Consider the following 56,467-nt stretch of genomic DNA (forward strand, 5'->3'; position numbering starts at 1 on the left):
GCTTGGCACGGGCCTCGGCCAGCTTGGCGTTGAGTTCGGCCACCTTGATTTGCGTAGCCTCGTAGTCGCGCCGGGCGGCAAGCCCTTCGGCGTAGAGCTGCGAGGAGCGGTTCACGTCGAGCCGGGCAGTGGCCATCGCCTGCTGGGCGGCTTCAATCTGCGCCACCACCTGCTCGCGCTCTGCCGCGAGGCGGGTGAGCAGGTCGGGATCATTGTCGATGATCCGGGCGATCGGATCGCCCTGCTTGACCAGCTGGCCATCGACGACGAACCACTTCTCGACGCGGCCGGGCACGAGCGCGGTTACCTGCTGCACGCGGTCTTCGGGGTTGAGCGCGATGACATCGCCGCGGCCGGGAGCTGTCTGCACCCATTTGACTGCGAACAGCAGCACCAGCAGCAGCGGGATAGCGATGGCGATCATGCGGCCGAGCGTGCGGGTGGTGCGCGGCACCTTCAGGCTCGACAGCGTGGCGAAGCCGGAAAGGTCGTGCCCGTGGGTAGAGGTTTTGGCAGCCATGGCTCAGCCCTCCCCTCCTGCGCCAAGGGCCGTGTGCGCAAAATGCATCACGTCGTCCACGGTCAGGCCCTCGGCCTGCCTGTCAGGGCCAAGCCACAGCCAGGAGTCACGCTTGAGGCCCTCGGGACGATTGGTGAACTGCAGGATCGTGGTGCCGTGCGGCCGCAGCGCGGCAAGCGCGCGTTCCAGGCGGGCTGGCGGGAGCATGTCGTAGAGTGGTGAGAGCATCAGCACGCGCGGCCGCGCGACGAGAGCGCCTGCCAGCTTGAGCGCCATCGTCTCGCCCACCGTCAGCGGATAGCCCGAGCTGGAAAGCAGAGCGTCGAGACCGCCCGGCAGCGAGCCGACACGCCGAGCAAGCCCGACAATCTCGAGCGCATCGATCTGCGCCTCGGGACGGGTCGGGTCTCCCAGGCCGAGGTATTCGCGCACCGACATCTCGACGATGGTCGGCCGGTCAAGCACGATCACGTCCGAGCGCAGGCGATACATGTCGAGCGTGGCGAGGTCAGCCCCGCCGACCGCGACGATGCCCGAACGCGGCACTTCCAGCCGCTTGAGCAAGGTGGCGAGCGTTCGCTCCACTCCGGGCGCGGCCAGCACGCCGACTTGCGCGCCGCTCGGCACCGAGAAATCGAGCAAGTGATCGCCGTGGTGGACCTGGCGCAGGCGGATCGCGCCATCGGGCGGGCAGGCGGCGTTGTCCTTGGGTGATGCTTCCTGCGGCACTTCCCAGAACAGGTGCAGTTCCTCCAGGCTCGCCGAAAGCTCGTAGAGCACTTCAAGGTAAGTGCCGAGCTGGGCGATGCCGTAGAACACGCCGGAGAGAATCAGCTCTGCCGCGACCAGCTGGCCGATCGACAGCTCACCCTGCAGGATCAGCCATCCGCCCATCGCCAGCAGGCCGGCGCTGGACAGGGCATAGAGCAGGAGCAAGGCAATCGTCTGGCCGAAGGTGTAGCGGAAATGGTGGCGATGCGCCGCGACATAACCCGCCGTCATCTCTTCCGAGCGCCGGATGGCATAGGCCATGTGCCGGCTGGACTTGTAGACGCCGTTCGACCCGCCGACCGTGCCAAGCCAGTGCGCAGTGGCGTGCTTGGCATGGCTCTTCGCGACGGCACTGGCGATCGAGGAATTGGCCCAGATCCGCCAGATCACCAGCACGATCAGCACCAGCACCACGTTGAAGGCAAGGAAGAACGGGTGGTAGAAGCTCGTCACCACAAGTCCGACGAAGCTTTGCAGAACGATGGTGAAGCCGCCGATCAGCAGGCTGGTCAGCGATTTCTGGACGATGCCCATGTCGAAGAAGCGGTTGAACAGGTCCCCGCGGCGGGAATCGACGAAGAACGGGTTCTGCGCATGAACCGCGCGCAGCGTGATCTCGGCGACAAGGCGGGCGAAGAAGCGGCGCTCGAACTTGGCAAGGAGATGGACGCGGAATGCGCTGAGTACGCCCCAGATCAGCAGCAGGACGAACAGGATCGCGGCCAGCGTGAGCAGTGGTGCCGGCATGGCGGTGTTGGCGACCGAGTTGATCAGCAACTGCACCGAGATCGGCGTCGCCAGCGAGAGCAGCGAGATCGCCGCGCCGAACAGCAATGCGAGACGGAAGAACGCCGTATCCGGCCCCAGCACCGGTCCTGCCCAGCGGAAGAAGTCGCGGAAGGTGGGAACAGGGTGGTGCTCCGCGTGTGCGGACGCGTCGGTCTGGGGGGCTGCCATCGTGTCTCGAGAATCCGTTCTTCGCAGTTGCAGCACAAATGGGGATGGTTCGGTGTCTTTGTGCCAACGTTGTGTGAACTTTTTTTGCTGTCCTGCAAGGTGTGCTCGGGGGCAGACGAGGAGCGTTCGAGCGGATAAAGCGCCGGTGCGAACGGTGAATCGGGAACGGAACCCACGGCTTCCGGTTCGCCTCGGTGGGTGTGGCGCGACCTAGCGAGGGCGTGCCGCACGCGCTCATGCACCGTTGGCGCGGCTGTCTCGTGCGAAGCGGTGAAACTGGAAAGTGATGGCGAATGAACGACTTGGGCGTTGAAGCAGGCGTGACCGTGGCCGAACTGATGGCGTCGAGCGGGGTCCCGTTCGGTACCAGCGGCGTGCGCGGGCTGGCCTCCAGCATGACCGACAAGCTGTGCCATGCCTATGCCACTGCCTTTCTCCAGTATCTGCGCCAGATCGGAGAGTTCTCCACTGGAGATCGCGTTGCCTTGGCCGGTGACCTCCGGACCAGCACGCCGCGCATCCTGGCCGCCTGTGCCACCGCGGTGCGTGATTGCGGCGGGGAGGTGGTGTTCTGCGGGCTGACGCCGACGCCGGCGCTGGCGTTCCATGCGATGGGGAACAACGCTGGCGTGGGCATGCCTTCGATCATGGTCACGGGCAGTCACATTCCGGCCGACCGCAATGGCATCAAGTTCTATCGTCCGCACGGTGAAGTGCTGAAGAGCGACGAGGCCGGCATCGTCGGGCAGCGGGTCAAGATCGATCCCTCGCGCTTCGGCAACGATGACAGCCTGTTGGCGCCGGTGCCCCTGCCCGAGGTGACGCCGGTCGAGGACGAATACATCGCGCGCTATGTCCGTCATTTCGGGGCAGATGCGCTCAGCGGACTGACCATCGGCGTCTATCAGCACACTGCAGTGGGGCGCGATGTGCTGGTCCGGGCGGTCGAGGCGCTGGGCGCCACTGCCGTGCCGTTCGGGCGCGAGACGGTGTTCGTGCCGGTCGATACGGAAGCGATCCGCGAGGAAGACATTGCACTGGCTGCCAGCTGGGCGGCCGAGAACAAGGTCGATGCGATCATTTCCACCGATGGCGATTCCGACCGTCCGCTGGTGGCCGATGCCCGCGGTACGTGGTTGCGAGGTGACATCGTCGGCCTGCTGTGCGCGCGGGCGGTGGCAGCGGACGTGGTGGTGACGCCGGTCAGCTCAAACACCGTGCTGGAATTGAGCGGCGCGGCGCCAAAGGTGGTGCGCACGCGCATCGGCTCGCCCTACGTGATCCGCGCGATGATGGACGCGGCCGACGCGGACACGAGCGCGCGGGTTTGCGGTTACGAGGCCAATGGCGGGTTCCTGCTCGGCAGCGCGGTCGACGATCTGGCGCCGCTGCCAACGCGCGATGCCCTGCTACCGATCATCGCGGTGGTGATGAATGCCAGGGAACGCCCTCTGGCCGAAGTCGTCGCCGAACTGCCGCCGCGCTTCACCTTCTCCGATCGGGTTGCCGATTTCCCGCAGGAAAACAGCGCCGCGCTGATTGCCTTCCTCAGCCACGGCGAAGAAGACGAGCAGCTTGCCCGCATCGCCCGCCTGTTCGGCGAGATTGCCGGCTTCCCCACCGGCATCGACACGACCGATGGCTATCGCATGAGTTTTGCTGATGGTGCGATCATCCATTTCCGTCCTTCAGGCAATGCGCCGGAATTGCGCTGCTACAGCGAGGCGGAGACCGAGGAGAAGGCGCGCGACCTGAATGCCCGGGCACTGGCCCACGTGCTGGCAGACGTCGTGCCCGAAGCGGTTGCATTCGGCGCATCCCATCGCTAATATTGTATGCAACACATACAAATTATCGGTTGAGGAACAGGCAATGGCCCAGATTATCGATGGCAAGGCGCTGGCCGCGCAGGTGCTGGCGCGCACCGCCGCAGAAGTGGCGGAAATCGTCGCAGCGGGCGGTGATGCGCCCGGCCTTGCCGTGATCCTTGTCGGCAACGATCCGGCGAGCGAAGTCTATGTCGGTCGCAAGATTGCCCAGTGCCGCAAGGCCGGCATCCGCTCGATCGAGCATCGCCTGCCTGCGGACACCGCGCAGGACGTGGTGTTGGCCCTGATCGACGAGCTGAATGCTGACCCCAAGGTCCATGGCATCCTTGTCCAGTTGCCTCTGCCCAAGCACATCGACGCAGCTCTGGTGCTTGATCGCATCGATCCCGGCAAGGACGTCGACGGCTTTCACCCCGTCAACGTCGGCCGCCTTTCCACCGGTACGGGCGGCCTCGTTCCTTGCACTCCGCTGGGGGTCATGCTCCTGCTGGATAGCGTGATCGACGACTATCGCGGCCTGAACGTCGTGGTGATCGGCAAGTCCAATATCGTAGGCAAACCTGTCTCCATGCTCCTTCTCGAACGCGAAGCAACGGTCACGGTAACGCACATCGAGACGAAGGACCTGCCCGACGTGGCGCGCAAGGCCGATATCATCGTCGCCGCGGCCGGTGCGCCGCATCTGGTGCGCGGCTATTGGGTGAAGCCCGGCGCGGTGGTGATCGACGTCGGCATCACCCGCGTCGTTGATCACGATGGCAACACGAAAATCGTCGGCGATTGTGCCACGCATGAACTCGATCACGCCAAGGCGGTCACTCCGGTGCCGGGCGGGGTCGGTCCGATGACCATCGCTTGCCTGCTCAGCAATACGGTCCTCGCTGCCAAGCGGGCTGTAGTTGCATAAAACGCAAATTTAGAGGCGTTATTCTCATTTGCTTGAATCCGGAGGAACTCGCATAGCGAACAGGCCTTTCAGGCATCCTCTCCCAAACTTCAAAAGGGGCTGGCGCAAGTCGGCCCCATTTTTTTGTCCAGCGGTGACAGGATCAGCGAGGCGGAGCTGGCTTTGCCGGACGCACCAGCATGAGCAGGGGAATGGCCACAACACAGGCGATCGCCATTGCGTAAAAGTCGTTGATGTAGGCAATCATCGCGGCCTGCTGGTTTACCATCCCGTCCATCACCCGCAACATTGTCTCGCCCATGCCGCCATAGGCCGTCACCCGGTCCAGATCGAACGGCACCAGGGTGCGCGTGACATGCGCGCCGATCTCGGCGTGATTGACCTGGATGTTGCGGGCAAGCTCCACCGAAGCGGCCGAAATGCCGATGGAAGAACCCAGGTTGCGCATCAGGTTGCCAAGGCTCGAGGCATCGGTGCGCAAGTGCGGCGGCAGCGTGGCGAAGGAGATCAGGTTCATCGGCATGAACGTGAACGACAGGCCCAGCCCCTGCAGCAGCCCGGCGAAGATGATCGGGCCGCGCGGCATCTCCAGCGACCAGCCGGTCATCAGCCACATCGAGCCGCCCATCAGCAGCAGGCCCAGCGCCAGTAAGGCGCGCGCATCGACCTTGGTCATGAACCGCCCGAACAGGGTGATCGAGGCCAGCATGCCGATGCCGCGCGGGGCCAGCAGCATGCCTGATTGCAGCGGAGTGTAGCCGTAGATTTGCTGAAGCAAACCCGGCAGCAGCGCCATGACCGACATCATCACCAGGCCGATCAGGAACATGAAGGCCAGGCCCACGGTGAAGTTGCGATCGTGGAATAGCGCCGCCGGGAACAGCGGCTGCGCCGTGCCGGCAAGATGGAACACGGCAAGCCAGGCTCCGGCCAGGGCCACGACCGCGTAAGTCACGATCTCGGCCGAGGCGAACCAGTCGAGCGTCAGGCCCCGGTCAAGGATCAGCTGAAGCGCCGAGACTGTCAGCGCCACCAGCAGCCAGCCAGTGAAGTCCACGCGCCGCTGCCGCGTCGGGGTCTTGGGAAGATAGAGCCACAACAGTAGGAAGCAGATCAGGCCCACCGGCAGGTTGACGTAGAAAACCCACCGCCAGTTGTAGTTGTCGGTCAGGAAGCCGCCGATGATCGGCCCGGTGATCGGTCCCAGCATGACGCCCTGGGTGTAAAGCCCCATCATCCGGGGCCGTTCCGCCGCTGTGCTGGAATCGAGCGTGACTGTCTGGGCCAAGGGCGAGAGGAACGCGCCGCCGAGTCCCTGCAGGATCCGGAAAAACACCATCTGTTCAAGATTCTGCGCCACACCGCACAGCATCGAGGCCACGGTGAACAGCAACACCGACATCAGCATCATGTTGCGGATGCCGAACTTGTCCACCAGCCAGCCTGCCAGCGGCAGCGCCACGGCCGAGGCCAGCACATAGCTGGTCAGGACCCAGGTGATGGTATCCTGCGTCGCGCTAAGCGAAGCCGTCATGTGTGGCAGGGCGACGTTGGCGATCGTGGTGTCGAGCGTGTACATCACCATCGCCGCCATCGAACCGACCAGCATCAGCGGCCGGTTGCGCGAGACCAGCGGTGGTTGCTCGGCGCTACTTGCCGACATGGACGGTGACGTCGGAACTGAGGCCGGCGATCAGCGGTCGCTCCGACTTGCTGTCGATGGCAATGCGGACCGGCACGCGCTGGATCACCTTGACCCAATTGCCGGTGGCGTTCTGCGCCGGGAGAACAGAGAATTCCGAACCCGTGCCGGCTCCGATGGATTCGACGTGTCCCTTCAGCTTCAGTCCGGGATAGGCGTCTATCTCGATCTCGGCCGGCTGGCCGGGACGCATGTGGTTCAGGTCGGTTTCCTTGAAGTTCGCGTCCACCCGGGCGCTGCCGTCGCGCACGATCGAGACCATCGGCACGCCGGGAAAGACCATCTGGCCGACCTGCAGGCGCGTGACTTGCGTGACCACGCCATCGGCGGGCGCGCGCACGACCGTGCGCTCCATGTCGAGAGTGGCCTTGGCGCGATTGGCCTGCGCGGCGGCGATGGCGGGATTGACGCCCGGCACCTGCGCACCGGTGGCCAGTTCCGAGCGGGCCTGCGCCACTTCGGCGCGGATCGAGACGATGCGGTCGCGAGCCACGGCCACGGCATGCTCTGCCGCGTCCATGCGAGCGCGGGTGTTGAAGCCCTTGTCCATCAGCGCCTTCTCGCGCGAGAAGTTGGCTTGGGCGAGGGCAAGGTCGTCGTTGGCGGCGGCAAGTGCCGCGGCCTTGGCGGCGACGTCGGCGTTCAAGGCGGTAACCTTGGCCTGCGCCGTGGCAATCTGCGCATCGGCCTGGCGGATCGTGGCGTCGAAAGTGGCAGGGTCGATCGTGAACAGGACGTCGCCCGCCTTGACGTGCTGGTTCTCGCGCACGTTGACCTTGGTGATCAGGCCGCTGACCTCGCCGGCGACGGCGACGATATCCTGCTTGATATAGGCGTTGTCGGTGGAGACGGTGCCCTGGTTGCCGAACCAGTACCACAGCGCGCCGGCCACGACGACGACGGGCCCGAGCACCATGAGGATCGTGCGGGAGCGCCTCGAACGGGTCTCGCCAACGTGCTCCTTCGCGGCTTGCGCGGCAGGTGCGTTCTGGGGGGGAAAGGGATCAGCCTCGGCCATGGATCAGGTTCGCTTCGGGAGTGGGGTCATCGGAAAGGTTGCTGCGCACACGTTCGAGCAGCGAAAGGAGTTGAGCGTGTTCTTCATCCGTCAGGCCGGAAACCGCCTCGCCGATGGCCTGCTGCGCCAGCGGCGTCATCGACCGGATCAGCTCCTCGCCCTTCGCAGTAAGATAGAGGCACCAGCAGCGCCGGTCGGCGGGGTTATCGCGCCGTTCGACCAGCCCCATCTTCTCGAGCCGGTCGATCATGCGTCCGGCCGTGATCGGCTCCACTTCAAGCCAGCCCGCCAGGGCGCCTTGGTTGGTGCCCGGATCGCGCTGGATCGCGGCCAGCATGCGCCACTGCGGTCCGGTCACGCCGAAGTGCTGGGCACTGGCGGCAAAGCGCTTGCGGAACAGGCGCCCGACGTCAGATGACAAGAAGGCCACGTTGACTTTCATGCCGTGGCGATAATAGCAATGCTTACATTCTACAATCCGGAAAAAGAACAGGATGCTTGAGGAGGAATTGGGCGCGGCGCGCCGCTATCAGGCAGCGGCGCAGGGGGCCTTGACCAGGCGGCTGGAAGGCGCGCGGATCGATGAGCATCAGCGTGCCGCCCACGGCCTTGCCTGGATCGCGACAAGCGTTGCCGCGCTTGAGGCTGTGGCGGGGTGGGCCGAACGGTCTGGCTCTGCTCTCGACCAAACGGTGGCCCGTCTGGCCTTCGCCGAGACGCTGGGCCAGATGGTGGGCGGCCTGCCCATGGGGCAGAACGAGATCCTGCGCCCGGCCGATCTGGGGCTGACCGCCGAGGCGCGCGAACTGGCGCAGGATTGCGCGGGCCTGCTCGACGTGGACCACGCCAAGGCGCGCGCCGGAGTGGCGAGCGCTCTGGCCGCAGGGCAGTGGCCCTCGGAGAGCCTCGGCGACGCCGATCTCGATACGATCCGCGACCAGTTCCGCCGTTTCACCGATGCCGAGATCGTGCCCCACGCCCACAAGTGGCACCTCGCCAATGCGCTGATTCCGGACGAAACGGTACGGGCAATGGCCGATCTCGGCACGTTCGGGGTGTGCATCCCCGAGGCGTTCGGCGGGCTTGGTCTTGGCAAGCTGGTGATGTGCCTCGTCACCGAAGAACTTTCGCGCGGCTGGATCGGCGCCGGGTCGCTCGGCACGCGCTCCGAGATTGCGGGCGAGCTGATCGTGCTGGGCGGGACACAGGCGCAGAAGGCACGGTGGCTTCCAGCCATCGCCAGCGGGGAGGTCCTGCCGACGGCGGTGTTCACCGAACCCGATACCGGGTCCGATCTCGGCTCACTGCAAACCCGCGCACGGCGGGAGGGCGAGGGCTGGGTGATCGATGGCGCGAAGACATGGATAACCCATGCCGCCCGGTCGGACCTGATGACCTTGCTGGCCCGCACGCTCCCAGATGCCAAGGGCTATGGCGGGCTGTCGATGCTGCTGGTGCCCAAGCCCCGCGGGACGGAGGATGAACCATTCCCGGCGGCAGGCATGAGCGGCAGCGAGATCGAGGTTCTCGGCTATCGCGGGATGCGCGAATATGCGCTGCAGTTCGATGGCCTGCGCGCGCCGGGCGATGCCTTGCTCGGCGGCGAGGAGGGGCAGGGCTTCAAGCAGCTGATGCGGACTTTCGAGGGTGCGCGCATCCAGACCGCCGCGCGCGCTGTCGGCGTGGCAAGACGCGCGCTGGAACTGGGGCTGGATTACGCGCTGAACCGCAAGCAGTTCGGCAAAGCCATCGTCCTGTTTCCGCGCGTGGCCGACAAGCTGGCGATGAGCCTGGTCGACATGGTGCTTGCGCGCGAGCTGACCTACGCCGCCGCCCGCGCCAAGGATTCAGGCAAGCGCTGCGATATCGAGGCCGGCATGGCCAAGCTGCTGGCGGCGCGCGCGGCATGGTCCAACGCCGATGCCTCGCTGCAGATCCATGGCGGCAACGGTTATGCGCTGGAGTACGAGATCAGCCGCGTGCTGTGCGATGCACGCATCCTCAACATCTTCGAAGGCGCGGCGGAAATACAGGCGCAGGTCATCGCGCGCGGGCTGCTGGAAGGGCGCAACTGATGGGTGACGTGGACGGGGATCGGTGGGACGCGTGGATTGGCCGGACCGAGCGGCGGGTTGACCGCGCCGACGCCGGACTTGCCGCGCGCTGGCTGGCAACGCTCGATCGCGCGGCGCCCCCCGACGGGACCATGCCGCAAGGCTTCCACTGGTGCCTGTGCACGCCCGATGCGCCAACCTCGGCGCTGGGGGCTGACGGTCATCCGCTGCGCGATGACAGCCCGGACAGCTTCCTGCCGCCGGTGCCGCTGCCGCGCCGGATGTGGGCGTCGAGCAAGGTGGAGTTTCTTGCGCCGCTCGTGCTTGGCGCGGCGGTCGAGCGGCGGTCTTCGGTTGCGGCGATCACTGAAAAACGGGGTGCCAGTGGAGCGCTGGTCTTCGTGGATGTTGCTCATGAGACGCTGTGCTATGGCGAATTGGCCGTGCGCGAAGTGCAGAGCGTGGTCTATCGCGATGCCGCCGCCGCTGGCTTGCCCTTGGTCCCGCCGCCGTTGGGGGAGGGCACCTTCCATCCGGGGTCATGGACCGCGCACCGGGCGATAACCCCGGACGAGCCGCTGCTGTTCCGCTATTCGGCGCTGACCTTCAACGGCCACCGTATCCACTACGACCTGCCATATGCCACGGAAGTCGAAGGCTATCGCGGGCTGGTCGTGCACGGGCCATTGACGGCGACGCTCCTGCTCGATCTGGCGCAGGCAGAGCTGGGCGACAACGCGCTGAAAAGCTTTGCCTTTCGGGGGCTTTCGCCAGCGATCTCCGGCGAGGCGCTGCATCTGGTAATGCGCGAGGATGGGGGCGCGGTCGAACTCGCCGCCTTTGCCGCCGATGGACGTCAGGTCATGGCGGCAAGCGCCACGACCTGAACCGTTCGTCGTTCGTGCCGAAGCTTCAGGCTGCGGGAATCGCCCGCTCGCCAACGATGTTCAGGCCATAGCCTTCGAGCGCGACGAGGTTGTGGTGTGAGTTGGTCAGCAGGATCATGTCGTGAATGCCGAGGTCGGCAAGGATCTGCGCGCCGATGCCGTAGCTGCGCAGCTCCATGTCGTGCCCCGCGGTGCCGCCGACCTCGCGGATCAGCTGTTCGGGATCGGTGGGCATCAGCAGCACGATGACGCCTGAGCCTGCCTCGCCAATCTCGCTCATGGCGCGCTGCAGGATGCGCTTGCGCGGTCCCGGCTGGCCGAGCACATCGGACAGGACCGAGATCGAGTGCATGCGCACCAGCGTCGGTGTGTCGGGCAGGATGTGGCCCTTCTGCAGCACGAGATGGACGGAACCGTCGACCTTGTTGCGATAGGTCTTTATCGTGAACTCGCCGCCGTAATCGGTGTGGAACGGTGCCTGGTCGAGGCATTCGACAAGATGGTCGTGACGGCGGCGATAGGCGATCAGGTCGCGGATCGTGCCGATCTTGAGGCCATGCTTGCGGGCGAACGGGATGAGGTCGTTGAGGCGCGCCATCGTGCCATCGTCGTTCATGATCTCGCAGATCACGCCCGAGGGGTTGAGGCCGGCGAGGCGCGGCAGGTCGACCGCGGCTTCGGTGTGGCCGGCGCGGACGAGGACACCGCCGTCGCGGGCGATCAGCGGGAAGACGTGGCCCGGCGTCACGATATCGTCACGGCCCTTGGTGGCATCGACCGCCACGGCAACGGTGCGGGCGCGGTCCGCTGCGGAAATGCCGGTGTCGACGCCCTCGCGCGCCTCGATCGAGACGGTGAAGGCCGTGCCATGGCGCGTGCCGTTGTTGCGGCTCATCAGTTCGAGGCCGAGCTTGTCGGCGCGTTCGGACGTGAGGCACAGGCAGATCAACCCGCGGCCGTGGGTGGCCATGAAGTTGATGGATTCGGGGGTTGCCATCTGTGCCGGGATGACCAGATCGCCTTCGTTCTCGCGGTCTTCGTCATCGACGAGGATGACCATGCGGCCATTGCGGACGTCGGCAATGATTTCCTCGACCGTCGCCAGCGCGAAGTCCTCTTCGTCACTGTCGTCCATTGCCCGTTCGAGCTTGGTCAGCGTATCTGCCGTGGGATTCCAGTCAGGCGACAGGGCGTCGCGCAAGGTGTTGGGGTGCAGACCTGCCGCGCGGGCAAGCGCTGCCCGCGAAATGATCCGATCCTCGATGAGCTTGCGCGCACGCGCCACAATGTCCTGTGCCATGAGTCGCGTTTGTCACATCGCGATGGCACAGGTCAACAGAAATCACATCGTGATGTGAGGTTATCCCCAGAGTGTCGCACGATAACGTGCGAAGCAGCGCTCACCGCACATCAGACGCATCAGCGCGCCTTCGGCCATGGCCGTCGCACGGCGCGGGTCTTCCTCGACGAGCGGGCGCAACGCCTCGCGGTTCCAGTCCTCGCTGTGCTTCACGTCGAGCACGGCATGAAGATCGAAGTAGCGGCGTTCACGGTCGGACAGGCCGATGCGGCGCAGGCCCTTGGCGACCATGGCCGAACGGCCCGGAGCGGTCAGTTCGATCACCCCAAGCGCGCCGACCGAATGCCACGCAAAACGGCGATTGGTGGCCATGCCCGTCATCGCGTTGGCGAGCGCAAGGCTTTCCCAGACGGTGTTCTCGATGGTCGGCTCCACGCCCATGGTCACGGCCAGATCATTAAGCATCGGTCCGTGCATGCCGCGCACGTTGCCCCGACCCATCTCGTCCCAGTAGTTGCGGGCAAGTTCGAGCTTGGCGCTGACCGGGAGCTTGACCTGCGTATAGGCGACAAGATCGTCGAACCCGGCTTCGCCTGCCGCTTCCTGTTCGAAGAACCAGCGCAGTTGCGCTTCATCGGCGTTTTCCGCGAGCCAGGGGAACAGCGGATCGCCCTGACCGGGACCGGTTAGCTTGAGGTCTTCGAACCATTCGACAAAGCCGTCGACATCGGTTGGCGCTTCGCCTGCGCGCTCTCGGACCTCGGCGCGCAGTTCCTCGAGAAATGAGGTTTCGAGATAGCGCATCTGCGCTTCATGCTCGAAATGTTGGTTCCAGTCGTCGGACGGAAACTGCGGACTCAGCCGCTCGCGGTTCCAGCGGGCCAGTGTCTGCTGGATCGTGTCGCTTTGGAACCGGGGGCCAGTGGTGCTTCGCTGGTCAAGATCTATCTGCATGAAAGGCAAACGGAATTTCCACTCGCCTGTTCCGTTGCTAACCCAATGCGCGACGAAGCGTTTGCTGTGGAGGACAGTCCCCTCCGATTGCCTCTGCCACCATTTCGCGCAAGGGGAGCTGCGCCTTCATGCGGATGGCCAGCAGCGCGGTGCCGCTGACCTTGCGCTGGACGAACAGCGTGTCGACTGGCGGGACGTGCCACGATGCGCGGTCTGCCGCGACCTTTTCGGCCTCGGCGCGCACGCGCTCGACAAAGGAGCGGTCGGAGAAATCGAACAGGCCGGGCTTTCCAAGATGGCCGATCAATATGTCCAGCATCCGGTCAAACGCCGCGCCGTGACGAGCAAGTTGTTGACCGGAAACGAAACCGACTTCGGTCAGGGCCACGCGCAGCGCATCGCGATCCTCGGCCAGCCCCGCCAGCATCATCCGCCGGTAGGCCTCGCTCGTGGCCACCGGAACCTCACGCGCGGCACCGAAATCGAGCAGCACGAGCTTGCCGGTTTCAGCCTGCCAGCGGAAATTGGCGAAGTTCGGATCAGTCTGCATGAACCCGAACGCGAACAGTTCACGCAAGGTCAGGCCGAGCAGCGCCCCCATGGCCTTGTTGCGCACTTCCAGAGGCGCGGTGAGTAGGCTTTCGACCGGACGCGCTTCGATGAAATCCATCGCCAGGACGTTGCGGCCCGAAAGAGGGGCGTATGCCTGGGGGACCAGAAATGCATCCTCGCCGGCAAGCATCGTGCCATAGCGCTGCATCATCTCTGCCTCGCGGAGATAGTCAGACTCCTCGTGGAGTTGCCGCTTTGCCTCCGAGAGTTGGAGATTGATGTCGAGGCCCTGAGGCAGCAGCCCGGAGACGCGCAGAAGCGTGGCGACATTGTCCACGTCGGCATCGATACTGGCAGCAATTCCAGGGTATTGCACCTTGATGGCCAGCACACGGCCATCGGGCAGGACTGCCTTTTGCACCTGCCCGATCGAGGCGGCGGCAATCGGCTGCGCCCCGAAGTGCCGAAACTTAGAGCGCCACCCCGCACCCCACTCAGCGCTCAGCACGCGCTCCAACTGGGCAGGCGGCATGTAATGCGCAGAATCGCGCAATCGCGACAGGATCTCGGTCAATTCGCGCGGCAGAACATCTCCGGCATCAAGCGAGATCATCTGCCCCAGCTTCATCGCCGCGCCGCGCAGGCGCGAGAGCTGGTCGGCAACTCTCATGGCATTGCCGGGAGTCAACAAAAGGTCCGACAGTTTCGGCGCTTCGCCGCGCGCCAGCCTGCGCGCGCCTTCCGCCAGCACGCCCCCCGCCACGCCGCCTGCCAGCTGGCCAAACGCAGCCAGGCGCGATAGCCGCGCCGAAGGCACCTTGCGATAACGCGATCCTCTCATTTCAACAGCCTTTGCAATCGGGGACGGATCAGCAGGAACGCGCGATAGCAGTGCTCCAGCACTTGTTCGACCGGGCGCACGCGGGCCAGCAGGCCAAGCCAGCGCAACGCCGGAATGGCCCGCCACATCGCCGCAAACGCCGCCGCGCCCGACAGGATCCGCTCGCCCTCAGTCACATGAAACCGCGCCAGCGCTTCGGTGCGATCGACCGGACAGGGCTGGGCAGGATCGGCGATGTCGACAAAAGCGATCGCGCCCTTGCGATCAAGCCGCCGCATTGCCGCGATCTCGCGCGAGCAGATCGGGCAGGCGCCATCATACCACACCGTCAGGTTCGGTTCCGGGGGCTGAGCACGTTCCATTGGCTGCATATGGGCCTCGTCCGGCGGTTGCGAGACCTGCCATTTGGGGAAGGGGCACTCTTGATAGGTGCATCCTATCAACCTAGGCTGCAATCATGCACCCCCGCCAGCTCCGCTATTTCGTGACCATTGCCCGGCTGCGGCATTTCGCCAATGCGGCGCAGGAATGCGGTGTTTCGCAGCCAACGCTCTCTGCCGGGCTTTCCGCCCTGGAGCGCGAGGTTGGCCACCGGCTGATCGAGCGTGACCGGAGATTCGTGGGGCTGACCGCGCACGGCGAGGCCATGCTGCCCTGGGCCGAACAGATCCTTGGCGCCGTTGCAGGCATGACGAGCTCGGTCGCCGCGAGTTCTGCGGCGATTACCGGCCAGTTCGCGCTGGCGGCCATCCCCGCCGCGCTGCCGCTGGCCGGACAGTTCGGCGAGACCCTGCTGAAGCGGCATTCAGGCCTGAGCCTTGCGGTGCGTTCAGCCACATCGCGCGAGATCGAGCGGGCGCTGAACAATTTTGAATGCGACGCAGGCCTGACCTATCTCGATCACGAAACTCCGGCCAATGTCCTGTCCGTTCCACTGCACGCTGAGCGCTACCTGTTCGTGACGCGGGCTGATGGTCCACTCGGGAATTTGACCGAGATCGGGTGGGAGGAGGCTTCTGCGCAACCGCTCTGCCTGCTGCATCAGGGCATGCAGTTCCGGCGGATTCTCGATGCGCGAATGCTGGATCGCGGCTTGGCAATCACGCCGCGCGCAGTAGCCGACAGTTATGTCACGCTGTTTGATCTGGTCCGCTCGGGCGGGTTCTGCACAATCGTGCCCGATACTTATGCCAGCCTGCTGGCGGGCCTGCAGTGGGCACGCTGCGCCGTGCTCGATGATGGTGACGAACCGCGCCGGATCGGGCTGGTGGTGGTCAATCGCGTGCCGTTGAGCCCGATGGCCAGCACGGCGCTGGCCGTGGCACGCAGTCTTGCCGGAGTTTGATAGGATAATCCTATCAGGCTTCGACTTTTTCGATTTGACCGGACGTGTCTTTCGGACAAGATCGGACTGCCATGGAACGATTGCCCCACATCATCGCCGCCCACGCTGGCCGGGAAGGCCCGCTGCTTCCGATCCTGCACGATGTGCAGGCCGAATATGGCCATGTTTCGGAAGAGGCCATCCGCACGATCGCGCAGGCACTGAACCTGAGCCGCGCCGAGGTGCAGGGTGTCGTCAGCTTCTACCATGACTTCCACGCCGAGCCTGACGCGCGCCCGGTCCTGAAGCTGTGCCGGGCTGAGGCCTGCCAGGCGCGGGGCGTCGATGTGCTGGCGGCGGGATTGCCCGAGAACGGGCGGGTGAAGGTGGAGACGGTCTATTGCCTCGGGCTGTGCTCGGTGGGCCCGAATGCGATGATCGGCAGCAAGGTCCACGCACGTCTCGATGCGACAAGGCTGGGCGCGCTGGTGGAGGCGTTGGCGTGACTGGCAACGTGACTGGGGGCACGACTGTGGTGCGGATCAGCGACGATGCGCTGGCGCTGGCCTGCGGCGCGGACGAAGTGGCAGAGGCTTTCGTGGCGGCGGGCTGCACTGTGGAGCGCGTGTCTTCATGGGGGATGCACTGGCTGGAACCTTTGGCAGAAATCGATGGCCAGGGCTTTGGCCCGCTTGAGCCGGGCGACGTGTCCGCAGTGCTCGCGGGGACCTCGCCCAAGGCGATCGGCGCCATCGAAGCGCATCCCTTCATCGCCCGGCAGCAGCGCTTTACCTTTGCCCGCGCGGGCAAGACCCGTCCCTTGAGCCTGGAAGACTACGCCGAGCACGGCGGTTGGCAGGGTCTTGCCAAGGCGCGGGAGGTCGGGCCTGAGGCAACGATTGCGCAAGTCACGGAATCCGGCCTGCGCGGGCGGGGCGGGGCAGGCTTCCCGGCGGGGATCAAGTGGACGACTGTCGCCAAGGCCCAGGCCGACCGCAAATACATCGTCTGCAACGCCGACGAGGGCGACAGCGCCACTTTCGCCGACCGCATGGTGATGGAGGGTGATCCCTTCATGCTGGTCGAAGGCATGGCCATTGCCGCCCATGCCGTCGGCGCGCAGAAGGGCTACATTTACATCCGCAGCGAGTATCCGCACGCGATTGCCAAGATGGAAGCGGCAGTGCGCGCGTCGGCGCACCACATCGCGCCGTTCGAACTGGAAGTGCGCGTGGGCGCGGGCGCCTATGTCTGCGGCGAGGAGACCTCGCTGCTCAACAGCCTGGAAGGCAAGCGCGGCGAAGTGCGCGCCAAGCCGCCGCTGCCAGCGCTCGAGGGGCTGTTCGGCAAGCCGACGGTGGTCAACAACGTGCTGACGCTCGCTGCGGTGCCATGGATCATGGCCAATGGCGCCGCGGCCTATGCGGCGGTCGGTTTCGGCCGGTCCAAGGGCACGATGCCGATCCAGATCGCGGGCAACGTGAAGCACGGCGGACTGTTCGAAGTGGGCTTCGGGATCACGCTGGGCGAACTGGTGGGCGACATCGGCGGCGGCACCGCATCGGGCCGACCGGTGCGCGCAGTGCAGGTAGGCGGGCCATTGGGAGCCTATCACTCGCCCGCCGATTTCCACCTGCCGTTCGATTACGAAGCTTTCGCCGCAGCCGATGGCCTGATCGGCCATGCCGGGATCACCGTGTTCGACGATACGGCAGACATGAGCAGGCAAGCCCGCTTCGCGATGGAATTCTGCGCGGCCGAATCCTGCGGCAAGTGCACGCCTTGCCGCATTGGCTCGACCCGCGGGGTGGAGCTGATTGACCGCATCCGTGCCAGGTCCGGTCGCGTGCCGGACAAGGTCGAGGCGCTGCCGCAGATGCACAACGCCCGCAAGGTCGAGCGGACGCTGGCGGACGAGATCGTTCTGCTCGAAGACCTGTGCGAGACGATGAAGTTCGGTTCCCTCTGCGCGCTCGGCGGCTTCACGCCCTATCCGGTGCTTTCGGCACTGCGCAATTTCCCAGAGGATTTCGGGGCAGATTTGACGCGGGAAGCGGCCGAGTGATGGGTTGCGTGAACATCCTTCGACAGGCTCAGGATGAGCGGAGTTTGGTTGGAGGTATCTCTCTCGACCCGCTCATGCTGAGCTTGTCGAAGCATGCAGGCGCAGCGGTGCAACCATGATCCTCGGCGCCGTCCTCGCCGGTGGCCGGTCCACCCGTTTTGGCAGCGACAAGGCGCTGGCCGAACTGGGTGGGCGCACGCTGCTGGCGCGGGCGGTGGATGCCCTGTCGGCGCAGTGCGATGCGATGGTGGTCGTGGGGCGGGTGGAGGCTCCGGCGCCGACGCTGCCCGATTGGCCGCGCGCGGACATGGGGCCATTGGGTGGCATCGCCGCTGCGCTCCACCATGCGAGAGACGCAGGCTATGACGAAGTGCTGACCTGCTCTGTCGACAGCATCGGCATTGCCGACGATCTGGCCGCCCAGTTGCATCCCGCGCCCGCCTATTGCGAAAGCCAGCCGGTGATCGGACTATGGCCCGTCAGTGCCTCGGCCACGCTCGATGCGCTGCTGACCAGCGACGCACGACATTCGATGCGCGCCTTTGCCGAGGCCATCGGAGCGCGGGCCGTGCGATTCTTCGAAAATCCTGCTAATATCAATACACCGGCGGATCTGATGGCCGCCGAGGAGCGATCCCATGGGTTATGAACGCCAGGCCGATTTCGGCACCCCGGAAGTCCGCAGCGAGACGGAAGTGACCTGCTTTATCGACGGGCGCGAAGTAACCGTGCCCTCTGGCACGACGGTCATGCGCGCGGCAGCTCTGACGGGCGGTTCCATCCCCAAGCTTTGCGCCACCGACAACCTCAAGCAGTTCGGTTCCTGCCGCCTGTGTCTGGTCGAGATTGACGGCATGCGCGGGACGCCTGCTTCCTGCACCACGCCCGTTGCCGAGGGCATGAAAGTCCACACCCAGACCCCGCGCCTGCAGAAGCTGCGCAAGGGGGTGATGGAACTCTACATCTCGGACCACCCGCTCGACTGCCTGACCTGCAGCGCCAACAACGATTGCGAGTTGCAGGACCAGGCCGCCGCCGTGGGCCTGCGCGATGTGCGCTACGGCTATGAGGGCGAGAACCATCTCGGCGCGATGCCCGACATCTCGAACCCCTATTTCGATTTCGACCCTTCGAAGTGCATCGTCTGTTCGCGCTGCGTGCGCGCTTGCGACGAAGTGCAGGGCACGCTGGCGCTGACCATCGACGGGCGCGGGTTCGACAGCAAGGTCTCTGCTGGCCTGACCTCCGACAGCTTCCTGTCTTCGGAGTGCGTTTCGTGCGGTGCCTGCGTGCAGGCCTGCCCGACCGCTACCTTGCAGGAGAAGGCGGTCAAGGAAATCGGCAAGCCGGAGCGCGCAGTCGTCACCACGTGCGCCTATTGCGGCGTTGGCTGCACCTTCCGCGCCGAAATGCGGGGCGAGCAATTGGTGCGGATGGTGCCGTGGAAGGACGGCAAGGCCAATCGCGGGCATTCCTGCGTCAAGGGGCGCTTTGCCTGGGGCTATGCCCAGCATCAGGAGCGCATCCTCTCGCCGATGATCCGCGAGTCCATCGACCAGCCCTGGCGCGAGGTTTCGTGGGAGGAGGCGCTGACCTATGCGGCGGGCCAGATCAACCGCATCCGTGAGACTTATGGCCGCAACGCCTTGGGCGGGATCACCTCGAGCCGCTGCACCAACGAGGAGACGTTCCTCGTCCAGAAGCTGATCCGCGCCGGCTTCGGCACCAACAACGTCGATACCTGCGCCCGAGTCTGCCATTCGCCAACCGGCTATGGCCTGAAGACGACGTTCGGGACGTCTGCCGGCACGCAGGACTTCGACAGCGTCGAGGACAGCGACGTCATCCTCGTGATCGGTGCCAACCCGACCGACGGGCACCCCGTTTTCGCCAGCCGCATGAAGCGCCGGTTGCGTGAAGGTGCCAAGCTGATCGTCATCGATCCGCGCCGCACCGATCTGGTTCGCTCGCCGCATATCGAGGCGGACTTCCACCTGCCGCTGCGTCCGGGCACCAACGTCGCGATCCTGACGGCCATTGCCCATGTGATCGTGACCGAGGGCCTCGCCGACGAGGCGTTCATCCGCGAGCGCTGCGACTGGGACGAGTACCAGCACTGGGCCGAATTCGTTTCGGCAGAGCGCAACAGTCCCGAGTTCCTCTCGCCGGTGATCGGCGTCGATCCCGAAGCCATCCGCGGCGCGGCGCGCCTGTTCGCCACTGGCGCGAACGGCGCGATCTACTACGGCCTGGGCGTTACAGAACACAGCCAGGGCTCGTCCACCGTCATGGCCATCGCCAACCTGGCCATGGCCACCGGCAACATTGGCCGTCGCGGCGTTGGCGTGAACCCCCTGCGCGGGCAGAACAACGTGCAGGGCGCGTGCGACATGGGGTCATTCCCGCACGAGCTTTCAGGCTATCGCCACGTTTCCGACAAGGCGACGCGGGACCTGTTCGAGGCCGAATGGGGCGTGAAGATCGATCCCGAGCCGGGCCTGCGCATCCCCAACATGCTTGACGCCGCAACCGATGGGCAGTTCAAGGCGATCTACATCCAGGGCGAGGACATCCTGCAGTCCGATCCCGACACCAAGCACGTGGCCGCCGGCCTTGCCGCGATGGAATGCGTGATCGTCCACGATCTGTTTCTCAACGAAACTGCGAACTACGCGCACGTCTTCCTGCCCGGATCGACCTTCCTCGAAAAGAACGGCACCTTCACCAACGCCGAACGGCGCATCCAGCCGGTACGCAAGGTGATGGAGCCCCTCAACGGATACGAGGACTGGCAGGTCACGCAGGAACTGGCGCGGGCGATCGGCCTGGACTGGAACTACACCCACCCGTCCGAGATCATGGACGAGATCGCGCGGCTGACGCCGACGTTCTCGGGCGTGAACTACAAGCGGCTCGATGCCGAAGGATCGCTGCAGTGGCCGGTGAACGACACGGCGCCCGATGGTTCGCCAATCATGCATATCGACGGCTTCGTCCGGGGCAAGGGCAAGTTCGTGGTGACCGACTACGTGCCCACTGACGAGCGCACCGGCCCGCGCTTCCCGCTGCTGCTGACCACGGGGCGCATCCTTAGCCAGTACAACGTCGGCGCGCAGACCCGGCGCACGGCGAATACGGTCTGGCATCCGGAAGACGTTCTCGAAATTCATCCGACTGACGCCGACAACCGGGGCCTCAAGTCTGGCGACTGGGTAAAGCTGGCAAGCCGGTCAGGGGAGACGACCCTGCGCGCATTGGTGACGGATCGCGTGGCACCGGGCGTGGTCTACACCACCTTCCACCACCCGGCGACGCAAGCAAACGTGGTCACTACCGACTATTCCGACTGGGCGACGAACTGCCCGGAATACAAGGTGACCGCGGTGCAGATCACGCCGTCCAACGGCCCGACCGACTGGCAGGAAGACTACGAGGCGCAAGCCTCGCGCTCGCGCCGGATAGTAGGCCATGACAGCGCGATGGAGCCTGCCGAATGAGCGCGCATACGGCCGAAAAGCTGGCGTACATGGCCAACCAGATTGCGCGCAACCTGGTGCATGACGACAAGCCGGTGGCCGCGGTGGCGGACCATATCGTTTCATTCTGGACGCCGCGCATGATCGATACGCTGATCGCGCAAGGCTCTGCCGGGCTTGATCCGGTGGCGGCAGCGGCCATGGCGCGGGTGGCTGACGGGCGCATTCCGGCCCCGCAGACCCGCGCAACCGATCCGCAGGTCCATGGCTCCGATGCCGGTTGACGGCACAAGGGCCTTCCCATTTCGCGAAGAGTTCGCAGATGGCCGGGTGTCACGCGCCCTGGACAGGCCGCTGATCGAAGAGGCGCCGGTTGCCCTGGAAATCAACGGCGTGGGTTATGCCGTGATGATGGCAACACCGGTCGATCTCGAAGACTATGCCCTCGGCTTCTGCCTGTCGGAACAGTTGATCGCCTCACCGCACGAATTTGTCTCGGCACAGGCCGCGCCGGTCGATGCAGGCGGGGGCGCAGGCGGGTGGATGCTGCGCGTGCAGCTTGGTGCCGAAGGAGCGGCTCCACTGCTCGAAAGGGCGCGTTTGCGCCTTGCCGAAGGGAGCTGCGGACTTTGCGGAATCGAGAGCCTGGAGCAGGTCATGCGGCCGCTGCAGCCGGTGACCGCCCGAGTCCGGATCGGAGCAGATGCAATCTTCAGCGCGGCCGCCCAGATGCGCGACCAACAGGTGATGGGCCGCGCAACGGGCGCAGCACATGCGGCCGCGCTATGCGATCCGACTGGCAAGATCCGCCTCGTGCGCGAGGATGTCGGTCGGCATAATGCCTTCGACAAACTGATTGGTGCAGCAGCGCGAGAGGGTCTGGCAATGGCGGATCATTTCGTCTTGCTCACCGCGCGCTGCAGTTTCGAGCTGGTGCAGAAGGCCGTGATTGCGGGGGTCCCGATGCTGGCGACAATATCGGCAGCGTCCACGTTGGCCTGCGAGCAGGCGGCGAGTCATGGGCTGAAACTCGTCAGCCTTGTCCGACAGGACAGCCTGCTTGAGTTGTGATTGGCCGAGACAACGGCGTTCCATAGGTTCTGTCTATCCAAACATTGCTTATCGATACTTTTCCAGCCCTGATGCGGGAGCTAGGTCATCCTGGAGAACAGGAGAAATGCGATGCCAACCCCGAAGACCGTGGTGATCCGAAACGTCCGGGTGTTTGACGGCGAGGAGCTGCTCGAAGGCGCAAAGTCGGTGATCGTGCGCGAGGGTAGAATCGCTACCGTGACTGATGCGGGTCAAGAGCCAGCGGTGGAGGGGGCGGCAACGCTCGTTGAAGGTGCTGGCCGCACGTTGATGCCGGGCATGGTCGAGGCGCATGCGCATTTGACCTGGGGCTCGTCGGTCGAGAAGATCTACCACCAGTTCATCCTGCCTGAAGACGAACTGAAGGTCGCGGCTTGGCGCAATGCGCGAGTGTTGCTCGACCATGGCTTTACCAGCGCCTATTCGGCAGGCGCGCTGGGTGATGGCATCGAGGTTGAACTGGCGCGCGCCATCGAAGCGGGCGAGACGCCGGGGCCTCGTCTGGTGCCTTCGACACTGGAACGCAGCCCGGAAGGGGCCGAGGGCGTCGACACCGGTGACGTGTTCAACGGGCGCGGGGCCGAAGCGATCCGCAAGTTCGTGGCCTATTGCAAGGAGCAGGGCATCGGCTCGCTCAAGCTGGTGGTTTCGGGCGAAGACGCCCTGAAGCCCGGCTCGGCCAGCGACGTGCTCTATACCGACGAGGAGATGGAGGCGGCTGGCGAAGCGGCGCGTGAGGCCGGCTTGTGGATCGCGACCCATGCCTATTACCCAAAGGCGATCGAGCTTGCGCTGAAAGCAGGCGCACGGATCATCTACCACGCCTCCTATGCCGACGGGGCCGCCGCCGATGCAATGATCGCGGCCAAGGACACGACGTTCTATGCTCCTTCGCCCGGTGTCTCGATCGCCGCGCTGGAAGCGACGCCACCCCCGCACATCGACATGAGCCACATGAAGAAAAGCGCGGCCGAGCGGATGGAACTGGAAGCCAGGCTGGTGCCTGCTCTCAAGGCCCGGGGCATGCGCATCCTGATCGGCGGCGACTATGGCTTTCCCTTCAATCCCAATGGCCGCAATGCTCGCGACCTGCAGATCTTCGTCGATCACTTCGGCTACACGCCGGCCGAGGCGCTGAAGGCAGCGACGGCCCTGGGCGGTGAACTGATGGACCTTGAGGTTGGCCGCGTGAAGCAGGGCTGGCTGGCCGATCTGCTGCTGGTCGAAGGCGATCCGACGCAGGACGTGTCGATCCTGCAGGACAAGAACCGCATCGCCATGATCATGAAGGGCGGTGCCATGTACAAGGCACCCGTGGAGGTTGCCGCCTGATGACGACGATGTTCGATGTTGCCGTGATCGGCTGCGGTCCCGTGGGCGCCATGGCGGCCAACCTGCTGGGCAGGCAGGGTCTTTCGGTGGTCGTGCTCGAGAAGGAGACCGAGCACTATCCGCTGCCGCGTGCGGTCCATCTCGATCACGAGATGATGCGGCTGTTCCAGAGCGCCGGGGTCATCGACCGGGTGGAGCCGGACATGGTGGCGACCGATGGGCACCTGCATGTCGGCGCCGACCACGGCGTGATCCGCTATATGGGCACGGTCGGCAAGCCGCGCCCGTTCGGGTGGGCCAACGACTACTTCTTCTACCAGCCCGAGTTCGAGGCCCATCTGCGCGCGGCCTTTGCCGACAATGGCAGGATCGGCCTGCTGCTGGGCGCCGAGTTCACCGCGCTTGTCCAGGATGAGGGCGGCGTGACTGTGACGTTCGCGCAGGATGGCGCACAGCGCAGCCTGACGGCACGCTGGGTGATCGCCGCCGATGGCTCGCGCAGCCCGGTGCGCAAGGCATTGGGCGTGAAGCTCGACGACCTTGACTTCGAAGAGCCGTGGCTGGTGGTCGATGCCGAGGTCGAGGGGCCGGTGACTTTCCCGGACCTGACCGGCGTGCCCGAGGGGGCCGACTTGCAGCGCCTGTCGGTGATGATGTGCGATCCGGCTCGCCCGGCCACGGTCGTTCCCGGCCGTCGCAACCATCGCCGCTGGGAGTTCATGCTCCTGCCGCACGAAGACGACGCCGAAATGATGCGCGAGGAGAACGTCGCGGCACTGGTCGGGGCATGGATGAGGCAAGTGCCGCATAAGATCGTGCGCGCCGCGACCTATCGATTCCACGGGCTGGTGGCGGAGCAGTGGCAGGTCGGCCGTGTCTTCCTCGCAGGCGATGCCGCGCACCAGACCCCGCCGTTCTTCGGCCAAGGCATGTGCCATGGCCTTCGCGATGTGGCGAACCTTGCCTGGAAGATGGCGGCGATCGTCAATGAGGGCGCGGACGAGGCCATCCTGACGACCTACCAGTCCGAGCGTGACCCGCACGTGCGCGGCGTCATCGGCGCGGCGGTGGCGGCAGGGCGCTATATCTGCGAACTCGATCCGGCCAAGGCGGCGGAGCGCGATGCCAGCATCCGTGCGCAATCAGCCCAGAAGCAGGGCGAAACGGCTGCAGACCTGATTCCGGCGATTTCTACCGGCCTTGTTGCGCAAGGCAAGCCCGCAGCGGGCCAGCGCTTCATCCAGCCGGTCCTCGCCGATGGGCGCAAGCTCGACGATCTGGTCGGTCAAGGCTGGCGGCTGTTCGTACGAGACGGCGGTGGTGAGGGCGCAATCATTGCCAGCGAGCTGCCCGACAACGGCGCGGTCGAGCAGTGGCTCGACGCGCGCGGAGTCGAGGCCGTGCTGGTTCGTCCCGACCATTATGTGTTCGGCACAGGCTCTGCAGCCGAACTGCTCGCGTTGCGAGATGCGATGCTTCGTCAGAGGCAGGAGATTGCAGCGTGAGCCTGACACTCGCCGCAGCCCAGACGATCATTGGCACTGGACTGGCCCATGCGCGGTCGCGCAGTGCCAAGCCGCTCGCCGTGGTGGTGCTTGATGCCGGTGGGCATCCGGTTGCCTTTGCGCGTGAGGACGGGGCGAGCCTGTTCCGCCATGACATTGCTCGCGCCAAGGCGATGGGCGCGCTCGGCATGGGCGATGATACCCGCGTCCTGGCCGAGCGGGCCAAAGGCAACCCGGTCTTTTTCCAGAGCGTGAGCGTGGCGGTGGGCGGCAACATTGCCTTCTCGCCCGGTGGCGTGCTGATCCGTGAGGCTGGCACGATCATCGGTGCCGTGGGCATCAGCGGCGATACCGGCGACTGCGACGAGGACTGCGCGCTCGCGGGGCTCAGGGCCGCAGGTTTCAATCAGGAGATACCGGCGTGAAGTTGCGCAGCATCGAAATTGCCCTGCCCGATCCCGCTGGCGCCGCCGCGTGGATGGTCGACGTCTGGGGCCTCTATCCCGCCGATGTGCGCGGCAGCACGCATTACCTGCGCGGCACTGGCACGATGCCCTACCTCGTCGCGTTCGAGCAATCGGATGAGGAATACGTCCGGTCGACCACTTTCGTGTGTTCCGGCGAGGAACTTGCCGCCATCAAGGCGCGCGTGACCGACAAGGGCTGGGCAGCAAGGCCGGTAACCTCTGCCGATCCCGGCGAGGGTGCGGGCCTGCTTGTCGAACTGCCCGAGGGCACGATCCTTCGCTTCCTGGCCGGATCGAGCGAGGTCGAGGCCATCGACGGCTTTGCCAAGGCCAGCAAGCGCGTGTCGCCGGTCAAGCTGACGCACGTGGTGTTCAACTCTGCCGATGCCGAACTCCTTGGTCACGCCGTGGAGGAGGTGCTGGGCTTCCGCGTCTCTGACCGGACGAAGGGCATGGTCTTCGTGCGTTGCAACGACAGCCATCATTCCACCGCCTTTGCCCGCGCCGGCTTTGCCAGCCTCAATCACGTAGCGTTCGAGATGGACGATCTCGATGCGGTGATGCGCGGCATTGGCTGGATGCGCGACAACGGCTTTGCACCGGCATGGGGCCCCGGCCGCCACGGCCCCGGCGACAATGTCTATGCCTATTACATCGCCCCGTTCGGCCCGGTGATCGAGTATTCGACCGCAGTCGAGAAGGTTCCGGCAGACTATCGCACCGGTGAGCCGGACGACTGGACCTGGCCCGAGCAGCGCATCGACCAGTGGGGCATCTCGGACAAGGACTTTGCCGGCCTGCGTGTGGCCGAGGAGCGCTTCCGCTGCCGCCGTGACTGGGAACCGGCACCACTTTGAACATCGACAGACGAGGTTTCGTCGGCGGCGCAGCCGCCCTTGCATTGACCGGATCGGCGGTGCAGGCAAAAGGCGTCCTCAGGGGAGACAAGACCATGGCCCGTTACATCAGTTTCCGCCGTCCCGACGGGACCCCCAGCTTCGGCCGCCTCGATGGCGAGACCGTACATGACCTCGGCGCCCAAGGCGCTGCGGCATGGTTGAAGGACGCCGTGGCAGGTGACCTTTCCGTGCTGGCTGCCACCGCGAGCTATGCCCGCGCCGACGTGCGCCTGCTCCCGGTTATCCCCAACCCGAACAAGATCCTCTGCGTCGGCCTCAACTATGCCACGCATGTCGCTGAAACCGGGCGGGATCAGAAGGAATACCCGGCGATTTTCACGCGCTGGGCCGACAGCCTGATCGCCGATGGCGAACCGCTGGTGCGCCCGCCCGAAACCACCCGCTTTGATTACGAGGGCGAGCTCGCCGTGGTGATCGGCAAGGGCGGCCGTCGCATCCCGCGCGAAAAGGCACTTGAGCACGTCGCCGGGTATTCGGTGTTCAACGATGGTTCGGTGCGCGACTGGCAGCGCCACAACATCCAGTTCACGCCCGGCAAGAACTTCCCCGGCACCGGCGGCTTCGGCCCTGCGCTCGTCACGCCTGACGAACTGCCCGATCTGGCCGAACAGCGCGTGCAGACCCGGATCAACGGCCAGCTCGTGCAGGACCAGCCTGTGTCGGACATGATCTGGGACGTGGCTTTCGTGATCGAATACTGCTCGACCTTCACCACGCTGGAACCCGGCGACGTCATCGCCACCGGCACCCCCGGCGGCGTGGGCGACAAGCGTACCCCCCCACTCTACATGAAGGCCGGAGACGTGGCCGAAATCTCGATCGGCAAGGTCGGAACCCTGACCAACCCCGTCATCGACGAGGCGTGATGTCTGCTGCCGATGCGATTGCCGCGATGGGCAGTGCGCTCGGCCCGCAGGTGGTCGAGGCTTGTCGCGCGCTGTTCGATGACGAGCAGCGCGGGCTTGCCGCACGCGTGCCGGCCTTGGCCGTCGATTGCGTCTATGGCCCGCATGAGCGCCATCGGCTCGACCTTTATCGTACTGCCGCCGATCGCGACCTGCCGGTCGTCCTGTTCGTGCACGGGGGCGGTTTCCGGCTTGGCGACAAGGGTGATGAAGGTTCCTGGCAAAATGCCGCGGTGGCTCGGACGATGGCGGAGGCCGGGTTCCTCGGCGCGGCGATGAACTACCGGCTCCTGCCCGATGCGCGCTGGCCGCAGGGTGGCGAGGACGTGGCGGCGGCGGTGGAATGGCTTCGCGACAACGCCGCGGAGCATGGTGGTGACCCGGCGCGGATCGTGGTGGTTGGCACCTCGGCGGGGGCGGTGCATATCGCCACGGCGCTGAAGCTGCAGCCGGATCTGCCGGTGGCCGGGGCGGTGCTGCTTTCGGGGTTGTATGGTTACACCCCGCTGGATGCCAAGGACGAGCCGTACTACGGCCTGAACGAGGACTACGCGGCCAGAATGCCGCGTCAGGCCATTGCCTCGACCAGCATCCCCTTGTTCATCTGCTGTGCGCAGTACGATCCTCCACGCTTCCAGGCCGAATTCCTTGGCCTGATGGCAGAGCGTCTCGAACGGCACGGCGCTTTACCGAACGGCATGATCCTGTCCGGACATAACCACTATTCCATTGCCATGCACATCGGCACCGCCGATCGCCGTCTTACGGATGAGATGGTCGCGTTTATCAGGGGCGTGTAGCACCGATGTGACTCGTGCCGCGGGCGCGCGCGAGCTTCTCCTGACGGTCACGTTCGCGGGCCGAAGCGCGTTGTTCGTCTGTCCGCTCATCGTAGCAACCTGCGCAGGAGACCCCATCTTCATAGAGAGGTGAAGCACGCCCTTCCTCATCCACGGGTCGGCGACAGGCACGGCAAAGGACGTGGCTGCCGAGCGCAAGGCCATGGCCCACAGTCACGCGCTCGTCGAAGACGAAACATTCGCCGCGCCACAGGCTTTCATCTTCAGGCACTTCCTCGAGGTATTTCAGGATGCCACCTTTCAGGTGGTAAACCTCCTCGATGCCTTCAGCCTTGAGGAAGGCGGTGGATTTCTCGCAACGGATGCCGCCGGTGCAGAACATGGCAACCTTGGGGGTCTTTCCCTTACCCAGCAGCCGCTCGCGTTCACGGCGGAACCAGCCGGGGAACTCGCGGAAAGTTGTCGTCTTCGGATCAATGGCGCGTTCGAAGGTACCAGCGGCCACTTCGTAGTCGTTTCGGGTGTCGATCACGATGGTTTCGGGATCGGCGATCAGCGCGTTCCAGTCCTGCGGCGAAACGTAGGTGCCAACGCTTGCGCGCGGGTCGATGCCCTCGACGCCCATCGTCACGATCTCGCGCTTGATCCGCACTTTCATGCGGTAGAACGGCATGGCGGATGCGTGGGAGTACTTGACGTCGGTATCCGCGCAATCGGGCTGGGCACGGATGAAATCCACCACATGGGCAATGCCCTCGGCGCTACCGGCGATAGTGCCGTTCAGCCCTTCGTGGGCAACCAGCAGCGTACCCTTGATGCCTTGCGCCTTGCAGGTGCTTTCCAGCGCATCGCGCAAGGCGGCAGGGTCCGCGATTGGCGTGAAACGGTAAAGCGCTGCGACGGTGACCGAAGATTCCATGCCGCGCCCTTAGGGCAAGTGGCAGGGTTTGTCAGTCCCGAGACGCTGCAGCGAATGCTGCCGCGCAATCCTGCCACCGAGCATGGAGGCAATTACCGCCAAGCCAGCCGTAGCATCGGCGTTGTTGCCACAGACAAACAGGTCTACCGCCGCTACTCCGGTCTCCGGCCAGGTATGGATCGATATGTGCGATTCCGCCAGCATGGCCACCGCGGTCAATCCCATGGCTTCACCGAAATGGTGCAGATGCACGCCGACGACGTGCGCCTTGGCCGCGCTAGCAGCCATGCGCAGGACCTGTTCCACATGCACGGCATCATCAAGCCTGCAGCATCCATCAAGATCGGCGATGAGATGGACACTCGTGCCGGGAAGATGAACCATCAGGCGAGACTTTCGAACGGATGCGCAAGATGGGCAAGAGCGCTCTCGGCGGCAATCACGCCGCGATAGTGCGCTTCCTCGAACAGGGAAAGGCCCGAAAGGTCGGAGTGGGCAAACCACAGCGGGGGTGCCCCGCGCTGCGCCGCCATCCTGGCTGGATCCGACAGAAAGCCCGGCTCGGGCCGCACCATGGCATGGCCCCAGCGCCACACATCAATCCGCTCGATCGCGCCCGAAAGATCGGGGTTCATCGCCAGAAGATCATCCTGCACGATGCGCTGCCAGGCTTGCAACGTGCGGGTCATGAAAATCTTGCGGGCCTGGCTCGGCGTTTCACGGCTGAGCGGGAGATACCAGGTCAGTACGGTCGGACCGCCATCCGCCGAAGAGGTCTGGTGCGTGGCAACGACATAACCGAGGCTTTCGCTCGCTGCAGAGACATTGTCCCACGCCAATGGTGCGCCCTTGCCACGCGGCGGGCGGCTGACCGTGACATTCGCCACGACCCACGGCGCATAGGTGAAGTGACCGCTGGCCGTGTGTTGCGGCGCTATTCTTTGGGCGACGAAGTGGGGCATCGCGAGGACGGCGGCGCGGGCGCGAACGATGCGTGTGGCGCTGGCGCGATGATCGAAGACATGGGCGAGTACCCCTGATCCGTCTGTTTCGACCCGGATCAACGACCGCGCCAGGCGCAGATGTGGCGCGATCCTGTCAGCCATCGCCCGGACCAGTCGGCCATTGCCCTCTGGCCAGGTCAGTTCGCGGTCACCGTCGGTGCCCGCTGCCCAGCCACGACGCCCGGCAAAATAGTGGATGCCCGCCCAGGCCGAGACGTTCTCGGGCTCCGAGCCATAGTCATCCCTGCAGCAATAACGCAGGTGGGCGCGCAATGGGACGGAAGTATAGCCCTGTGCATCAAGCCATCGCGCGAAGCTTTGCCGGTCGAGCGAGCGGTATCGCTCATCCGTACTAGAAAGCGCCATGGGTGATGCGAATGCGGGCCTGCCATCCCGCCCGATGGCTTCACGAAACCCCGACATCGCAGACGTGAACCTCGCCTGCTGGGCGTAATCGTCATTCGAAAGCGCGGTCTGAGGGACAAGACCTTCCTGCCATTTGCCGCGCCATAGCAATCGCTCCTCAAGGTCGGCGCAAAGCTGCAGCGGATCATAGACCGGCGCGCCGTTCGCTTCGCCCGTTATCATGCCGAAGCCTCTCAGCATGTGCCGCAGGGCGCGTGCTTCACGGTTTGGCACCGGCAGGTAGTGCGCGCCAAGCGGATAGGCGCTGATGGCGTTGCGATCCGATCGCCCGTTGCCGCCGGGCGCGTCTTCAAGTTCAAACAGGGCAAAGCGGGTAAAGCCGGCTTCGGCCAGGCGCCAGCCGGCGGCAAGGCCTGCGACACCGCCGCCCGCAATCAGGATGTCGATTTCCTCAACCGGGCCTGATGGTGCCGGAAACCGGCCTTCCCGGATCAGGTGGCCCCGCTGCCAATCGGTGCCGGACAGGGTGCCGGGCAGCGCTGGCTGGCTGCATCCCCCGAGCAGCGCCGTCGCCCCCGCTCCGACCGCTGCGCCAGCAAGCACCTGCCGCCGGGTTGACTCAGCTTTCATAGCGGCCCCACTCCGCGGCGAAGCTGCGCACCAGGGCCTGGTTGTCGAGCCTGTTCACGGGCGCTGGGCGACGGGCCATATCGGGCGGAAAATCGAACATTGCGCGTTCGCTGGCGGGGGTAAGGAATCGGAGGTCTTTCGGCAGTTGCACCGCATCGGACGGGAAGACGTGGGCAGCCATGGTGAAGCCCCATTCGCCAAAGCTCGGCACATAGGCATGATAACCGCGCACGGTGAGCCCGGCGGCCTCCAGCGTGCTGGCGACGGTCCAATAGGAGCGCGGAGCAATGAGCGGGGAGGTGCTCTGCACCGTCATCACGCCACCCTTGGCGAGGAGGCGAGCGACTTGGCGGTAGAATGTCTCGGTATAGAGCTTGCCCAGCGAAAATTCGGTGGGATCGGGAAAATCGACGATGATCGCGTCGAACTGGCGCCGTTGTTCGCGCACCCAGCGAAAGGCATCGGCATTCACCATCGTGAGCCGAGGGGAGGCAAGCGCTCCGGCATTGAGCTGCGCCAGTTGCGGCGTATCGCGGAAGAGGCGGGTCATCTCGGGATCGAGATCGACCAGCGTAACATGCCCTACGCGGCCGTCACGAAGCACCTCGCGGGCGGCAAGGCCATCGCCGCCGCCGAGTATCAGCACCTGCCGAGGCGCAGCGACCCGGCCCAGCACCGGCCACACCAATGCTTCGTGATAGCGATATTCGTCGCGCGTGGAGAACTGCAGATTGCCGTTGAGATAAAGCCGCAGATCACCGTCCTGCCGCGTAAGCACGATGCGTTGGTAGGGCGTGGAGCGGGCATAGACCACGGGCTCGTTGTAGAACGCAACTTCGCTCCAGCGCTGCAGCCGGTCGGCAAAGGCAAGACCACCAAGCAGCGAGGCGGAGACCAGCACCGCCGCGATCATGTCGCGCCAGATGCGTTCCTGGCGGCGCAGGGCGATCAGCAAGGCGATCGCTACGGCCACGTTGGCAAGGCCGAAAACGAAGCCGGTACGGATCATGCCCAGTTTGGGCACCAGCACCAGAGGGAACAATAACGAGGCGATCAGCGCACCGACATAATCATACGTCAGCACGTTTGAGACAAGTTCGCGGAAGGCGAACCGGTGGCGCAGGATGCGGATCAGCAGCGGGATTTCCAGCCCGACCAGCACGCCGATGGTCATCACCAGGGCGTAGAGCGCAACCCGAAAGTCTCCCACCAGCGGGAACAGCAGGAACAGACCGGCCGCAGACCATCCCCCCAGCGCTGCAATGAGGATTTCCACCCGGACGAACACCGCCATCTCGCCCGAACGCACATGGCGCGAAAGCCAGCTGCCGACGCCCATGGCAAACAGGTACGTCCCGATGACGGTGGAGAACTGGGTAACGCTGTCGCCGAGCAGATAGCTTGCCAGAGTGCCCGCCAGCAGTTCGTAGATCAGGCCGCAGGTGGCAACGACTAGGACCGAAACCAGCAGGATGACCGCAAGCGAAGCCGGCGCTGCATCCCGCCCGGCGTTGCTGACGGCAAGCGGTGCTTCATCCATGCACGGCGGCGGCGATGATATTGGATATGCCGATGGCAACGGCTCCGGCGAGCAGCGCCACGGCCAGGTTCTTGCGCTCGATGATCTCGCGCCACAACTCGCCCGGGGTCAGCTTGTCGACCAATACGAAACTGACGATGAAGATGACGATCCCCAGTCCGGCATAGAGCATCGTGGCAAGGAAGACGTTTGCGGTGAGCATGGCAGGCTCCTTTCAGGATCCGGTGATCATTTGTGCGATGGGCCGGTGTAGCCCGATGCGACGGGGCGGTCTTCCTCGTCGCTGTAGAACGAATAGGCGTTGAAGGCGGCGAACAGCGCCGCTGCCAGCAGCGCAAGGCTCCACAGCGCGAACAGGATCAGGCGTCTGGTCATTTGTCGCGGAACCTCCACCACAGGATGGTGACCGGCCAGGCGAACAGGGCAATGACCAATGTCCACCACATTCCCCACGACATTGCGCCGGTCTCTGCTTCCACCCAGACATTGATCGTCTCGACCGAGCGCCAGGCGTCGTTGATTCCAGGGTCGACCGGCCAGCCATGCGCAGAACCGCTGACGTAGACGTCGTAGGTGCCGCGCGGCACGTGGCCAAACATGGTGTCGCCATGATGGCTGCCTTCGCTCCACGCACCATCGGAATCGGTGCCCGCATAGTGCTCGACCAGACCGAACGCATCGATCGACTGCTCGCTTGAACGATCGACCAGGTTGTATTCGAGATCGACCCAGCGGTTTTCGAACTGGTTGGTGTCCGCTTCGATGGTAACGAACTGCCATGGCCTGCGCACAGTGATCGTGCCGACCTTGACCGGGGCGATCTGCCCGCCGACCGCAACCTGAACCATCGCACTTGTCCTGGTGCTCGGCCCGGCGAGTACAGCCATTGCGATCGCGGCGATGATCGAGACAGCCAGTGCGAGCTTGAACATGTTGCCAAGGTCGTCCTGCTCCATGCCGATCGCGGGCCGGAACAGCATCGGCCCTCTCGCTGCCTTGCGCCTCGGCAGACTGCGACGCCTGAGGCCGAAGGCGGCTTCGACATCGGCTTCGGGCACCGGCACAAGCTGTGTCCAGTTCTCCTCACCTTCCGAAACCTCACGCGAGAGCATGGTCTGGCCCGACTGGAACAGCGTGGCGGTTGCCGTATCGCCTGCCTTCACGCGCCAGTAGAATTCCCCCGCCACCGCGGTAGTCGAGGTCGTCTGGTCCCGGCCCATGCGCGTGAATGGCGTACTCCGCCAGTAGACCCTGTCACGGGGGCCTTGAGGCCGATCCGCCAGCATCGTGCCGAATTGCCATTCGCCATCGCAGGCCACCAGCCAGCGATAGCCGAGGTACGGGTTGAACAGCAGGAACTCCTGCCAGATGGTGATCTGGTCCTTGCGGCGCAGCGCGCCGACGACCTCCCATTCCTGCCCGAACAGCGTGCCGCGCTTGCCCAGTTCCAAGGCAAAATTCTCATTGGCGCGCTTGTACTTGCGGATCAGCGCCACTTCCGGCCGCGATACATCGAGCAGCGATCCGCAATGCTGGCAGGCAAGGTTGACCGTAAATCCCGCCGCCCGCACTTCGATCGTCCCGCCGCAGGCCGGGCAAGTGACCGCTTTGGCGCCTGCAGAGCCAGCAGTCACCGCAATTCTCCGGGCACAGTCCAGCCCTCGATCTGACGCAGGTTTCCGGGCTTGAGGCTGATCAGGTCCCAGCTATCGCCAAACCACGCCGTTGTCGCGCGCTCATCGCGCTGAAGGGAAAGGACTTCGCCGCTGGCGGAGCGGAAGTCCACGCTGGTCATCTTCGTGCCGATCTGCGTGGGGATAGGCAGATCACCCTCGCTGCCAAGGCATTCGACCTGCTTGATGTCACTTGCAAACAACTGGCGTCCATCAACCTCGAGCACGTCTCCCGGCGTTATTGTGCCGCCTTCCGCAAAGGCGCGGACGTCCGCGCGGTCGAGCAGTTGTGGCCACTCGGCTGTCAGCATGAACATGCCAGCTGCCTCGGCCAGCCAGAACTGCGCGCCACTTTCGGCCATGGCCAGCCATTCGTTCCACGAGCCCCCGGCCCAGGCCCAGCGCACCCGGCCGACCACGACCAAGCTGCGTCCCTCGGCCACCAGCGTGGTGCCAAGCTGGATCGGTGAAACATCGAATGGCAGGACTGCAACCTTGCCCACATCCTCGATATCGAGCCCGTGGCGCAGGATCAGTGTCTGGCAGTAGGGGCACGTCGCATAGGGAAGGAACGGGCCTCGCACCGGCACCTGCGCTCCGCACGAAGGGCAATTCATCACGTCCCGCTTCCCCCCAATGCGAACGCGCAATCAGCGGATTCGCGCGAGCAGCTCGGCCTTCTTGGCATCGAACTCCTGCTGGCTCAATGCGCCCAGCGTTACCAGCCTGTGGAGTTTCTCGATCATCGCGAGGGGATCTTCTTGGGTGACAGCGGGAGCAGTTGCGGGGATCGTTGCCTGGCCAAGTCCCTGGGCCATCGCGCCGCCCAATGCCGTTGCAGCAGCAACCCCGGCGCCGATACCGGCCACCCCGCCGCCATCCTGGTTTGCAGCATCCTCGATTGCTTCTGCCGCCTGGAAACGAGTGTAATTTCCGAGATCGCCAAGCACTCGCATCGAACTGGCCTTATCCAGATGGGCCTGGACTTCATCGGGCAGCGACACGCTTTCGACGTAGAACGAAAGGCAGGTCAGCCCCCACTGCGCAAAGGCCTTGTCGACCTCGAGCTTGATCCGGTCAGAAAGCGCCTGCTGGTTTGCCGCCAGATCGAGGAAGGCAATGCCACTGCCGCCAAGGGCAGTGGCTATCGCGGTCTGGATCGCGGCACGCAATTGCGGTTCGAGCGAGGGCACCGAGATGCCGGCCAGCGTCCCCATCACGCGCGAGACGAATGGCGCGACTTCGCTTACGCGGAAGGAATATGAGCCGAATGCACGCAGGCGCAGCGCGCCGAATTCAGCATCGCGCACTGTAACTGGCTGGGCAGTTCCCCACTTCAGGCCATGCTGCTCCTTCAGCGAGAGGAATACCACGTCCGACTTGAATGGCGATTTGAAAGCCTTGTCCCAGTTCATCAGGTTGGACAACAGGGGCAGGTTGGCGGTTTCGAGCGTATGCAGGCCCGGTCCAAAGTAATCTGCGATGCGGCCTTCATTGACTAATGCCGCGATCTGTCCTTCGCGCACCGTCAACTGGGCGCCGTGCTGGATTTCGCGATCGGCAAAGGGCACGCGCCAAGCCAGTTCGCCGGGCTGCTCCAGCCACTCGATGACATCGACAAACTGCTTGCGAATAAAATCAAACATCACGGATGCCTTCCCGAAAGCCGCGCACTGCTTGCTGCAGCCTAACTTTTCGGAGCGGCCAGGCAAGAGAGCGCGTCGACCCGGACTTCGTCGGGACCGCAAAGTCCCGTGGCGGATGAACAATTCCTTGCGTTGATGGAGGGGGCTACTCTTCCTCACTGTCAAACGCCGCGCGGGAAGCGCGGATGAGGTCCTGGTGGGCGTTGATCCAGTTGATCAAGCCGCGCGTCTGAACGTGCAAGGACTCCCCCAGATGGGTGAGGTTGTAGCTTACCTTCGGTGGCACATCGCCGCTGATCCTGCGCGTGACAAAGCCATCCCGTTCCAATGTGCGGAGCTTCATGGTGAGGATGCGCTGGGAAATGGCGCGTTCGGCTGAGAGCCTGGCAAGCAGGCGCCGCAGTTCGGCGTGGCGAAGCTCTCCGGTAGCAAGCACCAGAAGTATCAGAGTCGACCACCGGTCACCGAGGAGCGCCATGATTTCGCGCACGGGGGCATCGCGACTTGTCCCGTGGCGCTCCATTTCGTCAGCCAGAGAGGCAAGCGCAGGCCGTTCGAATGTCCCGCTAATGTCGTGCGCCATGCTTATCTTCGGCACAAAGGAGTGCCGCCCCCCGCCCTGATCTTCCGCACCTTATGCCGCAGTTCGAGAAGATCAATAAGCGGGAAGTGGTCGGTCAGGGCGGAACTGACTGCAACTCGGGAACAAACAACCGAGGAAGATGATCATGCGGCCGAGCGGCGTCAGATCACGTTCTCGACATGCACGACGCAAGGCGGGGCCGTGAAAAATGGACCAGCCAAGGCTCGCCATTCCTGGAAGCCCTGGCTTTCCCGGAAGTCGACCATGTGGGCTTCCACGCTGGTCCAGCCCACGACCAGGCGATAGGTTCCCGGTTCCTCGATCACCCTCTGCAACGCGAACGATACAAATCCCCTCGCCTGTTCGAAATGCGGACGGGCCTGTGCCACCGCGGCTTCGAATTCGTCCATGCGGGCGGGATCAATGGTGAGCGCAGCGATTTCGTGAATCATCGATGGTCTTTCAAAGCTTCGGATTGTCGGCGCTCCAGCGCACGGTCAGATCGATTCCGCTGCCGATGGGCAGCAGCACGGATTGCAGATCGGGCTTGCAGCGGACTGCGTTACGATACTGGCGAACACTAGGACGATCGAATTCGGGTTCGATCATGTTGTCGGAAACAATAATGCCTTCATCGCTCAGTTTAGGATAGAATGCCTCGAAACAAGGCAAATAGAGCTCTTTCCAGATGTCGAGAAGCACAAAGTCCCAAAGCCCCTCATCGTCTTGAAGACAATCCAGAGCGTCACCGCACCGAAATTCGACGAAGTGATTCAGTCCTGCCTCTGCCAGTTGTTCGCGGGCGTAAGTCTGTTTGTAGTCGGCCAATTCGCAGGTCACGACAAGCGCACCGATCTGCGCTGCGGCATCTGCAAGGAACAGCGTCGAATATCCGTAGCTGGTGCCGAGTTCGAGTATGCGTGCCGGGCGGCGTGCGAGGATTAGCGAATGCATGAAACGTCCGACATCCTCGCCTACGGGTAACAGGAATTCGTCACGGACGGCAAACCCGGCGAGGCCGAGCGTCTTCATGCGATCCCCATCGTCTCTTGCGCGGTCGCGGTAGCGGTCGAACACGCGAGCCACGCGGGGATCGGCGAAGATCATGCGCATTCTCCTTTGCAACCGGGGCGTTCGTCAGATCCAGTCTACACCATTTCGTTGAATGTTTGGGCGCACCAGTCTGCGATGTAGTCGCGCATGGCGGTGCCGTTGTCGGCGCCGCAGTGTTCGACTTCGAAGTCGGCCTTTGTGAAGATGCGCAGGGAGCGTTTTGGGCTGTTGGTGGCCTGATCGTAGCTCATGCGGGCGTTGTAGACGGGGATCTGGCGGTCGTTTTCGCCGTGGGTGACGAGGAATGGCACGCGGATCTTGTCGACCTGTCCGTCGAGGGTGATCTGGTCGGCGTAGGCGAGGAAGGCCTCGCGATCGTCGATGCCGAAGACCCACATGACGTGGTCCCAGTAGTGCGGGACGGGGTTCTCGCCCTCGTTGGCGACGCGTTCGCGCTGGCGCTGGCCCCAGACGTGGTTTGCGCCCATGACGGCACACAGTGCGTAACGGGGATCGTTCGCGGCGATGCGCGGGGCGTGGTAGCCACCGAAGGACAGGCCGAAGATGCCGATCTTCGAGTGAATCACATCGCTGCGCGTCAGGAGATAGTCGAAGGCCGGGCTGCCCCAGCGTTCGGCGTCGTGGACGGCGGGGAGATTGCGCTTGCGGATCGCTTCGCCGGTGCCGGGCTGGTCGAGGAAGAGCGTGTTCATGCCGCGGGCCAGGTTCACCGCGCCATGGCCTGCCATGCACACCTGCTCCTTCATGGAATCGAGGCCATTGACCGAGACCAGCGTGGGCCGCGGCGTGCCGCTGCCATCGTGGACGAAGATCGCCGGATAGCTCGCTCCCTCGTAGGGGATCTCCACCTTCTCGACATGGAGGCCGCTAAGCGCGCTGCCCTTGTGGTAGAGTTCGAGGCCCTTGTCATAGGCCGCCCAGCGCGGCGCGTAGTCGCGGCTCTGCAGGCGCTCGGCCCCGAGGTAGTATCCCGAAGCGCGCAGGTACTTGGCGCCGGCCGAGAGGAGATAGCCATCGGCCTCGTCGCGTTCGGCATTGCGGGTCACCTGATCGGCCACGGCAATCCAGCTGTCGAACAGTTGTGCGGACCCGGCATCGGCGCCGGCCTTTGCCGCCTCCCGGACGGGCCGGCAGACCTCGTCCAGTTCGCCGTGGTTGCCGCCTGCGATCAGGGCAAGGTTGATGCCCAGGTTCCAGACATAGTTACCGGGAAAGGGTTCGAACATCGTGCAATCCTATTCTGCGGTCCAGCCGCCATCGACGACGAGGCTGGTTCCGGTCATCAGCGCGGAGGCGTCGGTTGCAAGGAACAGCACGGCGCCCATCAGGTCCTCGACCTTGCCGATCCGTCCCAGCTTGATCCTGGCCAGCACGCTGGCCCGGAAGGCCGGGTCGGCGAACATCGGCTCGGTCAGCGGGGTTTCGATGAAGGTCGGCGCGATCGTGTTCGATCGGATGCCATGCTGCGCCAGGTCGAGCGCAAAGGACTTGTTCATGCCTTCGATCGCCCATTTGCTTGCGCAATAGAGCGAGCGGTTGGGTCCGCCGACATGGCCCATCTGCGAGCCCATGTGGATGAGGGAGCCTGGCGTGCCGGTCTCGATCATCCGGCGGGCGCAGGCCTGCGCGACAAAGAAGGCCGCGCGCAGGTTGAGGCCCAGGACGGCATCGTAGTCCGCCGGGCCGACGTCCCACATCGGCATGGGCCGGTTGGTGCCGGCGTTGTTGACCAGCACGTGAAACGGCTCGCGCTCGGCAAAGAACGCAGCCACGGCGTCGAGGTCGGCGACGTCGAGCGTGGCGCCTTGCGCGCCGTTGCCGATCGCGGCTGCCGCTTGCGCGATCTCGCCGGACGAGCGGGCGACGAGAGTGACCGCCGCGCCCGCCTGGGCAAGGGCAGCGGCGGCGGCCAGACCGATGCCTCGCCCTGCGCCTGTCACGACCGCCCGCTTGCCATCAAGACGCAGCGAGGGGGTGCGGGGCAGGGGAGTCATGCCACGCCCCTCATGCTTTGGTCAGTTCACTCGGCGCGGCCTGCCCGGCGTAAGGCACATCGCGCCCGCCGAAGCGGCGCACGCGGATGTTGGCCTGCTCGCCGTGGCCGGCAAAGCCTTCCAGCGCGCAGAGGCGGCTGCAGTATTCGCCCACCAGCGCCGAAGCCTCGTCGGTCAGGACCTTCTGGTAGGTGCAGGTCTTGAGGAACTTGCCCACCCACAGGCCACCGGTATAGCGCGCGGCCTTCTTCGTGGGCAGGGTGTGGTTGGTGCCGATGACCTTGTCGCCGAACGAGACGTTGGTGCGATTGCCCAGGAACAGCGCGCCGTAGTTGGTCATGTTCTGCAGGAAGTAGTCAGGGTCGGCGGTCATCACCTGCACGTGCTCGCTGGCGATGTCGTCGGCAATGCGCACCATCATCTCGTAACTGTCGGCGACGATGACTTCACCGAACGCTTCCCACGCCTTGCGCGCGTGATCGGCGGTCGGCAGGATCTCGAGCAGACGGTCGATCTCGGCCATCGTCGCCCGCGCAAAGCTCTCCGAATTGGTCAGCAGCACGCCGGGGCTGTCCGGTCCGTGCTCGATCTGGCCGAGAATGTCGGTCGCGGCCATCTCCGGATCGCAGCCGATCTCGTCGGCAATGATCAGGGTCTCGGTCGGGCCGGCGAAGAGGTCGATGCCGACGCGGCCGAACAGCTGGCGCTTGGCTTCGGCGACGAAAGCGTTGCCGGGCCCGACAAGGATGTCGACCGGGTCGATCGTCTCGGTGCCGATGGCCATGGCCCCGATCGCCTGGATGCCGCCCAGCGCATAGATGGTGTCCGCCCCGGCCAGGGCCTGCGCTGCAACGATGGCGCGCGCGGGCTTGCCCTGGAACGGAGGCGCGCAGGTCACGACGCGCGGGACGCCGGCCACCTTGGCCGTGATCACCGACATGTGCGCCGAGGCCAGCAGCGGATACTTGCCGCCCGGCACATAGCAGCCGGCCGCCTGGATCGGGACGTTTCTGTGGCCAAGCACGACGCCAGGCATCGTCTCGACCTCGACGTCCTTCATGCTCTCGCGCTGGATCTGCGCGAAATTGCGCACCTGGGCCTGCGCAAACTCGATGTCCTTGCGCTCCTGCGGCGACAGGCTGTCCACCGCCGCATCGATCTCCGCCTGGCTCAGGCGATAGTCGTCACGGTCCCAGCCATCGAACTTCACGCTCATCTCGCGAACCGCAGCATCACCACGCTTCTCGATGTCCGCCAGCGCCGCCTCGACAACGTCACGAACCTTGCGATCCGCCTCCGCCTTGCTCTCCGCAGCAGCGCCGCGCTTCAGCCATATGGCCATGAATCTCCCCTCAAGTGCTTCCAACGCGCACCAACTGCAGGACCCGCCAGACCCACACCATCGCATTCTTTCGATGCCATCATATCGATCCAACGCCTTTGCTTCGGGACTGCTTATGAGTTCCGGCCGATGCCCATTACATCGACTCGGTGCAGGCGGCAGGATCGCAGTTCCTACTGGTGCTGGTCCCCGATGCTTCGGCACCGGAAGATTGCAAAGGTCGACGGTACCGGCGAATATTCCCGGAATTCTGGTGGGGGGATATCGGTTCGCCTGGGTTCGAAGTAGCCGGTGGTCGTGGCGACGATCGTGTTCTGTCTGCGCGCCATCATTCGTCGTGTGCCGGGCGTTCATGCCGCCGTCCAGCTGGCTCACTTCTTCATGCGGTTGACCTTTATGGACCTGCGGGTGCGAAAGTAGGCCCGATTTGTCCGGCAGTCTCGCTTCGGTAATGGCATAACCCTTCTGTCGATCGGCACACCGAAACCGGTGGAGTCCGTCGCCTGCAAGACGCACAATGCCGCGATGACCAGCAAGACTTACACACCTGTCGTCATGACCAAGTCCGGACCGGTTCGGGGACGCATCAATGATGGCGTAGCGACTTATCTGGGTCTGCCATATGCTGCTCCGCCAACCCGTTTCGAATTACCGACATATCCGGCAGGCTGGACCCAGGTGCGCGATGCCAGCGAGCGCGGACCGACAGCCCCTCACACGGTGCGTCCGTTCCCGAACCTTGATGTCGTGCCGCTGGTAGGGACCGGCAGCGACGGCAGTGACGGCGATTACCTGCGTCTGAACCTCTGGGCACCTGAAAACGCCAAGGATGCACCGGTGATGTTCTGGGTCCATGGCGGCGGCTTTGTCGTCGGCAGCAAGGATGCTCCGATCAGTGACGGCACCGCATTCGCTCAATCGGGTGTCATTTGCGTCGCGATAAACTACCGCATGGGCATTGACGGGTTCCTTCCAGTCCCCGGCGCACCGACCAATCTTGGGCTGCGCGACATGCTGTTCGCGTTGCGTTGGGTGAAGAACAACATTGCTGCCTTTGGTGGCGACCCTTCGAACGTGACCGCATTTGGCGAAAGTGCCGGGGCAATGGCAATTGCGAACCTGGTAACGTCGCCTCTGGCAAAAGGCCTGTTCAGGCGCGCGATTCATTCAGAGCGGGCATGGCGCGATGGTCCGGGATATCCCGGTTGCACAACGACTCGTGCGCAAGCTCGCTCGATTGCTGGGGGTCTCACCCGATGCAGATGGCTTTCGCAGTGTTTCGCACGTTTCCGCAATGGCTGCGCTGGAAAAGGTCGCCAAGCCGGCATCCATCGACCTGCGTGACGGTGACGGCTTCGAGCCGGTCTTCGGCATCAGTCGCTTCATTCCGGTCTGGGGCGACGATGTGCTCCCGCTGAAGCCGATCGAAGCTTTGCGGCAGGGAGCCGGCGCAGAAATCGAGATCATGATCGGCACGAACGCCGAGGAGATGAACCTCTATTTTGTGCCAACCGCGGTGCGCGACAAGATCCCCGGCCCGCTGGCGTGGTGGTTGCTCTCGCGGTCGCTGCCGAATGCCCGCCGGGCGCTCAAGGCCTACGGATGGGGGCAGAAAGGAGTGCGGCCCGGTGTCGCGATGACTCGCGCGATGTCGGACCTCGTCTTTCGTTGGCCTGCGCGTCAGTATGCGTCCGCCCATCGTGGTCGAACCCACATGTACGAGATGGAATGGCGCTCGCCCGCTTGCAGCGGCGAACTTGGCGCCTGTCATGGGATCGAACTTCCCTTCGTGTTCAAGACCCTCGATATCGCGACAGGACCTGCAGGCCTGGTTGGCGAAGCGCCACCGAGCGAACTTGCCGACAGGATTCATTCGATCTGGGTGAACTTTGCGACTGATGGGACTGTGCCTTGGCGCCACTGGAACGGGGACCGGTTGGTCTATCAGTTGGCAGCGGGAGACACGAACGTCGAACCACCGATGGCGGCAGCGCATTTCCTTCGAGATTGAGAGAGATCGCATGTACCTTGAAAAGCTGCGGCTGGATGGCCGAACCGCCTTTGTTACGGGCGGTGCACAGGGCATTGGTCTTGCCAGCGCGCATGCGCTGGGTGAAGCCGGGGCTCGTGTGACGATTGCGGATCTGGATCGCCAGAGGCTGCAGCAAGGTCTTGATGCATTGCGCGAGGTGGGTATCGAAGCGACAGGTTGCGAGTTGGACGTGACCAACTCGCTTGCCGTGCAGCAGGCAGCAGATGCCATGCTTGCGCGCGAAGGGCGCATCGACGTTCTTGTGAACAATGCCGGTATCGCGCGGAGCGACACGCCTGCCGAGGATGTTGCCGACGAGCACTGGTTGAACGTGCTCGATGTGAATCTCAACGGGAGCTTCTGGTGCGCCCGGGCTTTCGGCCGGCACATGCTCGATGCAGGTTGCGGCAGCATCGTCAACGTCGGGTCGATGAGCGGGTTCATCGTCAATCGCCCGCAGCCGCAAAGCTATTACAATGCATCGAAGGCTGCCGTGCACCAGCTCACGCGCAGCCTGGCGGCAGAATGGGCGAACCGGGGCGTGCGCGTGAACGCCGTTGCTCCGACCTACATAGCAACGCCGCTCAACGCTTTTGCCGACAAGTCCGGGGAAATGTACCGCCGCTGGATCGACGGCACTCCCCAAGGGCGCTTGGGCGAACCTGCGGAAGTAGCGGCAGTCGTGCTGTTTCTTGCTTCCGACATGGCCTCTTTGCTGACTGGAAGCATCGTCATCGCCGATGGGGGCTATACCTGCTGGTGAGCGCCATGGCGTCGTCGTGCAAAGCCTGTCTGACGATCGGCACAGTCCGAAAACCTTTCATATAGGTCTGAAGGCTGTCATACAGGTCGCAGAGAAAAGAGACAGGACAGGCAGAGGACCTCGACATGCTTTTACTTCGCTACGCCATTCTTGCAGGTACCGCAGCCGTTTCGGCACTTGGCCCGGTGCAGGCACATGGGCAGACGCAAGTTGCAGGGACTGCCGCTGGCGAAGGTTCGGCTGAAATCGCAGCCGATGCCTCGATTGTGGTCACTGCCCGCAAGCGGGCAGAGACGATCAAGGACGTCCCGGCTGCCGTCACGGCAATCACGGGCGATGTTCTGGCTGAGCGCGGGCTTAACTCGGTTCGCGAAGCAGCGGTTCTTTCGCCCGGTCTCAATATCAACAGCGACGGCGCGGGGCGTGCGTTCGTGGCCATTCGTGGCGTTGGTGTCACCCTTGTCCAGTCGGTCCAGCCCGGTGTCGGTCTGTTCGTCGACGGCATCTATCGGCCCAACACCGCGTACCTCAACAATCCCCTGGTCGACGTCGAGCGCATCGAAGTACTGCGCGGACCGCAGGGAACGCTCTACGGCAAGAACACCTTGGGCGGCGCGATCAACGTGATCACCCGACAGCCGGGCAATGACCTCTCGGTGCGGGCGAGCGCCAGCTATGCCGGGCCCGACAACCAGTTCATCGCAGCCGGCTCGGTATCGTCACCCCTGCTCCGAGATCTGCTCTCGGTCCGCATTGCCGCATCGCACCAGCAGCAGGACAGGTTTGCCCGCAACACGCTGCTCAAGAAGGATGGCAACCCGCTCAACAGTGACTCCGTCAACGCAACGCTGCGGTTTACACCGGGCGTCGCCGAATTGACCGTGAACGGCTATTACGACTGGATTGACTCGGTCAACATTCCCTACTCGCGCGTCAGCGGACCGCAGGCCTACTCGCGCGATCTGACCTTCAACACACTCAACCAGGTCAAGTACAAGTACCGCGGCGTGAACGCCAAGCTTGCGGTGCCAATCGACGCGTTGTCAAGCAGACTGACCCTGATCGGCGCGTGGGATGCGCGTTCGGCAACCAACGTCGAAAGTGATGTGGACTTCGGCCCGGGCGACTTCGCGCGGGCGAAGGGCGGCGACGAACTGCGCACCAAGACGGTGGAAATGCGCCTCGACAGCGACATCTCCTTGACCCTTTCGACATTGGTTGGCGTGTTTTACAGCCGCGAAGAAGCTGACGGTGTTGACGCGACGACGCTGTTCCCGGCCATCACGCGCCTCCCATTTGCGGTGGTCCGGAACACGATCAACTCGACGCGAGCGGACACGTACGCGGCTTTCGGCACGGTGTTCTGGAAGCCGAACAGCGACTGGGAAGTCGCACTGGGCCTGCGCTATGATCATGAAAATCGTGTCGCCAATGGGTCGATAATCACAGTGCTCGGCCCGCTTGGTTCGACAGGCGGCGCGTTGCCCGCAGCGCGCATCAAGTCCGACGAATGGCAGCCCAAGCTGACGGTCAAGCGCAACTGGTCGTCTTCGCTGATGACTTATGCATCGGTCGCGCGCGGCTATCGCGGCGGCGGCTTCAATGCGCCCACGGCTCCCACCCGCACGTATCGCGGCGACAGCGCCTGGACTTACGAACTTGGTGCCAAATATGCTGCGGCCGATGGCAGCAGCGGTATGTCCGGGGCGGTATTCTACAACGATTACAAGGATTACATCGGCCTCAATTCGATTGCGCCGGCGGCCGGTGGCGGGCTTGTCACGGCGGATCTCAACACTGGCAACGTCGAAAGCTACGGCCTTGAACTGGAAGGTTTCGTGCGTCCGGTGCCGGCTTGGTCGATCCGTGGCGGGCTTACCCTGATGCACGCGCGGCTTACCGACACCTCGGCCTACACGCAGACGACCGGACGGCGCCTCGCCTCGGACCGCCTGACCTTCCAACCTGACTGGTCCGCCAATCTGGCGACGGATTACACCATCGATCTCGGCAAGGACCAGTTCGTTCTCGGCGCCAATCTGACGGGCAAGGGCAAGCGCCTCGCCGCGACCCTGAACCAGACCACCCCGACGACGCTCGACGGGTATTGGCTGGTCGGAGCATCGGCCACCTACCGCGCCGGTCCGATCGAGGTTTCTGCATTCGCCAGCAACCTGTTCAACAAGGGCTATTGGGAAAGCTACATCGAACGCACCACTTTGCAGCTCGCAGGGCTCCCGGCATCGGACCTCGGGATCATGGGCGATGCAAGACGCTACGGTATCCGTATTGGCATGAAGTTCTGAAGATGACCGAGGTCACTTCATTCGAAGGGCGACGCCCACCGCCTGACGGGTTCCTGTCCGGACTGGAAGAACGCTTTGGCGATCAACTCCAGACCGGACAGGCGATCCGCGAGCAGCATGGATCGAGCGAATCCCATTTCGTAAAGATGGTGCCCGACGCAGTGGTATTTGCGCAGGACAAGCAGGACGTCATCGATCTGGTGCGGTTCTGTGCAGCGGCAAATGTTCCCATAGTGCCGTTCGGCGCAGGGACGTCCATCGAAGGCAACGCCGCGGCACCCTTCGGGGGCGTCTCGCTCGACATGTCGCGGATGAACCGGATCATCGCGGTCAACGCTGCCGATTTCGATTGCGTCGTCCAGCCAGGCGTGCGGCGCGAAGAGCTCAACCAGCACTTGCGCGACCAGGGCCTGTTCTTTCCCATCGATCCGGGCGCCAACGCCACGATCGGCGGCATGGCCTCGACCCGGGCATCGGGCACGAATGCCGTGCGCTATGGGACGATGAAGGACGCGGTACTGGGTCTCGAGGTTGTCACCCCGCAGGGCGAGGTGATCCGTACCGCAAGACGGGCTCGCAAATCCGCAGCGGGCTACGATCTCACTCGCCTGTATGTGGGTTCAGAGGGCACGCTCGGTATCATTACCGAGATCAACCTGCGTCTCCACGCCATCCCCGAGGCCATCTCCTCTGCGGTGTGCAGCTTTGCGACGCTGGAAGGTGCGGTTGAGACGGTCGTCCAATCGATCTATTGCAGCGTCCCGCTGGCACGCGTCGAAATTCTCGACGCCCTGCAGATGCGGGCCGTGAACCGCTGGTCGAAGCTTGACTATCCCGAAGCACCAACGCTCTTCTTCGAGTTCCACGGCACACGGGCGCATGTCGCCGAACAGGTCGCGACCGTCGAGGCACTCGCAAGTGCCAACGGCGGCGGCGACTTTTCATGGTCCGACAAACCCGAGGAGCGTTCGCGCCTGTGGCGGGCGCGCCATGAAGCCTATTATGCGGCGATAAACCTGCGGCAGGGAGCGGTGGGCTGGGCAACGGACGTCTGCGTGCCGATGAGCCGCCTCGCCGAGTGCATACTCGAGACGCAAAAGGACCTATCGCAGGCCAGTGTGCCGGCAACGATCCTGGGACACGTTGGCGACGGGAACTTCCACGTGGTGTTCTCGCTGGATCCGGATGCTCCGGATGAGCTTGTCGAGGTTGAAGCCATCAATCGAAGGCTTGTCGAGCGCGCGCTTGCCATGGACGGCACTTGCACAGGCGAACATGGCATAGGCCTCGGTAAACAGGACTGGCTAGTCGCCGAACTCGGCAATGCAGTGGAGCAGATGCGCCTGATAAAGCGTGCGTTCGATCCGCAGAACCTGCTGAACCCCGGGAAGATCTTTACCCTGTGACCGAGGCATTGTCTGGGCCAGCCGAACGTTCCTGCCATCCGGCCCGGCCACGACACCGGATCGCGCTGCTCGCGCTTGCAGTGGCCATGGCCACCGGCAACATGGCCATGGGCCTGTTCAGTGCGGTGCAGGAGCAGGCAAAGGCGGAACTGGCGCTGAGCGATTTCCAGCTCAGCCTGCTGAGCGGGCTGGCGGTGTCCATTCCCTTGGCCATTCTCGCGGTGCCGGTTGGCCTGATAGTTGATCGTGGAAACCGAGTTAGGCTCCTGTTGTGGACGGCGGTGGCCTGGACCACCGGCACGCTGTTGACAGCGGTTGCCGAGAGCATGCCGGTCCTCTTCACCGCAAGAATGCTGGGCGGCGTGGGCGCGAGCGTTTCGACGACCATTGCCATTTCCCTCGCATCGGATTTCAGCCTGCCTGCCAACCGTGGCCGTTCGCTGCTGCTGCTGACCGTTGGCAAGTACGCTGGAACGGCGCTCGCCTTTTCACTGGGAGGGTGGCTGCTCGGACACTTTCTCGCTCACGGGGGATGGGCTGGCCTTTCGGCCTGGCGCAGCGCTCACCTGGCGGTTGGCGTACTGAGCCTCCTTCTGCTGTTGCCACTGGCGCGAATGCGTGAACCTTTGCGACAGGAAATGGCGGCCGCTGCAGGCCGCTCGGTGAGCGAGACTCTGCGCGAGCTGGCGGCGTATCGATGTTTTCTCGCCCCCTTGTTCCTTGGCCAGATCGGCGTGATGATGGCCGATGCGGCAGCGGCGGTCTGGGCAGCACCTGTCCTGTCCCGCACTTACGCAGCATCGCCCCAGGAGTTTGGCAGCTGGTTGGGCGCCGTGATCTTCGGGGCCGGTATTCTCGGCTCCCTCGCAGGCGGTTTCGCTGCCGACGCGGGACTGCGCAGCGGTCGACGCGGGGGCATCCTTACTGGTGCCGTTTTCGGTTCCCTGCTCGCCCTGCCTGCAGCATTTTTCCCGATCGCACCAGATACCGGCGTGTTTGCCGCATTGATCTTCTTGTTGCTGCTTGGCGGCACGATTACCGGCCTGGTGACCGCCACCACGCTTGCAGTCCTCCTGCCCAACGACCTGCGCGGGCTGGCGATCGGGGTGTTCATGGCACTGGGCGGTCTGGTCGCCTTCGGCATGGCGCCGACGCTGGTGACCGTCGTCAGCACTGCGCTGGGCGGGGAAGGGCGGATCGGCCTAGGGCCGGCGATAGTCGGCTTCGGGGCAAGCGCTGCGGGATGTGCGGGGTTCATCATCGTGCGACACCGGGCGCCGCCACCTGTAAGATAGCTGTTGCAAAACCTATCATATAGGTTATTTCGACTCCGAGGAGTTCGCCATGAAAGAGCAGGTTAAGGTCTCGCACGAAATGATCACGCTGGTGGGGCAGGGGGTCTGCCCTGATGCCCGGCTACCCGAGGGATGGATCGCCTACCTGTTCCGGTGCGGTGGCGAGGGCAAGTCGGACCTGCTGCATTACCGCGAAGCGCTGGCAGAGGGGGAGATCGAGGATTCGGTTCTCGTGTTCTTCGTCGCAGCCTCGGCCTGTGAGCGACTTTTTGAGGCAAGGCCGCAAAAGGCAGCAACATGGCATTTGCCCAGCAGGCTTCTGGCCTTGGCAAATTCGATCATCCACTGTGAGGCTACTGGCGAGGCGGCAACCACGCTGCGCCTTGCCCGCAGTATCGAACTCCTGTGTCAGATCCATGTGGCTTTCGAAGACGGGGCGACGCTGGTCCCGGTGGAGCGCGACAGCGGATTCAGCGAACTGGACGTCGCGCGGATCGCGATGGCACGGCGGTCTCTCGATCAAAGCTGGCACGAGAAACTGACAATTGCTCAGCTTGCGCGGATCGCCGGCATCAACCGCGACAAGCTCGTGCGCGGCTTCCATGAAATTTACGGCACGACGATTGCTCAGGCCCTGACGGAGCGCAGATTGGCGGAGGCACGGCAAATGTTGTTGTCTTCGCAGCTGCCGGTTTCCACAATCGCGTACCGGTGTTCCTATCTCAACAACGCGTCGTTCACCCGCGCGTTCAACCGCCGCTATGGCATTGCCCCGTCTGAACTGCGCCGCCAGGGGATTGCAGCATGAAGGCCGGCACATTGGTTGACAGCGCGGCCGAAGCTGTGCGCGAATACATCCGGGCGCACGGCCTGAAGGTCGGCGATGCGCTCCCCGCGGAAGGCGCGTTTGCAGCAGAACTGGGCGTCAGTCGCCCGGTGATGCGTGAGGCATTTCACGCTCTAGCAGCCTTGAAGATGATTGACGTGGGGAATGGCCGCCGCGCGCGCGTCGCGGCGATCGACGGTTCGGTCATGGCCGCCTCCATCGGTCACGCGGTTTCCACGGCTCAGGTCTCTCTGGTCGACGTTTGGGACGTACGGCGCACGCTGGAACTTCGCACGGCCGAACTTGCCGCTGCCAACCGTTCAGACGAACAGGCATCGCAGATCCTGAGGGCGGCACGTGAACTTGAGCATTTTCGTGACGAGAACGAAAGAACCCGGGCCGACACCCGCTTCCACCAATTGATCGCTCTTGCCAGCGGTAACCAGCTGTTCTTCCAGATTGTCCGGTCGTTCGAGCAGATGATGCTCGTGGCGATACCGAAGGCTTGGGCAGGACGAGTGACCTCTGGGGACCGCGAAGAATCTCTTGTGCTGCATCGGGAGGTTGCTGAAGCAATTGCCGCCCGGGATCCGGAACTGGCGCGCGTGGCGATGGAATCCCATTTCGCCCGGTCGATCGGCGACCTGTTCAGACAAGAATCCTGATTGCGAGACGTCAGGTACAAGGCACTGATTCCACCCTTCATGATTTTTCTGGGCAAGGCTACAGGCTGAGTATTGTTTTCGGTATTGTTTTCGGCCTTTGCGAGAGCGCCAGACCGCTGGTTGCTATCAGTTTGAGGGCCAGCGTGTCATCGATGGCGTGGAAGTGAACGCCCTGCGATGGGCTGATCCACCACACGACTCCCCCCGAGGGCCAGTTGCTTTGGCTTGCACAGGTGGGCGAAGGACTTGTCAGCGGTATGGAACACACCTCTTGGGTTTCACTATGAGGCTCGATTGTACCACTCCAACCGTGCGATGAGGGCGCGGCGCGGGATGGGACGATCCGCTTCTAGCCCTTCCCACTTCTCGATCCTGTTCGAGGCGTCAGCAGACGGTAGCTTTGGTTCGAACCCACCGTTCGTCGGGATCGCCGCGGACGGCAACAGTCCACCATACTGCGACATTTAGCAGCGAGAGCTTGAATGGCTGTTGTGGGCGTGAACCGCATCTGACTCCCAACCAGGACACTTGGACGCTGGTTCAGACCCCGAAGACATCACGGCAAAAGTACGGCCTTGATGCATTCGCCCTTCGCCTGCGCCGCGATGGCCGCGTTGATCTCGGAGAGCGGATATGTCTTGATCAGGCGGTCGAACGGAAAGCGGCCTGCGGCGTGATGGGCGATCAGTTCGGGGATGAAGTTCTGCGGGTCGCTGTCGCCCTCGATGATGCCGATGATACGGTGGCCCGGGGTCATGAGCGCAGCAATGTTCACGCTGATCGCAGCCTCGGGCCGGGCGGGCACCCCGACCAGTCCGATCGCACCGTGCGAGCCGAGTGCGCCGAGCCCCGCCTCGATCACCTCGGGTCGACCGGAGCTGTCGAATCCGAAATCGACGCCATCGGGGACGATCGCGCGGATCGCGGCAGAAAGATCGTCTGTCGCGGCGGGATCGATCACATGGGTGGCACCGAGATCGAGGCCCACATCGCGCCGCGCAGCGATCGGTTCGACGAGGATGATCGTGGTGCAGCCTTGAATCACCGCGCCCATGACCGCCGCAAGGCCGACCGGGCCTCCGCCGAAGATCGCGATGCTAGAACCGGCGCGTGCGGCCAGCGAGCGCATGACCCCGCCGGCACCAGTCTGGAAGCCGCAGCCGAGCGGACCAAGCAGGGCGAGAGGTGCGGCATGCTCCGAAATCTTCACCACGTTACGCGCGCGGGTGATTGCATGGCTGGCGAAGGAGGACTGTCCAAAGAAGTGCGAGGCGACTGCCTGATCTGCGGCTCGATAGGCCTGAGATCCATCTTCCATCCGCATTCCCGCGTAGTTCAACGGCACAAAAGTGCGGCAATAGCTCGGCAGCCCCTCATCGCAGCGCGGGCAGGCCCCGCAGCTCGAAAAGCCAAGGACGACGCTGTCGCCAACAGCCAGCCCTTCTACGCCTTCCCCGATCGCCTCGATCGTGCCTGCACCCTCATGCCCCAGCACGGCCGGAAGCGCATATGGCGCGAACTGGTCACGGAACACGAGATCGGTGTGGCACAAGCCGACTCCGGCGATCTTCACCAGAACCTCGCCAGCGCGCGGCGCATCGACCTCCAGCGTCTCGACGCTGAAGTCCTGATGCGGGGTGCGGGCGACGGCGGCGGTGCATTGCGTCATGCGGGGTCTTTCCTGCTACTGGATGGTCTGCTCGTGCTGACGAAAGTCGCTTGGCGTGCGCCCGGCATAGGCCCGGAAGGCGCGGCTAAAATGGCTCTGGCTGGTGAAGCCCAGCGATTCTGAAAGCGCGGCAAGCGTCATGTCGGTCTGCGCCAGCAAATGCTGTGCACGGTCGAGCCGAGCCTTCATCACATACTGGTGCGGCGAGATTCCGGTGGCCTTCTTGAACACGCGGCAGAAGTGCGAGGGGGTGACGCCGGCGGTCGCCGCCATCTGCTCCAGGCTGTGTTCGTGTTCCGGGTGATCGAGGATGGCGTTCATTACCTTGTGAAGCCGGTAAGCTGAAAAGTCCGAGGTCGGAATTTCGAGCGGCTTGCCCTGTGCCGGCACGCCCGAGAGGATGTGCGCCTTGAGCGCACCCACCATGGCCGAGACATAGGCCTCGCGCTCGTCTGCATGGGGGGCATAAAGCTCTGCGAGGATCTGCCGCGTCAGCGCCACGCCCAGCGGATCGGTGAAGGCAAATCGCATCTTGCTGAACTGGTCACTTAGTGAGGCGGTCTTGAGCACCTCCGAAGAAACGCTCAGCGTGACCACATCGAGCTCGCCATCGACAAGCCAGCCGGTGGGCATTCCGGCGGGCACGATCGTAGCGCAACCGGGAATCGAATGCGTCTCGGTCCAACTGCCGCGCTCCCAGGTCTTGACGCGGGGCTTGCCCGCGATGTGCACGATGAAGATCGGATCGGGCACTGGCGGCAGGGCATAGCTCCCTACGAACTGCCGCCAGCGGCACAGCGACCAGCCATCGCCCAGCGACCCGAGCTCCATCTCGGGCGGTCTGCCGAGCACGTCGCAGATGATTGCCTTGTTGTCCCACACCTTCTGGGCGGGTGCGGACGCGTCCTTCTCCCTTTCGAGCTGTTTCGGCATCACTCGTCCCTCGTCACCCAACCAGCCGCACCTCGAGTTTCTTGAACCCGTTGATGAACGCGGATCGCACGCGCTGCGGCTGGCTCACAATCTCGAAGCGAGAAACATGGCGCGCAAGGTGACCAAATGCCACCCTCAGCTGCATTTCCGCAAGCCGCGAGCCGACGCAGACATGAGCACCCGCCCCGAAGGCGACATGCTGGCGCACCTGCCGGGTGATATCGAACCGGTCGGGATCGGAGAAGGCAGCGGCATCACGATTGCCGGCGGGGTAGAACATCACCACCCGGTCGCCCTTGCGGATTGCCTGCCCACCCAGTTCAGTATCGCGCATCGCGGTGCGGCGCATGTGGATCACCGCGCTCGCATGGCGCACCATTTCCTTGACTGCGCCCGGCAACAGGTCGGGGTTGTCGCGGATCATCTGCCACTGGGCCGGTTCGCGCGCGAAGGCGACCATCGAATGATTCAGTGTGTTGCGGGTCGTCTCGTTACCGCCGACCAGCGCGAGCACGAGATTGCCGACGAAATCGGCAAACGGTACGGGTTCACCTCCTATTTCGCTGTTGGCGAGCAGCGAGGCAAGATCACGGGTTGGTTCGGCCCGGCGGCTTTCGAAGAGTGCCTGACAGAAGCCGAAGAATTCGCCCACCACCTGCTGCATCGCTTCGGGTGACTGGCGGAAATCGGGATCGTCCTCACCGATGAAAGCATCGGTCCAGCGATGCAGATCGCGCCACATGTCACTCGGCACGCCGAGCAGCTCGGCAAGCGTGAGAAGCGGCAGCGGTACAGTGAAACAGGGCAGAATATCGATGACCTCGTTCAGCGGGACCCCGGCCAGCAAGGCCTCCACCCGGGCCGCAATCCGCGTCTCTATCCCCTCGAGCCGCCCCGGTGAGAGCGCAGGCACCACGAACTTGCGGTATTGCGTGTGGATCGGCGGATCGCGCGAGATGAACGGCACCCCGATGCCGCTGTCACCCGCACCGGCGAGCCCTGCCTCATTCTCGTCGAAAATGCGGTGGCCGCCATTCTCGCGGGCCGAGGAGAACAGATCGGACTGCTTCGAGACCGCTAGGATCTCCTCGAAACCGAGCACCGCCCAGAACCCGCCTCGATCCTGCGCGGGCGGATTCCAATGGACAGGCCCTTTGCGCCTGAGTTGTGCGAACAGGTCATAAGGCATGCCCGCCGCATAGAGCGAAGGATCGCCGAGGTCGGTGTCCATGCTCAGAAGCCCGCGCGAACGGAGATACCGAAGGTGCGTGGCGCATTCGGAACAAGGAAGTTGTAAGGGAAACCAGCCCCGCGCAGATCAAGGCCGTAGCCATAGGTTTTGCGGTTGAAGAGGTTGTTGGCGAAGGCGCGAACGGTGATTGTGTCGTTGCTCCAGCTGAGCGCGCCGTTGACCCTGGCGTTGGCCCCTTGCGCGAGTTCCGAATTGACCTGTGCCGAGCCTGCCACGTTCACCGCGTTGAAGGGCGAGAAGAACTGGCTGCTGGCATAGACCACGTTCGGCGAGAAGGTCACTAGACCGCCGGCCACATCGACCACATCCCAGTCGGCTCCAAGCTGCCCGGTTAACCTGGGCGCAAACGGCAGGCGGTTGCCGGCGAGGTCGGTACCCTGAAGGGTCAGCTCCTTGAACTTCGACTGAAGCAGGCCGAACGAGGCATTGACCCTCAGGCTATTGATCGGCCGCAACGTCGTTTCCGCTTCCAGGCCGTACACCTCGGACTTGGGTGCATTGACAAGGAATGAGACCGGCCCGGGGCGCGTGTCCTGCAGCTGCTGGTTGGTGTAGTCGTAATAAAACGCCGAGATGGCATAGGTCAGCACGCGGTCAGCCGTGCGGCCCTTGAAGCCAAGCTCGAAGGCATTGACATACTCGGGCTTGATATAGCTGATCCCGCTCGAGGAAGTGTAGCCGCCGCCGTTGACCGCGCCAGCGCGGTAACCGCGATTGTAGCTCGCGTAGAGCAGCGCTCCGCTGCCAAAGGTGTAGCTTAGCGCCACCCGACCGGTCAGTGCGTTGTTGTTGTCCTTCAGCGCATAGCGGGCCGCGGGATCGTAAGCGCAGGTGCCGGGCACGCCGACGCACGGCACAGTGGAGGCGATCGGAAAATCAGGTGCACCCACTGCACCCACGAAGAGATAGGCGAAGGCGTCGTCGTACTTTGATGTGTCGCGGGTATAGCGGGCGCCGAGCGTCAGGCTAAGCGCGCTCGTCAGTGCGATGTCAGCCTGCCCGAAAACGGCGTAGGAACGGCGCTGCTGCCGGTAGTGCTGGAAGAAGCCGCCGGCTGGTGGCAGCGGGAGGTTGAAGCGGTTGTCTGTTACGTTGCGGTCGTAGCCGTAGAACAAGCCACCGACGAAGGTCACGCCGCTGCCAGTATAGTTGGCGCGCAATTCCTGGCTGAATTGGCGATACTGCGACTGCCAGGTGATATCGAGGATATCGAGTGGCGAGCCGTCCGCCGCCTGTTGCAGGTTCTGCGATCCGCCGTCGTACGAAGTGATCGAGGTCAGCGTCAGCTTGTCCGTCAGGTCGACACCGATATTGGCGCTGAAGCCCCAGGCGTCGGTGTTATTGTCACCTACGCGGTTTTCATTGGTCTCGAAGAAGTCGAGCCCAGCGCGGAAGGCACCGAGGCCATGCACCGCAGCCTGCGTGCCACGATCGCGCCCGCCGTAGGCGCGCAGGACAACGTTGACGCTCTCGCTCGGCTTGAGGCGAAGCGAGAGGCGACCTTGCAGCGTATCGGTCGAATTGGGATCACGGCCTCCTGCGAAGGTGTTGCGGATCTGCCCGTCACCCTTGGCGTAGTTCACCGCCGCGCGGATGCCAGCGACGCCCTCTGACAGCGTGGTTTCGAGCGCCCCTTGAGCGGTGAACGTGCCGAAGTTGCCGTAGCCAAGGCGGACGTAGCCCTCGCTGCCCGAAAGATCCGGCCTCTTGATGATGAAGTTGATCGCGCCGCCGGTGGTGTTACGGCCGAATAACGTGCCCTGCGGCCCGCGCAGCACCTCCACCCGGTCCAGATCGAACAAGCCCATCCCGTGACTGGTGCGTGGCGCGAGATAGACATCATCGAGGTAGACCCCGACCGGCGAAGCCTGATTGGAATTGTATTCGTTGGCCACGCCAATGCCGCGCAAGGTGAAGTTGGGCTGCGTGTTGCCATAGGGGCTGTTGATCTGGAGGTTCGGCACCGCCTCGCCGAGCTGCGCCGAATTGGTGATGCCGCGCTCTGCCAGCGAATCCCCGCCCAGCGCGGTCACGGCCAGCGGCACGTCAAGCAACGACTGCTCGCGGCGCTGCGCTGTCACTACGATTTCGTCATCACCTTTGGGTGCTTCAGCCTGCGCCAAGGCAACGCTCGATGTCGATGCAGCAATCAGCGACAGCGCCGCGCGCACGTACCCCATACCAGCCATGCTTCTCTCCCGTAAAAGACTTGAGCTCTTGTGGCTCACATGCTGCGATGATTAGGCTACTGGGTGCGGTAGGGCTTTAGGGCCGATTGCGCGCCAATTTGACATTTCTTGCGCTATGCCTGGGTACCAGCTGCGCTGTTCCCGTCGATGTGTGAGGCCTGTCGGCCTGGAACTGGAAGTGG

The 56,467-nt window shown here is 64.1% G+C and carries 54 protein-coding genes (1 of these 54 running past the window's edge); 26 read left to right on the forward strand and 28 right to left on the reverse strand.

Going from position 1 to position 56,467, the window contains the following annotated elements; genetic code table 11:
- Both IM701_RS15715 and IM701_RS15720 read right to left on the reverse strand, forming a co-directional pair.
- On the reverse strand, window positions 1–520 hold the beginning of the coding sequence (locus tag IM701_RS15715; RefSeq protein ID WP_039334585.1) for an efflux RND transporter periplasmic adaptor subunit. Its footprint begins 629 nt before the window's first position; the window shows 520 of its 1,149 coding nt (coding positions 1–520); its start codon is at window positions 518–520; its stop codon lies off the left edge, out of view.
- A 3-nt stretch (window positions 521–523) separates the two neighbouring features.
- Complete coding sequence (locus tag IM701_RS15720) at window positions 524–2,248, reverse strand: ABC transporter ATP-binding protein (RefSeq protein WP_193828701.1); 1,725 nt, start codon at window positions 2,246–2,248, stop codon at window positions 524–526.
- Between the two features lie 293 nt (window positions 2,249–2,541).
- Between IM701_RS15720 and IM701_RS15725 the strand changes: the two genes are divergently transcribed.
- Both IM701_RS15725 and IM701_RS15730 read left to right on the forward strand, forming a co-directional pair.
- Window positions 2,542–4,077 (forward strand): phosphomannomutase, encoded by a 1,536-nt coding sequence (locus IM701_RS15725; RefSeq protein ID WP_193828702.1) that lies wholly within the window; start codon window positions 2,542–2,544, stop codon window positions 4,075–4,077.
- A 43-nt stretch (window positions 4,078–4,120) separates the two neighbouring features.
- A complete protein-coding gene (locus IM701_RS15730) occupies window positions 4,121–4,984 on the forward strand; it encodes a bifunctional 5,10-methylenetetrahydrofolate dehydrogenase/5,10-methenyltetrahydrofolate cyclohydrolase (RefSeq protein WP_193828703.1) in 864 nt (287 codons plus the stop codon).
- A 142-nt stretch (window positions 4,985–5,126) separates the two neighbouring features.
- On the opposite strand, the gene IM701_RS15735 is transcribed toward IM701_RS15730, so the two are convergent.
- Genes IM701_RS15735 through IM701_RS15745 form a run of 3 tightly spaced genes read right to left on the reverse strand, consistent with a single transcriptional unit; the run spans window position 5,127 to window position 8,134 of the window.
- Window positions 5,127–6,647, reverse strand: coding sequence for a DHA2 family efflux MFS transporter permease subunit (locus IM701_RS15735; protein ID WP_193828704.1), 1,521 nt, complete (start codon window positions 6,645–6,647; stop codon window positions 5,127–5,129).
- On the reverse strand, window positions 6,634–7,704 hold the full coding sequence (locus IM701_RS15740; RefSeq protein WP_039334593.1) for an HlyD family secretion protein: 1,071 nt from the start codon (window positions 7,702–7,704) through the stop codon (window positions 6,634–6,636). The genes IM701_RS15735 and IM701_RS15740 overlap by 14 nt, the downstream gene beginning before the upstream one ends.
- Window positions 7,691–8,134, reverse strand: a complete 444-nt coding sequence (locus IM701_RS15745) for a MarR family winged helix-turn-helix transcriptional regulator (RefSeq protein ID WP_230487911.1) — start codon at window positions 8,132–8,134, stop codon at window positions 7,691–7,693. The genes IM701_RS15740 and IM701_RS15745 overlap by 14 nt, the downstream gene beginning before the upstream one ends.
- A gap of 64 nt (window positions 8,135–8,198) precedes the next feature.
- On the opposite strand from IM701_RS15745, the gene IM701_RS15750 reads away from it, so the two are divergent.
- Together IM701_RS15750 and IM701_RS15755 are read left to right on the forward strand one after the other, a co-directional pair.
- Entirely contained in the window at window positions 8,199–9,779 is a 1,581-nt protein-coding gene (locus IM701_RS15750) for an acyl-CoA dehydrogenase family protein (protein WP_193828705.1), read from the forward strand.
- Entirely contained in the window at window positions 9,779–10,645 is an 867-nt protein-coding gene (locus IM701_RS15755; protein WP_193828706.1) for a MaoC family dehydratase N-terminal domain-containing protein, read from the forward strand. The genes IM701_RS15750 and IM701_RS15755 overlap by 1 nt, the downstream gene beginning before the upstream one ends.
- Window positions 10,646–10,670: 25 nt before the next feature.
- Here the strand turns inward: IM701_RS15755 and ribB are convergent, their stop codons facing one another.
- From ribB to IM701_RS15775, 4 genes are read right to left on the reverse strand one after another with little or no spacing between them, the layout of a single operon-like run.
- On the reverse strand, window positions 10,671–11,945 hold the full coding sequence (gene ribB, locus IM701_RS15760) for a 3,4-dihydroxy-2-butanone-4-phosphate synthase (RefSeq protein ID WP_193828707.1): 1,275 nt from the start codon (window positions 11,943–11,945) through the stop codon (window positions 10,671–10,673).
- A 60-nt stretch (window positions 11,946–12,005) separates the two neighbouring features.
- The gene (locus IM701_RS15765; RefSeq protein ID WP_193828708.1) at window positions 12,006–12,899 is read right to left on the reverse strand and encodes an iron-containing redox enzyme family protein; all 894 of its coding nucleotides are present in this window, start codon (window positions 12,897–12,899) and stop codon (window positions 12,006–12,008) included.
- Window positions 12,900–12,936: 37 nt separating this feature from the next.
- Window positions 12,937–14,292, reverse strand: coding sequence for an AarF/ABC1/UbiB kinase family protein (locus IM701_RS15770; RefSeq protein WP_193828709.1), 1,356 nt, complete (start codon window positions 14,290–14,292; stop codon window positions 12,937–12,939).
- Window positions 14,289–14,654, reverse strand: coding sequence for a DUF393 domain-containing protein (locus IM701_RS15775; protein ID WP_193828710.1), 366 nt, complete (start codon window positions 14,652–14,654; stop codon window positions 14,289–14,291). Before IM701_RS15775 ends, IM701_RS15770 begins: the two co-directional genes overlap by 4 nt.
- A gap of 95 nt (window positions 14,655–14,749) precedes the next feature.
- On the opposite strand from IM701_RS15775, the gene IM701_RS15780 reads away from it, so the two are divergent.
- The 13 genes from IM701_RS15780 to IM701_RS15840 all read left to right on the forward strand — a co-directional run bounded on the left by IM701_RS15780 (window position 14,750) and on the right by IM701_RS15840 (window position 28,178).
- Window positions 14,750–15,637, forward strand: coding sequence for a LysR family transcriptional regulator (locus IM701_RS15780; RefSeq protein ID WP_193828711.1), 888 nt, complete (start codon window positions 14,750–14,752; stop codon window positions 15,635–15,637).
- 71 nt (window positions 15,638–15,708) lie between these two features.
- The gene (locus IM701_RS15785) at window positions 15,709–16,122 is read left to right on the forward strand and encodes an NAD(P)H-dependent oxidoreductase subunit E (RefSeq protein ID WP_039334605.1); all 414 of its coding nucleotides are present in this window, start codon (window positions 15,709–15,711) and stop codon (window positions 16,120–16,122) included.
- The gene (locus IM701_RS15790; protein ID WP_230487912.1) at window positions 16,119–17,681 is read left to right on the forward strand and encodes an NADH-ubiquinone oxidoreductase-F iron-sulfur binding region domain-containing protein; all 1,563 of its coding nucleotides are present in this window, start codon (window positions 16,119–16,121) and stop codon (window positions 17,679–17,681) included. The genes IM701_RS15785 and IM701_RS15790 overlap by 4 nt, the downstream gene beginning before the upstream one ends.
- A 115-nt stretch (window positions 17,682–17,796) precedes the next feature.
- A complete protein-coding gene (locus tag IM701_RS15795) occupies window positions 17,797–18,330 on the forward strand; it encodes a molybdenum cofactor guanylyltransferase (protein ID WP_193828712.1) in 534 nt (177 codons plus the stop codon).
- Window positions 18,320–21,178 (forward strand): formate dehydrogenase subunit alpha, encoded by a 2,859-nt coding sequence (gene fdhF, locus IM701_RS15800; protein ID WP_193828713.1) that lies wholly within the window; start codon window positions 18,320–18,322, stop codon window positions 21,176–21,178. Before IM701_RS15795 ends, fdhF begins: the two co-directional genes overlap by 11 nt.
- Entirely contained in the window at window positions 21,175–21,441 is a 267-nt protein-coding gene (locus IM701_RS15805; protein ID WP_193828714.1) for a formate dehydrogenase subunit delta, read from the forward strand. The genes fdhF and IM701_RS15805 overlap by 4 nt, the downstream gene beginning before the upstream one ends.
- Window positions 21,422–22,228: a formate dehydrogenase accessory sulfurtransferase FdhD gene (gene fdhD / locus IM701_RS15810; protein WP_193828715.1), complete on the forward strand. Its 807-nt coding sequence runs from the start codon at window positions 21,422–21,424 to the stop codon at window positions 22,226–22,228. Before IM701_RS15805 ends, fdhD begins: the two co-directional genes overlap by 20 nt.
- A 111-nt stretch (window positions 22,229–22,339) precedes the next feature.
- Window positions 22,340–23,581, forward strand: coding sequence for an amidohydrolase family protein (locus IM701_RS15815; RefSeq protein ID WP_193828716.1), 1,242 nt, complete (start codon window positions 22,340–22,342; stop codon window positions 23,579–23,581).
- A gap of 8 nt (window positions 23,582–23,589) precedes the next feature.
- Window positions 23,590–25,086: a bifunctional 3-(3-hydroxy-phenyl)propionate/3-hydroxycinnamic acid hydroxylase gene (locus tag IM701_RS15820; RefSeq protein WP_193828837.1), complete on the forward strand. Its 1,497-nt coding sequence runs from the start codon at window positions 23,590–23,592 to the stop codon at window positions 25,084–25,086.
- Entirely contained in the window at window positions 25,083–25,511 is a 429-nt protein-coding gene (locus IM701_RS15825; protein ID WP_193828717.1) for a heme-binding protein, read from the forward strand. The genes IM701_RS15820 and IM701_RS15825 overlap by 4 nt, the downstream gene beginning before the upstream one ends.
- Complete coding sequence (locus tag IM701_RS15830; protein WP_193828718.1) at window positions 25,508–26,410, forward strand: VOC family protein; 903 nt, start codon at window positions 25,508–25,510, stop codon at window positions 26,408–26,410. The genes IM701_RS15825 and IM701_RS15830 overlap by 4 nt, the downstream gene beginning before the upstream one ends.
- A gap of 95 nt (window positions 26,411–26,505) precedes the next feature.
- Window positions 26,506–27,339, forward strand: a complete 834-nt coding sequence (locus tag IM701_RS15835) for a fumarylacetoacetate hydrolase family protein (RefSeq protein WP_193828719.1) — start codon at window positions 26,506–26,508, stop codon at window positions 27,337–27,339.
- Window positions 27,339–28,178, forward strand: a complete 840-nt coding sequence (locus tag IM701_RS15840; RefSeq protein ID WP_193828720.1) for an alpha/beta hydrolase — start codon at window positions 27,339–27,341, stop codon at window positions 28,176–28,178. The genes IM701_RS15835 and IM701_RS15840 overlap by 1 nt, the downstream gene beginning before the upstream one ends.
- Here the strand turns inward: IM701_RS15840 and IM701_RS15845 are convergent.
- From IM701_RS15845 to hisD, 15 genes are all read right to left on the reverse strand, one after another.
- Window positions 28,165–29,097, reverse strand: a complete 933-nt coding sequence (locus tag IM701_RS15845; RefSeq protein WP_039334620.1) for a rhodanese-related sulfurtransferase — start codon at window positions 29,095–29,097, stop codon at window positions 28,165–28,167. The genes IM701_RS15840 and IM701_RS15845 overlap by 14 nt on opposite strands.
- A 9-nt stretch (window positions 29,098–29,106) precedes the next feature.
- Window positions 29,107–29,481, reverse strand: a complete 375-nt coding sequence (gene speD, locus IM701_RS15850) for an adenosylmethionine decarboxylase (RefSeq protein ID WP_193828721.1) — start codon at window positions 29,479–29,481, stop codon at window positions 29,107–29,109.
- Complete coding sequence (locus tag IM701_RS15855) at window positions 29,481–31,097, reverse strand: FAD-dependent oxidoreductase (RefSeq protein ID WP_193828722.1); 1,617 nt, start codon at window positions 31,095–31,097, stop codon at window positions 29,481–29,483. The genes speD and IM701_RS15855 overlap by 1 nt, the downstream gene beginning before the upstream one ends.
- Window positions 31,087–32,637 (reverse strand): polyamine aminopropyltransferase, encoded by a 1,551-nt coding sequence (locus IM701_RS15860; protein WP_193828723.1) that lies wholly within the window; start codon window positions 32,635–32,637, stop codon window positions 31,087–31,089. Before IM701_RS15860 ends, IM701_RS15855 begins: the two co-directional genes overlap by 11 nt.
- Window positions 32,630–32,839 carry a DUF350 domain-containing protein gene (locus tag IM701_RS15865; RefSeq protein ID WP_039334627.1) on the reverse strand — a complete coding sequence of 70 codons (210 nt, stop codon included), beginning with the start codon at window positions 32,837–32,839 and terminating at the stop codon, window positions 32,630–32,632. The genes IM701_RS15860 and IM701_RS15865 overlap by 8 nt, the downstream gene beginning before the upstream one ends.
- A 26-nt stretch (window positions 32,840–32,865) precedes the next feature.
- Window positions 32,866–33,012: a hypothetical protein gene (locus IM701_RS15870; RefSeq protein WP_193828724.1), complete on the reverse strand. Its 147-nt coding sequence runs from the start codon at window positions 33,010–33,012 to the stop codon at window positions 32,866–32,868.
- On the reverse strand, window positions 33,009–34,271 hold the full coding sequence (locus tag IM701_RS15875; RefSeq protein ID WP_193828725.1) for a DUF4178 domain-containing protein: 1,263 nt from the start codon (window positions 34,269–34,271) through the stop codon (window positions 33,009–33,011). The genes IM701_RS15870 and IM701_RS15875 overlap by 4 nt, the downstream gene beginning before the upstream one ends.
- On the reverse strand, window positions 34,268–34,927 hold the full coding sequence (locus IM701_RS15880; protein WP_230487913.1) for a DUF4178 domain-containing protein: 660 nt from the start codon (window positions 34,925–34,927) through the stop codon (window positions 34,268–34,270). The genes IM701_RS15875 and IM701_RS15880 overlap by 4 nt, the downstream gene beginning before the upstream one ends.
- Window positions 34,928–34,960: 33 nt before the next feature.
- Complete coding sequence (locus IM701_RS15885; protein ID WP_193828727.1) at window positions 34,961–35,956, reverse strand: SPFH domain-containing protein; 996 nt, start codon at window positions 35,954–35,956, stop codon at window positions 34,961–34,963.
- A gap of 145 nt (window positions 35,957–36,101) precedes the next feature.
- Complete coding sequence (locus IM701_RS15890) at window positions 36,102–36,539, reverse strand: helix-turn-helix domain-containing protein (RefSeq protein WP_039334635.1); 438 nt, start codon at window positions 36,537–36,539, stop codon at window positions 36,102–36,104.
- 161 nt (window positions 36,540–36,700) lie between these two features.
- Window positions 36,701–36,991 carry an antibiotic biosynthesis monooxygenase gene (locus IM701_RS15895; protein WP_039334636.1) on the reverse strand — a complete coding sequence of 97 codons (291 nt, stop codon included), beginning with the start codon at window positions 36,989–36,991 and terminating at the stop codon, window positions 36,701–36,703.
- A 10-nt stretch (window positions 36,992–37,001) separates the two neighbouring features.
- Entirely contained in the window at window positions 37,002–37,646 is a 645-nt protein-coding gene (locus tag IM701_RS15900; RefSeq protein ID WP_193828728.1) for an O-methyltransferase, read from the reverse strand.
- A gap of 41 nt (window positions 37,647–37,687) precedes the next feature.
- A complete protein-coding gene (locus tag IM701_RS15905; protein ID WP_039336701.1) occupies window positions 37,688–38,839 on the reverse strand; it encodes a S9 family peptidase in 1,152 nt (383 codons plus the stop codon).
- Window positions 38,840–38,848: 9 nt separating this feature from the next.
- On the reverse strand, window positions 38,849–39,607 hold the full coding sequence (locus IM701_RS15910; RefSeq protein WP_193828729.1) for an SDR family NAD(P)-dependent oxidoreductase: 759 nt from the start codon (window positions 39,605–39,607) through the stop codon (window positions 38,849–38,851).
- Window positions 39,608–39,617: 10 nt separating this feature from the next.
- Window positions 39,618–40,949, reverse strand: a complete 1,332-nt coding sequence (gene hisD / locus IM701_RS15915; RefSeq protein WP_039336698.1) for a histidinol dehydrogenase — start codon at window positions 40,947–40,949, stop codon at window positions 39,618–39,620.
- 297 nt (window positions 40,950–41,246) lie between these two features.
- Between hisD and IM701_RS22130 the strand changes: the two genes are divergently transcribed.
- From IM701_RS22130 to IM701_RS15950, 9 genes are all read left to right on the forward strand, one after another.
- A complete protein-coding gene (locus tag IM701_RS22130; protein WP_255527843.1) occupies window positions 41,247–41,369 on the forward strand; it encodes a hypothetical protein in 123 nt (40 codons plus the stop codon).
- Between the two features lie 105 nt (window positions 41,370–41,474).
- Window positions 41,475–42,293 carry a carboxylesterase family protein gene (locus IM701_RS22135; RefSeq protein ID WP_255527844.1) on the forward strand — a complete coding sequence of 273 codons (819 nt, stop codon included), beginning with the start codon at window positions 41,475–41,477 and terminating at the stop codon, window positions 42,291–42,293.
- Window positions 42,187–42,960 carry a carboxylesterase family protein gene (locus tag IM701_RS22140; protein ID WP_255527851.1) on the forward strand — a complete coding sequence of 258 codons (774 nt, stop codon included), beginning with the start codon at window positions 42,187–42,189 and terminating at the stop codon, window positions 42,958–42,960. Before IM701_RS22135 ends, IM701_RS22140 begins: the two co-directional genes overlap by 107 nt.
- 10 nt (window positions 42,961–42,970) lie before the next feature.
- Window positions 42,971–43,744 carry an SDR family NAD(P)-dependent oxidoreductase gene (locus IM701_RS15925; RefSeq protein WP_039335568.1) on the forward strand — a complete coding sequence of 258 codons (774 nt, stop codon included), beginning with the start codon at window positions 42,971–42,973 and terminating at the stop codon, window positions 43,742–43,744.
- A gap of 125 nt (window positions 43,745–43,869) precedes the next feature.
- Window positions 43,870–46,050: a TonB-dependent receptor gene (locus tag IM701_RS15930; RefSeq protein WP_193828730.1), complete on the forward strand. Its 2,181-nt coding sequence runs from the start codon at window positions 43,870–43,872 to the stop codon at window positions 46,048–46,050.
- 2 nt (window positions 46,051–46,052) lie between these two features.
- Window positions 46,053–47,456, forward strand: a complete 1,404-nt coding sequence (locus IM701_RS15935) for an FAD-binding oxidoreductase (protein WP_193828731.1) — start codon at window positions 46,053–46,055, stop codon at window positions 47,454–47,456.
- The gene (locus IM701_RS15940; protein ID WP_230487914.1) at window positions 47,453–48,751 is read left to right on the forward strand and encodes an MFS transporter; all 1,299 of its coding nucleotides are present in this window, start codon (window positions 47,453–47,455) and stop codon (window positions 48,749–48,751) included. The genes IM701_RS15935 and IM701_RS15940 overlap by 4 nt, the downstream gene beginning before the upstream one ends.
- A gap of 49 nt (window positions 48,752–48,800) precedes the next feature.
- A complete protein-coding gene (locus IM701_RS15945) occupies window positions 48,801–49,559 on the forward strand; it encodes an AraC family transcriptional regulator (protein ID WP_193828732.1) in 759 nt (252 codons plus the stop codon).
- A complete protein-coding gene (locus IM701_RS15950) occupies window positions 49,556–50,242 on the forward strand; it encodes a FadR/GntR family transcriptional regulator (protein WP_193828733.1) in 687 nt (228 codons plus the stop codon). Before IM701_RS15945 ends, IM701_RS15950 begins: the two co-directional genes overlap by 4 nt.
- A gap of 556 nt (window positions 50,243–50,798) precedes the next feature.
- On the opposite strand, the gene IM701_RS15955 is transcribed toward IM701_RS15950, so the two are convergent.
- Genes IM701_RS15955 through IM701_RS15970 form a run of 4 tightly spaced genes read right to left on the reverse strand, consistent with a single transcriptional unit; the run spans window position 50,799 to window position 56,285 of the window.
- Entirely contained in the window at window positions 50,799–51,911 is a 1,113-nt protein-coding gene (locus tag IM701_RS15955; protein WP_193828734.1) for an NAD(P)-dependent alcohol dehydrogenase, read from the reverse strand.
- 15 nt (window positions 51,912–51,926) lie between these two features.
- Window positions 51,927–52,844 (reverse strand): helix-turn-helix domain-containing protein, encoded by a 918-nt coding sequence (locus IM701_RS15960; RefSeq protein ID WP_052242505.1) that lies wholly within the window; start codon window positions 52,842–52,844, stop codon window positions 51,927–51,929.
- A gap of 13 nt (window positions 52,845–52,857) precedes the next feature.
- The gene (locus IM701_RS15965; protein WP_193828735.1) at window positions 52,858–54,075 is read right to left on the reverse strand and encodes a cytochrome P450; all 1,218 of its coding nucleotides are present in this window, start codon (window positions 54,073–54,075) and stop codon (window positions 52,858–52,860) included.
- Between the two features lie 2 nt (window positions 54,076–54,077).
- A complete protein-coding gene (locus IM701_RS15970; RefSeq protein ID WP_230487915.1) occupies window positions 54,078–56,285 on the reverse strand; it encodes a TonB-dependent receptor in 2,208 nt (735 codons plus the stop codon).
- Between the last annotated feature and the right edge of the window lie 182 nt (window positions 56,286–56,467).

It is taken from the genome of Novosphingobium sp. ES2-1 (assembly GCF_015169775.1).
Lineage (GTDB): Bacteria > Pseudomonadota > Alphaproteobacteria > Sphingomonadales > Sphingomonadaceae > Novosphingobium > Novosphingobium subterraneum.

Bases quoted from the DNA above. Each gene is read 5' to 3' on its own strand.
- speD (WP_193828721.1), bottom strand. From the start codon at position 29,481: ATGGTTCATCTTCCCGGCACGAGTGTCCATCTCATCGCCGATCTTGAT.
- IM701_RS15945 (WP_193828732.1), top strand. From the start codon at position 48,801: ATGAAAGAGCAGGTTAAGGTCTCGCACGAAATGATCACGCTGGTGGGG.
- IM701_RS15925 (WP_039335568.1), top strand. From the start codon at position 42,971: ATGTACCTTGAAAAGCTGCGGCTGGATGGCCGAACCGCCTTTGTTACG.
- IM701_RS15765 (WP_193828708.1), bottom strand. From the start codon at position 12,899: ATGCAGATAGATCTTGACCAGCGAAGCACCACTGGCCCCCGGTTCCAA.
- IM701_RS15860 (WP_193828723.1), bottom strand. From the start codon at position 32,637: ATGGATGAAGCACCGCTTGCCGTCAGCAACGCCGGGCGGGATGCAGCG.
- IM701_RS15775 (WP_193828710.1), bottom strand. From the start codon at position 14,654: ATGGAACGTGCTCAGCCCCCGGAACCGAACCTGACGGTGTGGTATGAT.
- IM701_RS15885 (WP_193828727.1), bottom strand. From the start codon at position 35,956: ATGTTTGATTTTATTCGCAAGCAGTTTGTCGATGTCATCGAGTGGCTG.
- IM701_RS15770 (WP_193828709.1), bottom strand. From the start codon at position 14,292: ATGAGAGGATCGCGTTATCGCAAGGTGCCTTCGGCGCGGCTATCGCGC.
- IM701_RS15730 (WP_193828703.1), top strand. From the start codon at position 4,121: ATGGCCCAGATTATCGATGGCAAGGCGCTGGCCGCGCAGGTGCTGGCG.
- IM701_RS15795 (WP_193828712.1), top strand. From the start codon at position 17,797: ATGATCCTCGGCGCCGTCCTCGCCGGTGGCCGGTCCACCCGTTTTGGC.
- ribB (WP_193828707.1), bottom strand. From the start codon at position 11,945: ATGGCACAGGACATTGTGGCGCGTGCGCGCAAGCTCATCGAGGATCGG.
- IM701_RS15845 (WP_039334620.1), bottom strand. From the start codon at position 29,097: ATGGAATCTTCGGTCACCGTCGCAGCGCTTTACCGTTTCACGCCAATC.
- IM701_RS15960 (WP_052242505.1), bottom strand. From the start codon at position 52,844: ATGCCGAAACAGCTCGAAAGGGAGAAGGACGCGTCCGCACCCGCCCAG.
- IM701_RS15750 (WP_193828705.1), top strand. From the start codon at position 8,199: ATGCTTGAGGAGGAATTGGGCGCGGCGCGCCGCTATCAGGCAGCGGCG.
- IM701_RS15870 (WP_193828724.1), bottom strand. From the start codon at position 33,012: ATGACCAGACGCCTGATCCTGTTCGCGCTGTGGAGCCTTGCGCTGCTG.
- IM701_RS15735 (WP_193828704.1), bottom strand. From the start codon at position 6,647: ATGTCGGCAAGTAGCGCCGAGCAACCACCGCTGGTCTCGCGCAACCGG.
- hisD (WP_039336698.1), bottom strand. From the start codon at position 40,949: ATGGCCATATGGCTGAAGCGCGGCGCTGCTGCGGAGAGCAAGGCGGAG.
- IM701_RS15805 (WP_193828714.1), top strand. From the start codon at position 21,175: ATGAGCGCGCATACGGCCGAAAAGCTGGCGTACATGGCCAACCAGATT.
- fdhF (WP_193828713.1), top strand. From the start codon at position 18,320: ATGGGTTATGAACGCCAGGCCGATTTCGGCACCCCGGAAGTCCGCAGC.
- IM701_RS15895 (WP_039334636.1), bottom strand. From the start codon at position 36,991: ATGATTCACGAAATCGCTGCGCTCACCATTGATCCCGCCCGCATGGAC.
- IM701_RS15970 (WP_230487915.1), bottom strand. From the start codon at position 56,285: ATGGCTGGTATGGGGTACGTGCGCGCGGCGCTGTCGCTGATTGCTGCA.
- IM701_RS15950 (WP_193828733.1), top strand. From the start codon at position 49,556: ATGAAGGCCGGCACATTGGTTGACAGCGCGGCCGAAGCTGTGCGCGAA.
- IM701_RS15935 (WP_193828731.1), top strand. From the start codon at position 46,053: ATGACCGAGGTCACTTCATTCGAAGGGCGACGCCCACCGCCTGACGGG.
- IM701_RS15835 (WP_193828719.1), top strand. From the start codon at position 26,506: ATGGCCCGTTACATCAGTTTCCGCCGTCCCGACGGGACCCCCAGCTTC.
- fdhD (WP_193828715.1), top strand. From the start codon at position 21,422: ATGGCTCCGATGCCGGTTGACGGCACAAGGGCCTTCCCATTTCGCGAA.
- IM701_RS15930 (WP_193828730.1), top strand. From the start codon at position 43,870: ATGCTTTTACTTCGCTACGCCATTCTTGCAGGTACCGCAGCCGTTTCG.
- IM701_RS15880 (WP_230487913.1), bottom strand. From the start codon at position 34,927: ATGAATTGCCCTTCGTGCGGAGCGCAGGTGCCGGTGCGAGGCCCGTTC.
- IM701_RS15865 (WP_039334627.1), bottom strand. From the start codon at position 32,839: ATGCTCACCGCAAACGTCTTCCTTGCCACGATGCTCTATGCCGGACTG.
- IM701_RS15905 (WP_039336701.1), bottom strand. From the start codon at position 38,839: ATGTTCGAACCCTTTCCCGGTAACTATGTCTGGAACCTGGGCATCAAC.
- IM701_RS22135 (WP_255527844.1), top strand. From the start codon at position 41,475: ATGACCAGCAAGACTTACACACCTGTCGTCATGACCAAGTCCGGACCG.
- IM701_RS15855 (WP_193828722.1), bottom strand. From the start codon at position 31,097: ATGAAAGCTGAGTCAACCCGGCGGCAGGTGCTTGCTGGCGCAGCGGTC.
- IM701_RS15840 (WP_193828720.1), top strand. From the start codon at position 27,339: ATGTCTGCTGCCGATGCGATTGCCGCGATGGGCAGTGCGCTCGGCCCG.
- IM701_RS15910 (WP_193828729.1), bottom strand. From the start codon at position 39,607: ATGACTCCCCTGCCCCGCACCCCCTCGCTGCGTCTTGATGGCAAGCGG.
- IM701_RS15965 (WP_193828735.1), bottom strand. From the start codon at position 54,075: ATGGACACCGACCTCGGCGATCCTTCGCTCTATGCGGCGGGCATGCCT.
- IM701_RS15785 (WP_039334605.1), top strand. From the start codon at position 15,709: ATGGAACGATTGCCCCACATCATCGCCGCCCACGCTGGCCGGGAAGGC.
- IM701_RS15900 (WP_193828728.1), bottom strand. From the start codon at position 37,646: ATGATCTTCGCCGATCCCCGCGTGGCTCGCGTGTTCGACCGCTACCGC.
- IM701_RS15780 (WP_193828711.1), top strand. From the start codon at position 14,750: ATGCACCCCCGCCAGCTCCGCTATTTCGTGACCATTGCCCGGCTGCGG.
- IM701_RS15820 (WP_193828837.1), top strand. From the start codon at position 23,590: ATGTTCGATGTTGCCGTGATCGGCTGCGGTCCCGTGGGCGCCATGGCG.
- IM701_RS15890 (WP_039334635.1), bottom strand. From the start codon at position 36,539: ATGGCGCACGACATTAGCGGGACATTCGAACGGCCTGCGCTTGCCTCT.
- IM701_RS15725 (WP_193828702.1), top strand. From the start codon at position 2,542: ATGAACGACTTGGGCGTTGAAGCAGGCGTGACCGTGGCCGAACTGATG.
- IM701_RS15815 (WP_193828716.1), top strand. From the start codon at position 22,340: ATGCCAACCCCGAAGACCGTGGTGATCCGAAACGTCCGGGTGTTTGAC.
- IM701_RS15955 (WP_193828734.1), bottom strand. From the start codon at position 51,911: ATGACGCAATGCACCGCCGCCGTCGCCCGCACCCCGCATCAGGACTTC.
- IM701_RS15720 (WP_193828701.1), bottom strand. From the start codon at position 2,248: ATGGCAGCCCCCCAGACCGACGCGTCCGCACACGCGGAGCACCACCCT.
- IM701_RS15755 (WP_193828706.1), top strand. From the start codon at position 9,779: ATGGGTGACGTGGACGGGGATCGGTGGGACGCGTGGATTGGCCGGACC.
- IM701_RS15740 (WP_039334593.1), bottom strand. From the start codon at position 7,704: ATGGCCGAGGCTGATCCCTTTCCCCCCCAGAACGCACCTGCCGCGCAA.